54 protein-coding genes (2 of these 54 cut by a window edge) are annotated in these 57,671 nt (G+C 53.9%); 18 read left to right on the top strand and 36 right to left on the bottom strand.

Features of this window, described 5'->3' with window-relative positions; genetic code table 11:
• Positions 1-362, bottom strand: the 5' portion of a protein-coding gene (locus VI01_RS15220) for a CidA/LrgA family protein (RefSeq protein WP_034826883.1). 64 nt of this gene lie to the left of the window's left edge; the window shows 362 of its 426 coding nt (coding positions 1-362); it begins with the start codon at positions 360-362; its stop codon lies off the left edge, out of view.
• A 104-nt stretch (positions 363-466) separates the two neighbouring features.
• Here VI01_RS15220 and VI01_RS15215 point away from each other — a divergent pair, with 104 nt between their 5' ends.
• On the top strand, positions 467-1,369 hold the full coding sequence (locus tag VI01_RS15215; RefSeq protein WP_038643605.1) for a LysR family transcriptional regulator: 903 nt from the start codon (positions 467-469) through the stop codon (positions 1,367-1,369).
• 559 nt (positions 1,370-1,928) lie between these two features.
• On the opposite strand, the gene VI01_RS15210 is transcribed toward VI01_RS15215, so the two are convergent.
• The 4 genes from VI01_RS15210 to soxR form a co-directional block, all read right to left on the bottom strand.
• The gene (locus VI01_RS15210; RefSeq protein WP_045815803.1) at positions 1,929-3,578 is read right to left on the bottom strand and encodes a Na+/H+ antiporter; all 1,650 of its coding nucleotides are present in this window, start codon (positions 3,576-3,578) and stop codon (positions 1,929-1,931) included.
• A gap of 139 nt (positions 3,579-3,717) precedes the next feature.
• Complete coding sequence (locus VI01_RS15205; RefSeq protein WP_045815802.1) at positions 3,718-5,067, bottom strand: NCS2 family permease; 1,350 nt, start codon at positions 5,065-5,067, stop codon at positions 3,718-3,720.
• A gap of 683 nt (positions 5,068-5,750) precedes the next feature.
• Entirely contained in the window at positions 5,751-6,413 is a 663-nt protein-coding gene (locus VI01_RS15195) for a glutathione S-transferase family protein (RefSeq protein WP_045815800.1), read from the bottom strand.
• Positions 6,414-6,457: 44 nt separating this feature from the next.
• Positions 6,458-6,934: a redox-sensitive transcriptional activator SoxR gene (gene soxR / locus VI01_RS15190; protein ID WP_034826898.1), complete on the bottom strand. Its 477-nt coding sequence runs from the start codon at positions 6,932-6,934 to the stop codon at positions 6,458-6,460.
• A gap of 97 nt (positions 6,935-7,031) precedes the next feature.
• Here soxR and soxS point away from each other — a divergent pair, with 97 nt between their 5' ends.
• Positions 7,032-7,460, top strand: coding sequence for a superoxide response transcriptional regulator SoxS (gene soxS / locus VI01_RS15185; RefSeq protein ID WP_034826899.1), 429 nt, complete (start codon positions 7,032-7,034; stop codon positions 7,458-7,460).
• Between the two features lie 252 nt (positions 7,461-7,712).
• On the top strand, positions 7,713-7,994 hold the full coding sequence (locus VI01_RS15180; protein WP_034826901.1) for a YjcB family protein: 282 nt from the start codon (positions 7,713-7,715) through the stop codon (positions 7,992-7,994).
• Positions 7,995-8,049: 55 nt separating this feature from the next.
• Here the strand turns inward: VI01_RS15180 and VI01_RS15175 are convergent, their stop codons facing one another.
• Positions 8,050-9,000: an ATP-grasp fold amidoligase family protein gene (locus VI01_RS15175; protein ID WP_045815799.1), complete on the bottom strand. Its 951-nt coding sequence runs from the start codon at positions 8,998-9,000 to the stop codon at positions 8,050-8,052.
• A gap of 8 nt (positions 9,001-9,008) precedes the next feature.
• Positions 9,009-10,265 (bottom strand): polysaccharide biosynthesis C-terminal domain-containing protein, encoded by a 1,257-nt coding sequence (locus VI01_RS15170; protein ID WP_045815798.1) that lies wholly within the window; start codon positions 10,263-10,265, stop codon positions 9,009-9,011.
• Positions 10,266-10,792: 527 nt separating this feature from the next.
• Here VI01_RS15170 and VI01_RS15165 point away from each other — a divergent pair.
• On the top strand, positions 10,793-11,188 hold the full coding sequence (locus VI01_RS15165) for a transposase (protein ID WP_038643615.1): 396 nt from the start codon (positions 10,793-10,795) through the stop codon (positions 11,186-11,188).
• Positions 11,189-12,090: 902 nt separating this feature from the next.
• Here the strand turns inward: VI01_RS15165 and VI01_RS15160 are convergent.
• Positions 12,091-13,044, bottom strand: a complete 954-nt coding sequence (locus tag VI01_RS15160; RefSeq protein WP_038643617.1) for a DMT family transporter — start codon at positions 13,042-13,044, stop codon at positions 12,091-12,093.
• Between the two features lie 72 nt (positions 13,045-13,116).
• The gene (locus VI01_RS15155) at positions 13,117-13,947 is read right to left on the bottom strand and encodes an AraC family transcriptional regulator (protein ID WP_045815797.1); all 831 of its coding nucleotides are present in this window, start codon (positions 13,945-13,947) and stop codon (positions 13,117-13,119) included.
• A gap of 124 nt (positions 13,948-14,071) precedes the next feature.
• Here VI01_RS15155 and VI01_RS15150 point away from each other — a divergent pair, with 124 nt between their 5' ends.
• Positions 14,072-14,599, top strand: coding sequence for an isochorismatase family protein (locus VI01_RS15150; RefSeq protein ID WP_045815796.1), 528 nt, complete (start codon positions 14,072-14,074; stop codon positions 14,597-14,599).
• Positions 14,600-14,653: 54 nt separating this feature from the next.
• On the opposite strand, the gene VI01_RS15145 is transcribed toward VI01_RS15150, so the two are convergent.
• From VI01_RS15145 to ssb1, 3 genes are all read right to left on the bottom strand, one after another.
• Complete coding sequence (locus VI01_RS15145) at positions 14,654-15,883, bottom strand: DNA-processing protein DprA (RefSeq protein WP_045815795.1); 1,230 nt, start codon at positions 15,881-15,883, stop codon at positions 14,654-14,656.
• Entirely contained in the window at positions 15,880-17,979 is a 2,100-nt protein-coding gene (locus tag VI01_RS15140; protein ID WP_045815794.1) for a RecQ family ATP-dependent DNA helicase, read from the bottom strand. Before VI01_RS15140 ends, VI01_RS15145 begins: the two co-directional genes overlap by 4 nt.
• Positions 17,980-18,093: 114 nt before the next feature.
• Positions 18,094-18,645 (bottom strand): single-stranded DNA-binding protein SSB1, encoded by a 552-nt coding sequence (gene ssb1, locus VI01_RS15135; protein ID WP_034826920.1) that lies wholly within the window; start codon positions 18,643-18,645, stop codon positions 18,094-18,096.
• A 222-nt stretch (positions 18,646-18,867) separates the two neighbouring features.
• Between ssb1 and uvrA the strand changes: the two genes are divergently transcribed.
• Both uvrA and VI01_RS15125 read left to right on the top strand, forming a co-directional pair.
• A complete protein-coding gene (uvrA, locus tag VI01_RS15130) occupies positions 18,868-21,699 on the top strand; it encodes an excinuclease ABC subunit UvrA (RefSeq protein WP_045815793.1) in 2,832 nt (943 codons plus the stop codon).
• Between the two features lie 290 nt (positions 21,700-21,989).
• The gene (locus VI01_RS15125) at positions 21,990-23,054 is read left to right on the top strand and encodes an NAD(P)-dependent alcohol dehydrogenase (protein ID WP_038643626.1); all 1,065 of its coding nucleotides are present in this window, start codon (positions 21,990-21,992) and stop codon (positions 23,052-23,054) included.
• On the opposite strand, the gene VI01_RS15120 is transcribed toward VI01_RS15125, so the two are convergent.
• The 5 genes from VI01_RS15120 to dnaB all read right to left on the bottom strand — a co-directional run bounded on the left by VI01_RS15120 (position 23,055) and on the right by dnaB (position 27,713).
• Positions 23,055-23,411, bottom strand: coding sequence for an MmcQ/YjbR family DNA-binding protein (locus tag VI01_RS15120; RefSeq protein WP_045815792.1), 357 nt, complete (start codon positions 23,409-23,411; stop codon positions 23,055-23,057).
• A gap of 188 nt (positions 23,412-23,599) precedes the next feature.
• Positions 23,600-24,793, bottom strand: coding sequence for an amino acid aminotransferase (locus tag VI01_RS15115; protein ID WP_156149367.1), 1,194 nt, complete (start codon positions 24,791-24,793; stop codon positions 23,600-23,602).
• 48 nt (positions 24,794-24,841) lie between these two features.
• Positions 24,842-25,456 (bottom strand): YitT family protein, encoded by a 615-nt coding sequence (locus VI01_RS15110; protein WP_038643629.1) that lies wholly within the window; start codon positions 25,454-25,456, stop codon positions 24,842-24,844.
• A 230-nt stretch (positions 25,457-25,686) separates the two neighbouring features.
• Positions 25,687-26,178, bottom strand: coding sequence for an Lrp/AsnC family transcriptional regulator (locus VI01_RS15105; protein WP_045815790.1), 492 nt, complete (start codon positions 26,176-26,178; stop codon positions 25,687-25,689).
• A 128-nt stretch (positions 26,179-26,306) separates the two neighbouring features.
• Positions 26,307-27,713 carry a replicative DNA helicase gene (gene dnaB / locus VI01_RS15100; RefSeq protein ID WP_034826934.1) on the bottom strand — a complete coding sequence of 469 codons (1,407 nt, stop codon included), beginning with the start codon at positions 27,711-27,713 and terminating at the stop codon, positions 26,307-26,309.
• 73 nt (positions 27,714-27,786) lie between these two features.
• Between dnaB and VI01_RS15095 the strand changes: the two genes are divergently transcribed.
• Positions 27,787-28,770, top strand: a complete 984-nt coding sequence (locus VI01_RS15095) for a quinone oxidoreductase (RefSeq protein WP_038643631.1) — start codon at positions 27,787-27,789, stop codon at positions 28,768-28,770.
• Between the two features lie 185 nt (positions 28,771-28,955).
• Here the strand turns inward: VI01_RS15095 and pspG are convergent, their stop codons facing one another.
• The 6 genes from pspG to VI01_RS15065 form a co-directional block, all read right to left on the bottom strand.
• Positions 28,956-29,222 (bottom strand): envelope stress response protein PspG, encoded by a 267-nt coding sequence (gene pspG / locus VI01_RS15090; protein WP_034826939.1) that lies wholly within the window; start codon positions 29,220-29,222, stop codon positions 28,956-28,958.
• A 375-nt stretch (positions 29,223-29,597) separates the two neighbouring features.
• A complete protein-coding gene (gene dusA, locus VI01_RS15085) occupies positions 29,598-30,593 on the bottom strand; it encodes a tRNA dihydrouridine(20/20a) synthase DusA (RefSeq protein WP_045815789.1) in 996 nt (331 codons plus the stop codon).
• A 92-nt stretch (positions 30,594-30,685) separates the two neighbouring features.
• Positions 30,686-32,011 carry an MFS transporter gene (locus VI01_RS15080; protein ID WP_034826943.1) on the bottom strand — a complete coding sequence of 442 codons (1,326 nt, stop codon included), beginning with the start codon at positions 32,009-32,011 and terminating at the stop codon, positions 30,686-30,688.
• A gap of 48 nt (positions 32,012-32,059) precedes the next feature.
• Positions 32,060-32,917 (bottom strand): NAD(P)-dependent oxidoreductase, encoded by an 858-nt coding sequence (locus VI01_RS15075; RefSeq protein ID WP_045815788.1) that lies wholly within the window; start codon positions 32,915-32,917, stop codon positions 32,060-32,062.
• Between the two features lie 20 nt (positions 32,918-32,937).
• The gene (locus VI01_RS15070; RefSeq protein WP_045815787.1) at positions 32,938-33,942 is read right to left on the bottom strand and encodes a transketolase family protein; all 1,005 of its coding nucleotides are present in this window, start codon (positions 33,940-33,942) and stop codon (positions 32,938-32,940) included.
• Complete coding sequence (locus VI01_RS15065; RefSeq protein WP_045815786.1) at positions 33,939-34,799, bottom strand: transketolase; 861 nt, start codon at positions 34,797-34,799, stop codon at positions 33,939-33,941. Before VI01_RS15065 ends, VI01_RS15070 begins: the two co-directional genes overlap by 4 nt.
• Before the next feature lie 183 nt (positions 34,800-34,982).
• Here VI01_RS15065 and VI01_RS15060 point away from each other — a divergent pair, with 183 nt between their 5' ends.
• Positions 34,983-35,876 carry a LysR substrate-binding domain-containing protein gene (locus tag VI01_RS15060; RefSeq protein WP_038643637.1) on the top strand — a complete coding sequence of 298 codons (894 nt, stop codon included), beginning with the start codon at positions 34,983-34,985 and terminating at the stop codon, positions 35,874-35,876.
• 119 nt (positions 35,877-35,995) lie between these two features.
• Here the strand turns inward: VI01_RS15060 and traF are convergent, their stop codons facing one another.
• A complete protein-coding gene (gene traF, locus VI01_RS15055) occupies positions 35,996-37,246 on the bottom strand; it encodes a conjugal transfer protein TraF (RefSeq protein ID WP_045815785.1) in 1,251 nt (416 codons plus the stop codon).
• Between the two features lie 452 nt (positions 37,247-37,698).
• Between traF and zur the strand changes: the two genes are divergently transcribed.
• Positions 37,699-38,220: a zinc uptake transcriptional repressor Zur gene (gene zur / locus VI01_RS15050; protein ID WP_045815784.1), complete on the top strand. Its 522-nt coding sequence runs from the start codon at positions 37,699-37,701 to the stop codon at positions 38,218-38,220.
• A gap of 65 nt (positions 38,221-38,285) precedes the next feature.
• Here the strand turns inward: zur and VI01_RS15045 are convergent, their stop codons facing one another.
• The 4 genes from VI01_RS15045 to VI01_RS15030 all read right to left on the bottom strand — a co-directional run bounded on the left by VI01_RS15045 (position 38,286) and on the right by VI01_RS15030 (position 41,199).
• Positions 38,286-38,498, bottom strand: coding sequence for a CsbD family protein (locus tag VI01_RS15045; protein ID WP_034826959.1), 213 nt, complete (start codon positions 38,496-38,498; stop codon positions 38,286-38,288).
• A gap of 163 nt (positions 38,499-38,661) precedes the next feature.
• Positions 38,662-39,984 (bottom strand): MATE family efflux transporter DinF, encoded by a 1,323-nt coding sequence (dinF, locus tag VI01_RS15040; RefSeq protein WP_038643639.1) that lies wholly within the window; start codon positions 39,982-39,984, stop codon positions 38,662-38,664.
• Between the two features lie 126 nt (positions 39,985-40,110).
• Complete coding sequence (gene lexA / locus VI01_RS15035) at positions 40,111-40,725, bottom strand: transcriptional repressor LexA (protein WP_034826962.1); 615 nt, start codon at positions 40,723-40,725, stop codon at positions 40,111-40,113.
• 105 nt (positions 40,726-40,830) lie between these two features.
• A complete protein-coding gene (locus VI01_RS15030; protein ID WP_038643641.1) occupies positions 40,831-41,199 on the bottom strand; it encodes a diacylglycerol kinase in 369 nt (122 codons plus the stop codon).
• A 127-nt stretch (positions 41,200-41,326) separates the two neighbouring features.
• On the opposite strand from VI01_RS15030, the gene plsB reads away from it, so the two are divergent.
• Positions 41,327-43,750 carry a glycerol-3-phosphate 1-O-acyltransferase PlsB gene (plsB, locus tag VI01_RS15025; RefSeq protein ID WP_045815783.1) on the top strand — a complete coding sequence of 808 codons (2,424 nt, stop codon included), beginning with the start codon at positions 41,327-41,329 and terminating at the stop codon, positions 43,748-43,750.
• Between the two features lie 61 nt (positions 43,751-43,811).
• Here plsB and ubiA read toward each other — a convergent pair whose 3' ends face one another.
• The 4 genes from ubiA to VI01_RS15005 form a co-directional block, all read right to left on the bottom strand.
• Positions 43,812-44,678, bottom strand: coding sequence for a 4-hydroxybenzoate octaprenyltransferase (ubiA, locus tag VI01_RS15020; RefSeq protein ID WP_197079598.1), 867 nt, complete (start codon positions 44,676-44,678; stop codon positions 43,812-43,814).
• A 24-nt stretch (positions 44,679-44,702) separates the two neighbouring features.
• Positions 44,703-45,221 (bottom strand): chorismate lyase, encoded by a 519-nt coding sequence (gene ubiC, locus VI01_RS15015; protein ID WP_038643645.1) that lies wholly within the window; start codon positions 45,219-45,221, stop codon positions 44,703-44,705.
• 90 nt (positions 45,222-45,311) lie between these two features.
• A complete protein-coding gene (psiE, locus tag VI01_RS15010; RefSeq protein WP_034826969.1) occupies positions 45,312-45,722 on the bottom strand; it encodes a phosphate-starvation-inducible protein PsiE in 411 nt (136 codons plus the stop codon).
• A gap of 70 nt (positions 45,723-45,792) precedes the next feature.
• A complete protein-coding gene (locus VI01_RS15005; protein ID WP_038643648.1) occupies positions 45,793-46,491 on the bottom strand; it encodes a UTRA domain-containing protein in 699 nt (232 codons plus the stop codon).
• Between the two features lie 223 nt (positions 46,492-46,714).
• Here VI01_RS15005 and VI01_RS15000 point away from each other — a divergent pair, with 223 nt between their 5' ends.
• From VI01_RS15000 to VI01_RS14975, 6 genes are all read left to right on the top strand, one after another.
• On the top strand, positions 46,715-47,776 hold the full coding sequence (locus VI01_RS15000; RefSeq protein ID WP_045815782.1) for an ABC transporter substrate-binding protein: 1,062 nt from the start codon (positions 46,715-46,717) through the stop codon (positions 47,774-47,776).
• A 124-nt stretch (positions 47,777-47,900) separates the two neighbouring features.
• The gene (locus tag VI01_RS14995; protein WP_045815781.1) at positions 47,901-48,710 is read left to right on the top strand and encodes an alkaline phosphatase family protein; all 810 of its coding nucleotides are present in this window, start codon (positions 47,901-47,903) and stop codon (positions 48,708-48,710) included.
• Entirely contained in the window at positions 48,710-49,558 is an 849-nt protein-coding gene (locus VI01_RS14990) for an ABC transporter permease subunit (RefSeq protein WP_038643654.1), read from the top strand. Before VI01_RS14995 ends, VI01_RS14990 begins: the two co-directional genes overlap by 1 nt.
• Before the next feature lie 3 nt (positions 49,559-49,561).
• Positions 49,562-50,347 (top strand): ABC transporter permease, encoded by a 786-nt coding sequence (locus tag VI01_RS14985; protein WP_045815780.1) that lies wholly within the window; start codon positions 49,562-49,564, stop codon positions 50,345-50,347.
• A 2-nt stretch (positions 50,348-50,349) separates the two neighbouring features.
• Positions 50,350-51,342, top strand: a complete 993-nt coding sequence (locus VI01_RS14980; RefSeq protein WP_045815779.1) for an ABC transporter ATP-binding protein — start codon at positions 50,350-50,352, stop codon at positions 51,340-51,342.
• Positions 51,343-51,522: 180 nt separating this feature from the next.
• Positions 51,523-53,148, top strand: coding sequence for a Na/Pi cotransporter family protein (locus VI01_RS14975; RefSeq protein ID WP_038643660.1), 1,626 nt, complete (start codon positions 51,523-51,525; stop codon positions 53,146-53,148).
• A 168-nt stretch (positions 53,149-53,316) separates the two neighbouring features.
• Here the strand turns inward: VI01_RS14975 and gntU are convergent, their stop codons facing one another.
• From gntU to VI01_RS14955, 4 genes are all read right to left on the bottom strand, one after another.
• Positions 53,317-54,657, bottom strand: a complete 1,341-nt coding sequence (gntU, locus tag VI01_RS14970; protein ID WP_038643662.1) for a gluconate transporter — start codon at positions 54,655-54,657, stop codon at positions 53,317-53,319.
• A 2-nt stretch (positions 54,658-54,659) separates the two neighbouring features.
• Positions 54,660-55,196 (bottom strand): gluconokinase, encoded by a 537-nt coding sequence (gene gntK, locus VI01_RS14965; protein WP_038649722.1) that lies wholly within the window; start codon positions 55,194-55,196, stop codon positions 54,660-54,662.
• A gap of 140 nt (positions 55,197-55,336) precedes the next feature.
• Positions 55,337-56,332: a gluconate operon transcriptional repressor GntR gene (gntR, locus tag VI01_RS14960; RefSeq protein WP_038643664.1), complete on the bottom strand. Its 996-nt coding sequence runs from the start codon at positions 56,330-56,332 to the stop codon at positions 55,337-55,339.
• A gap of 182 nt (positions 56,333-56,514) precedes the next feature.
• The gene (locus VI01_RS14955; protein WP_045815778.1) at positions 56,515-57,210 is read right to left on the bottom strand and encodes a pirin family protein; all 696 of its coding nucleotides are present in this window, start codon (positions 57,208-57,210) and stop codon (positions 56,515-56,517) included.
• A 364-nt stretch (positions 57,211-57,574) separates the two neighbouring features.
• On the opposite strand from VI01_RS14955, the gene VI01_RS14950 reads away from it, so the two are divergent.
• Positions 57,575-57,671, top strand: partial view of a GNAT family N-acetyltransferase gene (locus VI01_RS14950; protein ID WP_045815777.1) — the 5' end (the start) only. The gene runs 395 nt beyond the window's last position; 97 of the gene's 492 nt are visible here — the first part of the coding sequence; its start codon is at positions 57,575-57,577; its stop codon lies beyond the right edge, outside the window.

Here is a 57,671-nt window from a genome sequence, read left to right as displayed (position 1 = left end):
ACCAACGAGGTCGCCGCCAGCACTAACAAAGTACTGACCGCAATCACCACACAGATACGCCAGCCTTCACTGCGCAGCAAATCGCTATAATTGACCACTGCCACCACCGCAGGAATAAAGAACAGCAGCATTTCTGCCAGCAGCCAGTTGGCACCGGCTTTCACCCAACGCAGCGGCACCACGCGCGTCATGATCAATAGCAACAGCAGCACCATTCCCACCACATTGGCGGGCAGCGGCAAATGCAGCCAGCTCACCAGTTTGTCGCTGGCCATAAACAGGCCGATATACAGCACCAACTGCAATGGCACAAAAACACGTTGCAGGATGTCCGTTCTGCGCGGACTCAATGCAAGCGCCATTTTCTTTCTCCCCAGAATTAAACGTTGGGCTTAGTATAAATCCGCGCCAAACTGTGAAAGAAATGAATTAAAATTATTCAAACTATGCAAAAAAGGAATACTTTATGGACGTCCGTGCTCTACGCTATTTCACCGAGGTGGTACGCCAGCAAAGTTTCACCCGTGCCGCTGAGAAGCTGTTTGTCACGCAGCCTACCATCAGCAAAATGCTGCGCCAGTTAGAGGAAGAACTCGGCTGCACGCTGCTGCTGCGTGAGGGACGCAAGCTGCATCTCACCGACAGCGGTCAGGCGGTGTATCAGCGCGGGCTGGCGATTCTGCAGGAGTTTCATCAACTGGAAGCGCAGATTGGCGATATCAATGAATTGAAAACCGGTGAACTGCGGCTGGGCATCCCGCCAATGGTCGGGATGCAGATCGCCGGTTCGATCTCCGCGTTTCGCCGCCGCTATCCGGGTGTGCAATTGAAGATTGTCGAATCCGGCGGCTTAACCGTGCAGCAGGCCGTGCTGAACGGCGGACTGGATATTGCGCTCACCGCGCTGCCTGTTGATGCCGATTTGCCGCTAAATACACTGGAACTGATGCGTCATCCTTTGTGCGTGCTGCTGCCGCGCAGCGCGCAGTGGCTCAATCGCAGCAGCCTGGGTCTCAAGGAACTGGCGGCTCATCCACTGCTGATCCTGAATGAAGAGTTCTCGCTTAATCGTCAGTTGATGAAAGCATTTCAGCGTCAGGGGCTGACGCCGGAGATTGCGGTGCGCAGCGCGCAGTGGGATTTCCTGGCAGCAATGGTACAAGCCGAAATGGGACTGGCAATTTTACCCGAGCCGATTTGCCAGCGGCTGGATAAGCAATCGCTGCTGTGGTTGCCTCTGGAATCGGAGTTGCAGTGGAGCCTGGGCTTGATCTGGCGTGAAGGCAGCTATCTGTCGCGCAGTGCGCAGGCGTGGATCGAGTGCTGTCGCCAACATTGGCCTGACGCGCCGCCACGGTTGTCGGTGTAGCGATGTGCTCATTTTGCCAGGCGCGCACAAAAATGTCCCTTAGAGCCGCAACTAAGGCGCAATGATTCTTAAGGTGATAACGCAGTCTGGTGTCGTACAGGGGCTGGCGGTCCTCGCGCCGCTGCGCGGTGCCTTCACTTCTTTCATCTGCCTGACGGACCGACGGGGGATGGCACATCCTGTGCCCCCCCGCCTTACGCCCGCGTCCTGCGGGCTATCCTGGCAGACTCATTACGTTCAGCGCTGCGGATTGCCAGCCCCTGTACGACACCAGCCTGCTCTGAAGCTTCAGTGCGTGTGGAGAAAAAGAGCACGATAGTAGAGGCCAGATCACCTGTGCTGCTGCAAGGGCTATCCGCAGCGCTGAGGCTTTTACGTTGGGCCAGGAGCCTGGCGCAGGGATGCGACTGGCAGTTCGGGTTGGCCAGGGCGGCCTTACCCGAACGGTCCGTCGGCACGACGTGGAAGCCGAAGGCACCGCGTCAGCGGCGCGAGGACGGCCCGGCAGCAGCAAAGGTGCGCTGGCCCCACACTCCAGCACTCCGACACGCCGCCTGGTTTATTCCTCTTTCTCTATCAGCAGTGCCTCCAGCAGATCAAGATCGCGCAGCAGCTTCTGCATCGTCTCGTTGGAGATCTCCTGTGTCGCGCGCAGATGGTAAACCTCGGCGCGCTCGGCACGCAGGGCATTTAGGCGGAAGCGACGCTCAAGGTTTTCGGCAAACAACGCCTGATCAACCTCGTCTTTACCCACCACGCGACGGCGCAGATTGCCGATCACGCGTAAGCTCACCTCTTTTAACAGCTCAGGATCGATATTCTCTTCGGTATCGTTCTCCAGTCGCTGCTCCATCTTGTGCAAGCTCTCGATCGCCACATTGGCCATCGCCGCACGCGCATGCTGCACTTCCCGCCGGTGCCCGGACTTGTCATGGCTTTCCATACCGCGCAGCAGTATCGGCAACAGAATCACCCCGACAAACAGCGAGAACAGAATCACGCCGGTGGCGATAAATACCAGTTCATAACGCGCAGGGAACGGTTCGCCATTGCTGAGGAACAGCGGAATCGACAGCACACCGGCCAGCGTAATTGCACCGCGCACACCGGCAAAGGAAGCGATGAGCAACTCACGGAAAGAGTAGTTGGAGAACTCCAGCGGTTTCTTTTTCAGAAAGCGCAGGCTGGCACGTTGCATCATCCACAGCCAGCCAAAGCGCACAATCATCAAGGCGACATACACCAGCGCAACATCGGTGAACAACATCCACAGCTCAACGTTAGGATCGGCATTGGCCTGCGCGACGGAGGTTTCCAGAATATCCGGCAGCTGCAGGCCCAGCATCAGGAACACCATGCCGTTAAAGACGAACTCCAGCATCTGCCACACGCTATTCGCACGTAAACGCATCGCCAGCGGCGCCTGACGGATAATGCCAGAGCGCGTGATGGTCATACCCGCCGCAACTGCCGCGAGGATACCTGACACGCCCAGATGCTCAGCAATCAGATAAGAGGCGAAAGGCAGCAGCAGCAGCAGCACGGTTTGCGTCGCCGGATCGTCACCGCTCCAGCGGCTCAGCAGACGCAACGAGCGACCATACAGCCAGCATACTGCCACGCCGGCAACCAGACCGCCGACCGCCACTTTGAGGAACTCCACGCTGGCACCACCCCAGGTAAACACCATGGTGCCCATCGCCACCGCGACCGCAAACTTCAATGAAACCAGGCCAGATGCGTCGTTCATCAGGGCTTCACCCTGCACAATCGACATGATCTTTTTCGGGATACGCCCTTCCCCGACGATACCGGAGAGCGCCACGGCATCGGTAGGTGACAGCACCGCAGCGAGCGCGAAGGCAGGGATCAGTGGAATACCCGGCACCAGCCAGTAAATCAGATAACCAATTCCGACCACGGTAATCAGTACCAGCACCAGCGCCAGGCCCATGATCTCGCGTCCGTGGTGCAGGAATTCGTTAATCGGCGTTTTCCAGCCATCGGCAAACAGCAGCGGCGGAATGAACAGCACGAGGAACAGCTCGGGGTCAAAATCGACATGCAAGCCAAAGCTCGGCACAGCCAGCAATGCACCAGCGGCAATCTGCACCAACGGCAGGGGAATTTGGAACGGCAATATGCGCGCCGCCACGCCGGAGAGTGACACCACCAGCGTCATAATGAGAATTGTAAAGAAGATTTCCATGCTTTCCTTAGGCGAATCGTATTTATTCAAGCGATGTTGTTGCGAAGGAAAGTGTAAAACAAAACGCCGCACGAAGGGGCAACCCTGCGTGCGGCGTGGACCAGAAAGAGACTTATCTGGAAATCAGTGGTTATAAAAGTTAAATAGCCCAGCCACCGGCGTAGAAAGTCACCAGCGCAATCGCAATCACTACGGTCCCGACATTCAGTTTGCGCCACTCACCCGCAAACACCCGACCGATCACCAACGAACCAAAGCCGAGCATGATGCCGGTCACGATGTTGCAAGTCAGGACGATGAACACGGCAGTGACCAAACCCGACATCGCATCGACAAAGTCATTGAAGTCAATCTTCGCCACGTTGCTTAGCATCAGCAGGCCAACGTACATCAACGCTGGTGCCGTCGCGTAGGCCGGTACCAGATAGGCCAGCGGAGACATAAACAGAATTAACAGGAACAACAGACCGACGACAATCGCCGTCAGTCCGGTTTTACCGCCTGCGGCTGTGCCTGCAGCCGATTCGATATACACCGCCGCAGGCGAAGCGCCGACCAAACCGGCGAACAGGCTGCTGACGGAGTCGGTGGTCAACGCGCGACCGCCGTTAATGATCTGACCGTCTTTATCCAGCAGATTCGCCTGCCCCGCCACGGCACGGATGGTGCCCGTCGCATCAAACACTGCGGTCATGACGAGCGCCAGCACGCTTGGCAGTACCACCGGTTGCAGTGCACCCATAATATCAAGGCTGAACATAGCCGATTGGCCGTTGACATCCTTCAGGCTCGGCATGGCAAACAGCCCCTGATAGGTCACCGCCGGGTCAAAGATCAGACCCACCACTGAAATCGCTACGATGGTCAGCAAAATCCCGCCTGGCACACGACGTTTTTCCAGACCAAAGATGGCCGCCAGCCCGATCAGCGCCATAATCACCGGGAACGAGGTGAAGTGGCCGAGTGCCACCGGCAAGCCCGGCGCCGGGTTCTTCACAACCAGGCCAATGCCATCGGCCGCAATCAGCAGCAGGAACAGGCCAATACCGACTCCCGTGCCGTGCGCCACGCCCATCGGCAGGTTACGCAAAATCCAGGCGCGAATGCCGGTGACCGAAATCAACGTGAACAGCAAGCCCATCAGGAATACCGCGCCAAGGGCAACCGGGACGCTAATGTGCTGGCCCAGCACCAGGCTAAACGCGGTGAAGGCGGTCAGGGAAATCGCACAGCCGATCGCCATGGGCAGGTTGGCCCATAATCCCATGATGATCGAACCAAAGCTGGCGACCAGGCAGGTCGCTACAAACACGGCAGTCGGCGAGAAGCCGGCTTTACCCAGCATACCCGGTACGACAATGACGGAGTAAACCATGGCTAAAAAGGTGGTTAGCCCCGCCAAAATTTCCTGACGCACGCTGCTGCCGCGTGCCGAGATGTTGAACCAGGCGTCCAGTTTTCCACTGGCCGGGCGTGAATCGCCAGACATAGTAAATCCTCTGCGTTTTTTAAGATGTAATGAGCCCCACGGCCCGCGTTTGCGCATCATCCTGGTGAAGGTATCTCAGTGAGAAAAGAGGCAAACGTTTACGTAGCCGCGTATTCCAGGTCGTAAAAGGGGACACGGAAAAAGGCAAACGATTATCTGGCGTTTGCTATGGGGTTTTCAACTACTAATCGATTATCAGGCAGGATAAAGCGCAGACTGATGCGGATTAACAATGTGGTTACACTGCTTTAGGCGAAATTTAAGAGAGTGGAACTGGCTGGAAACTATCGATATTTTTCATTTATCGCCAAATTTTTCCTCACCAACGGCACCAAACGTATGAGATTGCTGCGACTTGAAGCAATGACCAAGTTGAAGCGCAGCAAAGCGCACTCGCGATAAATGGATGGAAAATCGCTGCCTGTGCCATTTATCGCGTAATTGTCTCTATCCAGCTGCACAAGGGGTAAGAAGTGGCCGCCCTGTGAAGCGATGACCAACTTGAGGACCAGCAAAGGCCCGCCCGAAGAGCAAAGCGTCCGCGCCATGGACGGCGCGGCCGATCTGCATGGATGCGTTATTCCTTTGCGATCGGGCGGGCCTTTGTTGGGCATGGCACCCAACCCACAGCAACTAACCAACAACACCCAATCCACAGCACACAACCCACAACAACTAACCAATTAGCTGAACGTTATCACCCCGCCCTGCTCAATCGCACGTTGCCATGCAGCACGCTGCTGCATCGCTTCCAGCCAGCGCGCGGTGGCGGGCATCTCTTGCAACGATCCCCGCATCTGCAGCGCCAGCAGCGGGAAACTCATCTGCACATCGGCGAGGCTAAACCGCGAACCGGCGAAATAACGATGCTGACTAAGATGCTGCTCAATCACGCCACCGTGCAGCTTCAGTTGCTTATCCAGCCACGCCTTCTGAATCCCTTTGCTCAACGCCATGCCTGCCGGACGTAAAATCCATGGCACCGGCTTTTTCCCCAATTGCCCAAACACCAGCTTCATCACCAGCAGCGGCATCAGCGACCCTTCCGCGTAATGCAGCCAGTAACGTGCCTGAATCTGCTCATCCTCATCCGTGATAGCAAACAGGTGCTCGCTGTCATATTTTTGCAGCAGATAGTCCAAAATCGCCCCTGACTCGGCGATCACGCGATTGCCATCGGTAATCACCGGCGACTTCCCCAGCGGATGGATTTTCTTTAATGACTCTGGCGCCAGCAGCGTGTCCTCGCGCTGATAACGCTTAATTTGATACGGCACCGACAGCTCTTCCAGCAGCCACAACACGCGATGCGAACGGGAATTTTCCAGATGGTGAACGGTAATCATGCGGTTTTCCTTGCCGGTCAAAGTCTCCCGGCAAGTATAGCGGATTAACCTTTGTGCTCGTCTTGCTCAGGATCGAGTAACACCGCCCCCGAACCTTGCTGTGCCAGACGGTCACCGGGATTGCGCAGTGGACAATCACGCATCGATAGGCAGCCACAGCCAATACACCCATCCAAATCGTTGCGCAGGCGCGTCAGGGTCTCGATACGCTTATCCAGCTCTTCACGCCAGTGCTGCGTTAGCGCATCCCACTCCTGCGTCGACATACGCTTGTTGGCCGGCACGTGCATCAAACTGTCGCTGACAGTCGCCAGCGGAATGCCGATGCGCTGCGCAATCTTGATAATCGCCACCCGGCGCAGCACATCGCGGCTGTAACGCCGTTGATTGCCGCCATTGCGCGAACTGAAAATCAAACCTTTGGTTTCATAAAAGTGCAGCGCGGAAACGGCCACGCCGCTACGTTTCGCCACTTCACCCGGCGTTAACACCGGTTTTGGGTAATTGCGTTCTTTTTTCATTTAGGGCCTTTACCTCAAGTTAACTTGAGGAATTATACTCGCACCCCATCAAAACTTCGAATTTCAAACCCGATAAACCTTTCAGAAGGATGAGGCTATGATGCAACAGGAAATCATTCATTCACTGACACACTGGATCGATGAAAATCTGGATAAGGCCCTGTCGATCGATGAAGTGGCAGCAAAATCCGGCTACTCAAAATGGCACCTGCAGCGTATGTTCCGTACCGTGACGAAACAAACGCTGGGTGGCTATATTCGTGAGCGCCGCCTGACTCTGGCCGCTGAAGCGTTACGCCAGACCCAGCGTCCAGTGTTCGATATCGCGATGCAATACGGTTACGATTCACAGCAAACTTTTTCGCGCGTGTTCCGCCGTCAGTTTTCCCAGACGCCGACCGCCTATCGTCACACCATGCGCCGTCAGGCGATGATTCAGCGTCCGCGTCTGCTGAGTTTCGATTGCAGTGAAAACATGAACAGCTTTGCCCAGCGCACAACCGGCGAGTGCTGCCCGGTTCAGTGACATTCTGCGCGCCCTTCGCGGGCGCACCTTCCCGCTTTGCCTCTGCCATCTCCCCCGCTTCGATAAAAATCTTTCTACCATACCAGGTATAAATTTTGTTCAAACTTTCAAATCGAGTGATATAATGTGACCCAAGTCACAGATTTACCCCCGCGTAAGACGGCCAGAAGGGCCTCCCTGACCCTCCTTCTTTGCCGCCAGTGATGTCCAATCAATGTCAGGGATATTACTGATTTGAAGAGGTTTTTGCAGATGGCTACGTTAACCACCAGTTTAATCGTCATGCGTTGGGAGCTGCTCAGCGCCATCATGATGTTCTTTGCCAGCACCATGAAAATTAAACTGCGTCAGAACAGTCACCACGTGATGGCACTGATGTGCGGCGGTATTGGTGTAGGCATGTCATGCTGGTTTGTCACCGGCCTGCTCGGCATTACCCTGAGCATGGAAAATCTGCACAACTTCATGGAAATCTCCAAAAACGCCTTCGTTGAAGTGATGAGCCAGACGCCTGCTGATTGGCCGATGCCTTAATCGCAGCCAATAAAAAACCCCGCTAAGCGGGGTTTTTTATTTTGCTGTGTGATACTCAAATTTTCTTCAATACGGCTGGAATAGCGACTTCCGGCACCGTCACACCCGGTATCTGCGTACCGCGGCGGTCTTGAATCCACATATCACCCATCATCTGGTTTAATCCACGGTCCAACCCGGTCACCAACCCGGCACCTGGCGTAAACGTCAGCTCGCCAAAGAAAATCCGATCACCATCGATGTACCAGTCCACACGCACATAATCAAAATCGCTCGCCAGGGTTTTACTCAGCGCTAATGCGTGCTGTAACTGCGCCATTTGTGGATTCACATCCAGCCCGGTATCGCGAATTTTGTGGTACGCCTCATTGAGGTTGTTCACATAAAAATTCATCGACAGTAACGGGTTACATCGGTTGTAAATCACCTGCAGCACATATTCAAAGCTGCCGTCACGCTTGTTGAACATGTGAAACTTGTAATCAATCGGCGCGGTTTTGCCATCACCAATGTACTGCTCCACCAGGATACGAGGCTTGATGTAGCGATAGTGAATCTCACGCGCTTCATTGGCAAAGTCGGTCTTCAACCAGCGATGGCAGTCACTGATAATTTTCTGCTTCTTCAGCGCATCCGGCTCTTCCAGCAGGATTTCCACCATATTAGAGCCGTGATTGGGCTTAATCACCGTGTTCTTCCAGCTCGGCAACGTATGCAGCGAGTGCGGGTCGCTGGTCTCATACACCAGTGGGATCAGGTATTCGCTGCCCACTTTCTCGGCGATGTATTCGCGCACCGAATACTTATCCGACAGGCGGCCATAGATTTGGTAATCGCCAAAAACGAATTTCCGGTACAGCACCTTCTCATTAAACACTTTCGGTTGACGCAAATTGGGCAGTTTGCGGAATTTATGAAAGTAATAGATGCGGTCCTGGTAAGCCCAGGGCATCTTCTTGATGAAGTACTGAACACTTCTTCTGAGTTCATCTTTCAACTTGAGCATATCGGACCTCATTTGTAGGTTTTGTAGTTGAGTGAGGAAACTTGAATCTTCTGAATGACGCCGTTATTGAAGAAGTAATTCATTACGGTGAGGGACAGAAGTTCAGAGATGAAGACGCTCCAGGCGGCACCCATGATGCCGTAGCCCTGGATCAGCCACCACGACAGCGGCAGACTGATCACCATCAGGCAGATAATCTTCTTCAGCAGATAGTTAAATCCGCCCTCTTTCACCATGTAGCGATACGCTACGGTCCCCATTGCCGAAAAGCAGGTTGCTAACGACAGTAACGTAATGAGACTCCCTGACTGTGTGTACTCGTGACCATACAAAGCGATGATGATTTGCTCGCCATACAGCGCGATCACCGCTAACAACAACAATGAAACACCCATGACATAGCCGTTCAGCCGCGCAGTGAGCTTGATGGCGGCTGCTCCGCGCTCCCGGAAGATCTCCGAGAAGCAGGAAGTGATGATGGCAACCGGAATGAATATCCAGGACGCCGAAATGGTATTGGCGGCAGCAAACAGGCCGAGATCGCGAGCGGAGGCAATACCCGCCAGAAACATCTGGGCGGCCTTAACCTGCACGGAAATGAAGATGCTGGAAATGGCCAACGGTAAACCGGCGTACAGCAGATAACGCAGGTAGGTATTACGCTTCTCCTGCGGTGGCGCCATGTCCTGATTTTCGCGGTAAAAGTTAGACCGTTTAATGACGTATGGCACCAGCGTGACCAGCACAATCGACAGCGTCAGCCACAAGGGATTGAGATGCAGCCAGGCAATGGTGAAACTCAGGGTAAAGCCCAATAGCAGACCCACCGAGTTAGCCACCGTGTTAAGTCGGGAAGCCAGACGCGCGTTGTTATAGACGCTGAACGTATCCTGCGTCACAAATACGGAGGAGATAAATGAGGCCAGGGCAAATGCGAGGAAATTTTCCTGCATGTTGTACCACACCCAAATCAACACCGGGATGGAGGTCAGCAGCAATAAGACCAACCGCAAGGTGCGCGCCACCGCCATCAACCGCAGGCCTTTCGGCGCGCTCTTGCTGATGCGTTTGAACAGGATGGTTTCGGTACCGAAAATCGCTACGGTCTGCACCATCGAAAACAACGAGGTTGAAAACGCCATCTGACCGAAAATGGTCGGGCCAAATGACTTAGCCACGTAGGAGGTCACAAATATGACGCCGAATACCGAGACGATCTTCTCAGACATCATCCAGGCGGCATTAGACATTACGCTCAATTTCATCGACTGATCCTTAGTATTACTTACAGCAACTGCCTTTCGCTAAAACGTCCTTGAAATGAATTAACAAGCGCTCAGTGGGCCTGACTGAAATTAATAACTTCAAACCAAACTGGTCCGAAAAATGAGACTCCCGTCAGGATTCTTTGAATGAATTCAGGAAAATTCCGATTAAATCTGGTGCGAAACTCTGCGGATGTAAACGATTTCAGCCTAAATTCGAAGCAAAGGTTTACTGGCACACCCTGTGATTTTCATAAACAGGTTATGCCGTATTTCCAATGATTGTAGTATTTTTCTGCATTTGGGATGAAATGAATCTATATCAAAAACCCAAAGCCAGGAAGGCGTTCAATGGCATTCAGAATAAAATAAGATTTATCCCATGATGATATTTATTCCAAATAACTTAATTTAGACCTCGCAATTCTAATCGCGCACTTTAATACTGCATTAATACTCTTTTTGCAGTACCAGATATTAATACAGTAATTCTCATCCATTAATTGATAAGAAAGGTAAGAGCATTTATGAGAAAGTCACGATATAGCGAAGAGCAAATCACAAATGCCATTAAAGCTTCTGAAACGGGAGTGAAAGTCAGGGAGATTTGTGAAGAGCTTGGCATTTCCGAGGCCACCTTCTATAGCTGGAAGAAAAAGTTTTCTGGGCTTTCTTCAGAAGAAGGTAGAAAAATCAAAGAGTTGGAGGATAAACTACAAAACCTTACCCGTGAATTGCAGTCACTGAGTTCCGACAAAGAGATGCTGCAAAGCGTGCTGAAAAACTTCTTCACTACAAATGAGAAGCGGCAAGCTGTTAACTTCCTGCAAACCACCTTCGACATTGGAACGCGTCGTAGCTGCCGCTTGCTGGATATTAGCCGCAGTGTTTACCACTATCCTTCAGGCTCCGATAATCGCTAACACCATTAAGACCGTTGTTATTTGACTTAATGCTGAGATTTGTTCTTACCAGAAGAGATGAAGATCATTTAATTCGGCGTTCGTAACATAACAATTCGCACCATTTTTTCCTGATGAATATCATCGCGGATTTGCTTCCTTTTTTGCGGTAAAATTGATTCACATCAGCAAAAGTCTCGCTATTCAAGCCTTTCATACGCAGCCCAATCTCATTACGGTGAGATTGGCGCTTCGTTTTATTACTTAATTGATATTAATGATCAGGACTGAATACAGATAAATCTGTTAAGCAATCATGAACAACGACATGTAATCGCTCTCACTGTGACTCTTATTTTTATTGGACCTATCACTTTAGGTGACGATCACGGATTGCCATCTGGCCATGGCGATACGTTGATCACTGCACCAGGATTACTCCTGATTAGAAACGTTATCACGCCTAAACAATAACAGTAAAAAATGGCGACTTATGGGAAATATCGCCAGGTAATTCATCGCTGTGTTTAATCATTTTTTTATGCAGATTCAGCGGATGTTTCTCAACACCGGAGCAGCATCTTGAGAAAATCGTGGCTTGAAGCGGTGATTTTCAGTGCCAAATCGCAATAAAAATGCAGATAGAACACCTGTTTAACCCTCCCGGCGCCGGTTTTTTTACCCTTCCCGGCGGGTTATCAACCCCTTTCCACCCGCTTGAGTGACCGGAGTCCCCCCAAAATGCAACATGGGTTATGACAAAGTGGGGTAAAAACAGGCAAGGATAAGCGAGGGAAAGTTATATCGCGGTGGTGTCTGAAGATAAAAATGGCGAAGAGGAGCGCAAGAGAGAGGCGGCAAATTCCTAAAAACACTGAAGAAAGGGCTGCTGAGCCCTTCTACTCAGCAGCCAGAAATTCATGTTAAAGCGCGCTGACTTCCGGCTGCGGTTTAATACGCATGGCGTAGATCACGCCGACGATGAGACAGCCAATCCCGATCCCAGTGAGCAGCGGCGGCCAGCTCTGTCGCCAGAGAAAGGTCCACAGCAGACCAGCGAGCGTTTCGAACACAATCAGCGGCCCCATGATGACCGTTGGCACACGCTGGCTAGCCGCATTCCAGCATAGCGTGCCTAACCATGAACATATCAGCCCAATCGCCAGCATGATGAGGAGAAAACGCGTGGGCTGCGGGCCAAATGGCAGAGCGAACTCAGGCTGCTGCCAGTAAAGCTGACCGCAGACTAATAAATAGAACACCAACGCCAGCGGTAAGGTCACCAACCCTTGTGCCGTCGCCCAGCTACCGGCTTTATGCTGTGGATGCGCGCGCAGCCAAATGCCATTACGCAGCGGATACCAGGTCCAGCAGGCGACCGCTAAAATCGCCAGTAATAGCCCTGTCAGGTAGCGCGACCAGTCAAAATCCGGCCCCTGCATCTGCATCTCCGCAGCATTCACGCAGCCCAGGCCAGCAGCAATAATCAGTAGCGCCGGAAAGAGTTTACGCCAGGAAAGTCGCCCTTCAAGATGGCCGTAGCAGAGGTTGGCCGTCACGGTGATGACCACCGGCAAGGTGCCAATGATCATGGTCGAGATCGGCGCACCGGTGCGCTGGATAGCACTGGCAAGGCAGGCGTAATAGAGCAGATTACCGACCAGCGACAATTTCAGCGCTTCCAGCCAATCTTTACGTGCCAGCTGTTTCAGACGGCGGCGATCCAGCCATGCCAGCGGTAATACCACCAGCCCAAAAGCCACGTAGCGCCCGGCCGATTGTAAGGTACCCGGATAGTCAGGTATCAGCAGCGGTCCCACAAAAATGAGCCCCCACATCAATCCTGCGGCAAGTGCAAACACGATTCCTGCAAACATTCTCTTTTCCTTTATCACTTTTCCGTCGCAGTGTGGCGTAACCGGATAATAAAGGCTTGTAGCAGATTGCGGTTAACGTGAGGGGAAAACTTGCTTCTGATAACGTCCTGGCGTGATGCCATAGCGATGGGCAAAAGTGCGCGTGAGGTGCGCCTGATCGGTCAATCCAACGGCGGCCGCCACCGAAGCCGCGCTTTCCCCCATCCCCAAACGTTGCTTGGCATCGAACAGACGAAAGGCCATCAGCATCTGATGTGGCGTGACATGAAAGTGGTGTTTAAAACTGCGGAGAAAATGCCACGGCGACAACGACGCCAGGGCAGCCAGCTCATCAAGACGAATCGGCTCCGCCAGGTTTTCACGCAGATAGGTTTTTACCGCATCAAAGCGATGGGCACCCTCTTCGGGTCGGGATTTTCCCTGATGAGCCAGCGGGCGTAATAGCTCCAGTAGTTCCAGCAACAGACTCTCGCGTTCCAGCGCGCTGGTGGCCTGCCACATCTGCGCCAGTCGCAGGGAAAACGGCTGTGCCAGACGGGCGTCTGTACGCAGCGCTTCACTAAACCACCAGTGACGATCGCCAGTAAGCCGTTCCATCTCCTGCGGATCAATATAGATCATGCGATAACGCCAGCCCTCATCACAGGCCGATTCCCCGGTGTGCAATTCATCAGGGTTCATCATCACCAGTGAATGCTGCGGTGCCGTATAGTGCGTGCCACGGTAGCGAAAACGCTGTGCACCCGATTCAATGGTGCCGATACCGAAGGCTTCATGGGTATGCGGCTCAAAGGCGTAACGCGAGATGTGCGCCTGATACAGCTCGATACCCGGCAGTTCAGCAAAATGCTGGAACTGCGCTTGATCGCACTTATCAGGAAAGATTTCCGGAACCACCTTCACATCACACCTCCTAAAAACGTGCTAATTAGCATGCGCGGCGGCGAGCTGAAATGCAAAACAGATTTGCTTTACCTGCATGCGTAACAATCGCAATACTGTCATCCACTATATAAAGGAGGCGATGATGGCTAATCGGGTGGTAGTGGTAGTGGATATGCAAAATGGCGTGCTGGCTTCACCACGTTTTGATCGTGACGGACGTTGTCAGCGCATCAATCAACTGACGGCAGCGGCCGATCAGGTGATTTTTATCCAGCACGTTGAGCCAGGCCTCGAAGTGAACAGCGAAGGCTGGCAGATCGTGCCGGAATTGGATCAGCCAGCCAACGCGATCTACGTTAACAAGACCGCTTGCGACAGTTTCTGGCAAACCGACCTGGCGGCTCAGCTTGATCAACATGGAATTGAGAGCTTTGTAATTTGCGGTTGTGCGACCGATTACTGTGTCGATACCACCATCAAGGTGGGTGCCAGCCTGGGCTATCACATCACCGTTGCCGCCGATGCGCATACCACAGCCGATCGGACTTACGTTTCCGCACAGCAGCAGATCAATCAGCATAATGAAGTCTGGGCGGATTTGATTATGCCGGGCAACCCGGTGTTAGTGCGTGATACTGAGGTGCTTTTGCGGGAGTGGCGGCCGCATTAGAAGCGATGAAGCCGGACGGGTTTGTCCGGCTTCATGATGGAAGACGCACAGCAGCTACATTTTCCGCTTCCATTGATAACAGTTTGTTCCTGTCGGCTGTTCAATCAGCCCCTCATGCACCGCGCGCTGCAACCATTCAGTCAGCTGAATCTGATGCAGGCCCGTCCGCGAGCCCAGATCCTCGATCGTAACAGGATGGGCGGCCAGTGCCGGCAATTGCGCCTGAAAAATTTGATAAAAATCGGATGAATGCCAGATTCCTTCTGGTTCCTGAGCCACATTAACCACAGCGGTCATGTCGGGCATCTTGTACCCTGCGCGGCTCAATAAATCCTCCTGCTGATGGGGCTGATGACGGGAAGGCGACATCCATTGCGCAACATCAATGTCATCGGGGTGAGCAGCGCACCATTGCCCCCCCTGTTTAACCAGTTCAGCGTTGCTGGCCCGTACATCGTCGGTAGGCTTAACCCACAACGGCACCCACTTCTTGCGCAGATTCTCTTCCGCACCGACCAGCGTCCCGCCCTTGTGACCCGCGTGCACCACCAGCGCACTCCTCGCCAGGCAATAAACGTATCGATTGCGCGCCATTGCATTACCCACAGTAAAGCCCGCTTCAGGATAGAACGGTGAAAGCAGCAGTAATTTACCCGCCATTAACCCCTTTCGCCATTTGGCGCTGGTCGCAGCGGTCAGCAGACTATCACTGAGGACACCCACGACGGTTCCGTTGTGTTGCAATGCGCCCAGCATAGCGGCTTCATCGATGCCTCGCGCGCCACCTGAAATCAGATTTACCCCCGCAGAGGCCACTTTTCCCGCAACCTGACGACTGAACGCTAAATCCAGCTCGCTGGCATTCCTCGATCCTACCACCGCAAGACCGGGTTGATTTAACAGAGCGATATCACCACAGCCGAACAGGACCGCTGGCGCGTTGGTGCGCAATTGTTGCTTAAGCAGCCTTGGGTAATCAGCATCAGAACGCGTTAGCACCCAAAGCCCCGCGCGCTGCCAACGTTCAATCGCTAACGCCAGGCTGTGCCCACGACTGAGTAGCGTTTTAATTCGCTCGCGTGTGATATGGGGTTCTACCCAGGTGGCTAACATGACATCAGCACCAGAGCTGAGCAGATCGGCGGGTGAAGCGGATTGCTGTTTTAACCACAGGGCAAATCGGCCCCATTCCGCATTACTTAGTGGCTTCACCTCATCCTCGCTCCGGCGCGAGAAGTCACTGGTTAACAACAGTGTTGCTTGTGCAACAGGAGATAAATTCATGACTCTTTCACCGTTGAGGTTGCCAGCGCCAGTGGGTAGACAATGCCGCTACCCGCCTGCTGAAGCAGAGCGGCAGCCACTGCCATTGTCCAACCTGAATCGACAATATCGTCTACCAGTAACACAGCCGTGGCAGGCAGATTAGCGCAGGTGGAAAACGCGCCATCCAGATTACGACATTGATGGAAGCGATTATTCTGCAGACGTTGTCGAGGGTTATCTTTCACTTTCTGAAGTGCATCTATAAAGGGTAAGTCGAGTCGCAGTGCCAATCGGCGGGCAAAATCCGCCACCAGTTGAGGTTGGCGCAACGACGGTACGCAACAAACCCACTTTGGCGCAGGCACTGGCTGCCAGCGCTGTTCAATCAATTCAGCCAGAGCAGAAACAAGTTCATCGCTGAAATGGCCTGCGGCTTTCTCGGCGACTACGCGAGATCCCCACCCGGCATCTCCCCAGCGCGAAAGCACCCGACCTTCCTGCGCACGCAGGGTAGCAGGTAAATTACCGCGAAAACCGTATTCTTCAAATGCCTGAGCAGCCACCTGAATTTTGGGCGAAAGCACCGTTTCGGCGCGCTGTAGAAAAGTCGCAGCCTGATGAGCCAACATTGCATCCACCTTCGGGTCAATCAAGGGCCGGCCGAGGCAATATGCACATTTGCCACAGGATATCGGGTCGGCATCATCCAGCGATAATCGCAAAAACGTCATCAGGCAACCGCGCTGTGAGATATAAGCCTGCACTTCCTGCCACTCTTGTTCGCGCTGCTGCGTAAGATGCACGATACGTTTGCGATCCAACTGATAGAAAACCGGCGTTCTCCGCCACTGGCTTTTTACTTTAATCACCGGGGCAGGATTTTCAACGCTCAGTAATTTCAGTACTTTTTCAATTTGCCCCTGACGCAGATTGGTTTGCTGCTCGATATCGCGAATCGACAAACCATCGCTCTCCTCCAGCACCTGCAAAATATCATGCACCTGTGCTTCTGCCGGAAAAGCTGACTGCCGGAAGAACTGATGAATATCACGATCTTCCCCCCCAGACATCAGCACGCCAACCGCATGATCGATGCCACGACCCGCGCGTCCTACCTGTTGGTAGTAAGCGACAATCGAAGCAGGCGCCTGATAGTGCAGCACAAAACTCAAATCAGGTTTGTCATATCCCATTCCCAGTGCGGTGGTCGCCACCAGGACTTTCAATTGGTTAGTCAGCAGCAAGTTCTCAAGATGTTGACGATAGTCATTGCTGCTGTCGAAACCCGCATCCTCAACGCTGCCATGATAGGCGCGCGCATCAATGTGTTGCGTGCGTAACCAGGCCGCTACCTGTTCGGCATCACGAACGGTAAGCGTGTAGACGATCCCGGTTCCCTCAAGAGTCGGAATGACTTGCGCCAGCCAGGCAAGACGTGACGCCTGATTCGGTAGAATGAGTGTTTGTAGCGCCAGACTCTTACGGATCAGCTCACCGCGTTGAATCACTATGTCGCCCATCTGTTGCTGTATATCTGCAACAACACGATTATTGGCAGTAGCGGTGGTGCCAAGCACCGGCGTGTTTGCGGGTAATTGCCTTAGAATGCTGACGATACGGCGATAATCGGGACGGAAATCGTGCCCCCAATCGGAGATACAGTGCGCTTCGTCAATCACCATGAGCGCGATGCGGTTGGCAATCGGCTGTAGTACGGTTTCGATAAATTGATCATTGGCGAGACGTTCTGGAGAGATGAGTAAACAATCGACCTGATTATCCAGCACGCGCTGTGTCACCGACTGCCAGTCACTACTGTTCGAAGAATTGAGGGTTTCAGCCACAATGCCTAATCGACGGGCAGACTCAATTTGGTTACGCATCAGCGCCAGTAGCGGTGAAACGATAATGGTTGGGCCCATACCGCGATCGCGAAAAATTTTGGCGCTGATGAAATAGACGGAGCTTTTACCCCAGCCAGTCCGCTGCACCACCAATAATTTCTGCTGTTTATTCACTAGTGCATCTATCGCTTCCAACTGCCCACGACGAAACTGGGCATGATCATTTGCCAGTGCGACTTTTAATAATGCTTCTGCCTGTTGCTGTTTCATTATCACTCCTTGATGGGAAATGCGTCCCTTCTTTTGATTGAGAAACCTGAGAGTCAGATACAAAAAAGCCCCGTAAAACGAGGCCTTAGCGTGTAATTATGCGTGCGCGTTGTCTTAGAACGGGATGTCGTCGTCAAAGTCCATTGGCGGTTCGTTGTTCGCCGGTGCGCTCTGCTGCTGCGGACGCTGTTGTGCGCCGCCGCTGAACTGGTTGCCGCCCTGAGGCTGCTGCTGAGGTTGCTGTGGCTGGCCCCAGCCGTTGTTATTGCCGCCGCCCTGGCCGCCCATCGGTGCGCCACCTGCGTTCGCGCCCTGCTGACGTCCACCGAGCATCTGCATGGTGCCGCCAACGTTAACAACCACTTCGGTGGTGTATTTTTCCTGGCCGCTTTGATCCTGCCATTTACGGGTACGCAGCTGGCCTTCGATGTAAACCTGAGAGCCTTTACGCAGGTATTCACCCGCCACTTCAGCCAGTTTGCCGAACAGCACAACACGGTGCCATTCAGTAATCTCTTTGTTTTCACCGGTTTGCTTGTCGCGCCAGCTTTCCGACGTGGCCAGCGTAATGTTGGCTACCGCGCCACCATTTGGCATGTAGCGCACTTCCGGATCCTGACCCAGATTCCCGACAAGAATCACTTTGTTTACGCCACGACTGGCCATGTTGCTGTCTCCCGATGAGTTGATGCTAAAAGTCTAAGCCAAAAATTGTATCACGTCACAATGACGGTGCCCACTTCAGAGCAGGCTCGCAATTTTTATTTGGCACACAGAATAGCAAAAGCACTGGATATTTATTCAGTTTATTTTTTGTGCCATACTAACGCGTTTCTGCTGGTCGTGCTGGCAAGGCATGGCGAGTGTTGTTCAATCCGGGAAAGGTGAATGGATAAGATCGAAGTCCGCGGTGCTCGCACCCATAATTTGAAGAATATCAACCTGATCATCCCTCGCGATAAGCTGATTGTGGTCACCGGTCTGTCGGGTTCCGGTAAGTCTTCGCTGGCGTTTGATACGTTGTATGCCGAAGGGCAGCGTCGCTATGTTGAATCGCTCTCGGCCTATGCGCGCCAGTTTCTTTCATTAATGGAGAAACCGGACGTGGACCATATTGAAGGTCTCTCGCCCGCCATTTCTATTGAGCAGAAATCCACATCGCATAACCCGCGCTCGACGGTCGGTACGATTACTGAAATCCATGACTATCTGCGTCTGCTGTTTGCCCGTGTGGGTGAACCACGCTGCCCGGATCACGATGTTCCGCTGGCGGCACAGACCGTGAGCCAGATGGTGGATCAGGTGATGGCGCAGGAAGAAGGCCGTCGTCTGATGCTGCTGGCACCCGTGGTGAAAGATCGCAAAGGCGAGCACACCAAAACACTGGAAAACCTTGCGGCGCAAGGATACATCCGCGCCCGTATTGATGGCGAAGTCTGTGATCTGTCAGATCCCCCCAAGCTGGAACTGCAGAAAAAGCACACCATTGAAGTCGTCGTGGACCGCTTCCGCGTGCGCGATGACCTGGCGACGCGCTTAGCAGAATCCTTTGAAACCACGTTGGCGCTGAGTGGCGGTACCGCCATCGTCGCCGATATGGATGACAGCGAGGCCGAAGAGCTGTTGTTCTCCGCCAACTTTGCCTGCCCGATTTGTGGCTACAGCATGAGTGAGCTGGAACCGCGCCTGTTCTCGTTCAACAACCCGGCCGGTGCCTGCCCAACCTGCGATGGTCTGGGCGTGCAGCAGTATTTCGATCCCGATCGCGTGGTGCAAAACCCTGAGCTATCACTGGCGGGCGGTGCGATTCGTGGTTGGGATCGCCGCAACTTCTATTACTTCCAGATGTTGCGTTCGCTGGCAGAGCATCTGGATTTCGATGTCGAAGCGCCGTTTAACAGCCTGAGCGACAAAGCGCGCGAAGTGATTCTGTACGGTTCCGGCAAAGAGAATATCGAATTCAAATACATCAACGATCGCGGTGACACTTCGGTGCGTCGCCATCCATTTGAAGGTGTGCTGCACAACATGGAACGCCGTTATAAAGAGACGGAATCCAATGCGGTGCGTGAAGAGCTGGCGAAATTCATCAGTAATCGCTCCTGCAACAGCTGCGAAGGGACACGCCTGCGCCGTGAAGCACGCCATGTATTTGTTGAGAATACCAACCTGCCGACCATCTCTGAGATGAGCATCGGCCATGCCACCGACTTTTTCCGCAATCTGAAACTGAGCGGACAGCGCGCGCAGATCGCCGAAAAAATCCTGAAAGAGATCGGCGATCGTCTGAGCTTCCTGGTTAACGTCGGGTTGAATTATCTGTCGATGTCGCGTTCCGCAGAAACGCTCTCTGGCGGAGAAGCGCAGCGTATTCGTCTGGCAAGCCAGATCGGTGCGGGTCTGGTGGGCGTGATGTATGTGCTTGATGAGCCCTCAATTGGCCTGCATCAGCGCGATAACGAACGTCTGCTGGGCACCTTGATTCACCTGCGCGACCTCGGCAACACCGTGATTGTGGTCGAGCACGATGAAGATGCGATTCGCGCCGCTGACCACGTGATTGATATCGGTCCTGGCGCAGGCGTGCACGGTGGCCAGGTCGTGGCTGAGGGTGATGTGAATGCCATTATGGCTAACGAAGCTTCGCTGACCGGGCAATACCTGAGCGGCAAACGCGAAATTGCCATTCCGCAACAGCGCGTGAAGGGCGACCCGGCGAAAGTGCTGAAACTCACCGGCGCACGCGGTAACAACCTGAAGGATGTCACGCTGACGATTCCGGTTGGCCTGTTCACCTGTATCACTGGCGTTTCGGGTTCCGGTAAGTCTACGTTAATCAACGACACGCTGTTCCCGATTGCACAGCGGCAGTTGAACGGGGCGACCACCACGGAGGTAGCTCCCTATCGCGAGATCGCGGGTCTGGAGCATTTCGATAAAGTCATCGATATCGACCAGAGCCCCATCGGCCGCACGCCACGCTCGAACCCGGCCACTTACACCGGTATTTTCACCCCGGTGCGTGAACTGTTTGCCGGTGTACCTGAAGCACGTTCCCGTGGCTACAATCCAGGGCGCTTCAGCTTTAACGTGCGCGGTGGACGCTGCGAAGCCTGCCAGGGTGACGGCGTAATTAAAGTCGAAATGCACTTCCTGCCGGATGTGTATGTGCCTTGCGATCAATGCAAAGGCAAACGCTATAACCGTGAAACGCTGGAGATTAAATACAAAGGCAAAGGGATTCACGAAGTGCTGGATATGACCATCGAAGAAGCACGTGAGTTCTTTGATGCCGTACCTGCGCTGGCGCGTAAATTGCAAACGCTGATCGACGTGGGGCTGTCTTATATTCGCCTCGGTCAGTCTGCAACCACGCTGTCAGGCGGTGAAGCGCAGCGTGTAAAACTGGCGCGCGAGCTGTCGAAACGTGGCACCGGGCAAACACTCTATATCCTTGATGAGCCAACCACGGGTCTGCACTTTGCTGATATTCAGCAGTTGCTGGAAGTGCTGCATCAGTTGCGCGATCAGGGCAATACCATCGTGGTGATTGAGCATAACCTCGACGTGATCAAAACGGCTGACTGGATTGTCGATTTGGGTCCGGAAGGCGGCAGCGGCGGCGGCGAAATCCTGATTTCAGGCACGCCAGAAACCGTGGCAGAGTGTGAAAAATCCCACACTGCCCGCTTCCTCAAGCCGATGCTGAAGAAGAAGTAAAATTGAAGGCCCGCACTGCGGGCCTTCTCATTTCTTTCAGTGCGCAGGCGCGACTCACGCGAGTTTAACAGCTTAATATTGCAGCTATTCGAGCCTGTTATATGGCTGTCAGATTCCGCAGAAAAATGCAGAAACAGGCAAGAATCAGACAACTTCAGGCATATACGCATCTCATCTCGCTGACTATCCTTACACAGTTCCTTTTTGGCGTAGCTCGTTACGCCTTTGTCCCTTCAGATCGCTGAACGGGATCCCGCAATACACTCACGACACACCCGATTGGAGACACCATGAATATTACGCATGCCTATGCCGCACAGGACGCGAAATCCAAGCTCGCCCCGTTCGACTATAAGCCGCGCGAGCTTCGCGCTCATGATGTGCAGATTGAAGTGTTGTACTGTGGCGTTTGCCACTCTGACCTACACCAGGCGCGCAACGAATGGAAAAACACCATTTTCCCGGTGGTGCCAGGCCATGAAATCGTTGGTCGCGTCACTGCCGTAGGCGCACACACCCACAAATACAAAGTGGGCGACCTGGTCGGTGTCGGTTGTTTAGTTGATTCCTGCCGCAGCTGTCCAAGCTGCCAGAGAGGATTGGAGCAATATTGCGAAAACGGCTTTGTGGGCACCTATAACGGTGAAGACCGTGAAACCGGCGCCATCACTTACGGCGGGTACTCCACAGCGATGGTAGTGGATGAAAACTATGTGCTGCGCGTGCCGGAAAATCTCGATCTGGCCGGCGTGGCGCCGCTGCTGTGTGCGGGTATCACCACCTATTCCCCGTTGCGTCACTGGAACGTTGGCCCAGGTAAGAAAGTGGGCATCGTTGGTTTGGGTGGCCTCGGTCATATGGGCGTGAAAATCGCGCATGCGATGGGCGCGCATGTGGTGTTGTTCACCACTTCACCTTCGAAAATTGAAGACGGTAAGCGCCTTGGTGCTGACGAAGTCGTCATTTCGAAAGATGCCGATCAAATGGCGCAGCATGCCAACAGCTTTGATTTCATCTTAAATACCGTTGCGGCTCAACACGATCTCAACCCGTTCATCACCCTGTTGAAGCTGGATGGCAATATGACGTTGGTGGGCGCGCCAGAGCACGATCACCCGGCCCCACAGGTGTTTAACCTGATCTTCAAACGTCGCAGCATCGCCGGTTCACTGATCGGTGGTATTGCTGAGACCCAGGAGATGCTGGATTTCTGTGGCAAGCACGGTATCACTTCCGATATCGAACTGATCGCCATGAACCAGATTAACGAAGCCTATGAACGTATGCTGAAAAGCGACGTGAAATACCGCTTCGTGATTGATATCAACACCCTGCGAGAAGAGTCAGCGGCTTAATTAGCGCGAGTCTTCATCATGGCTGACGCCCGCCGCGCGCGTGGCGTCAGCCTGTTGCCAGGAAGCCTCCACCAGATAATAAATCTGCGAATCCTTTAGGGATCCATCCAGCCACAGCGTGCTCCAGTGCGACTTATTGAGATGCTCGCTCGGGAATACGTCACTGTGCTCTTCGCGCAATAAATCAGCCAGCGCAGGCGAGGTTTTCAACGATAGCGCCGGACGCCCTTTCACCTCATGCACCATGGCAAACAGTACGCCTTCGCTTTTTACCTGTGTGGCATCCCATTCATTTTTATAGCTCTGCTCCGCACCCGATTTGCTCATGCAGTAGGTGAGGAGATCCGAAATGTTCATGCGGTATTCTCCTTGGTAGAGGCCGATTTGAGGCCCGATGACGCCTGCCATCGGCTTCATTACAGACGTCATGACACCGTTTAAGTGTGCAGCAAGTCAGCCAAAGGTAAAGGCGGTGGCACCAGATAACGCACATAAAAAAACCGCCAGCCCGGAGGCATGGCGGTTTTCTCGTGCTGCGAAGTGTGTTACATCACGGCAGCAAAGGCCTCGGCCACCTGATTGACGTTGCGGCTGTTGAGGCCAGCCACACACATACGGCCGCTGGCGATCAGATATACGCCGAACTCATCACGCAGGCGATCAACCTGCTGCGCGCTTAAACCGGTGTAACTGAACATGCCGCGCTGCTTCAGCAGGTAATCGAAGTTTTTGCCCGGCAACTTGGTGCTCAATACGTTGACCAGCGTCTGGCGCATTTCGATGATGCGCAGGCGCATGGCTTCCACCTCGGCCAGCCAGTTGTTCAGCAGCGCCTCATCGTTCAGTACGCAAGAAACCACCTGCGCGCCAAAGTTTGGCGGGCTGGAGTAGTTGCGACGGACGGTCGCTTTCAGTTGACCCAACACGCGTGCAGACTCTTCTGCGTTCTCGCACACGATGGAGAGGCCACCAACACGCTCGCCATACAACGAGAAAATTTTCGAGAATGAGTTGCTGACCAGAGCCGGCAAGCCCGCAGCAGCAATCGCGCGAATCGCATAAGCATCCTGCTCCATGCCCGCACCAAAGCCCTGATAAGCGATATCGAGGAACGGAATCAGTTCCTGCGCTTTCAATACTTCGGTGGTTTCATCCCACTGCGCGTTCGTCAGATCCGCGCCAGTTGGGTTGTGGCAGCATGGGTGCAACAGCACGATAGATTGCTTCGGCAGCGTTTTCAGCTTGGCAATAAACGCATCAAACTTCACGCCGTTGGTGTCTTCGTCGTACCACGGATAAGTCTGTGCGTCGAAACCAGCACCGTTGAAAATCGCGATGTGGTTCTCCCAGGTCGGATCGCTCACCCAGACATTTGAGTGCGGGAAGTAACGCTTGAGGAAATCCGCCCCGACTTTCAGTGCACCGGAGCCACCCAGCGTCTGGATGGAAGCAATGCGGCCGGCCTTCAGCATCGGGTGTTCTTTGCCAAACAGCAGCGGTGCAATCGCATTACGGTATGGGCCCAGGCCTTCCATCGGCAGGTAAAGCGACGCCTGATGCGGCTGCGCCTGCAGGCGTTCTTCTGCCGCAGCCACGGCTTGCAACTGAGGAATGATACCCGCCTCGTTGTAATAGAGGCCAATGCTCAGATTCACTTTATTGTCACGTGGGTCCTGTTTGAAGGTTTCCATCAGCGACAGAATTGGATCGCCAGCATAAGCATCAACGTTTTGAAACACGGTGCAGATCTCCATGATTGGTCATAAATAGTCGGTAAAGAGGCGTCATCAAACCATGTAGCGGCCGGGACGATGATTCATAGCGATGATGAGATTAAGGATCACCGCGCCCGCGATAGAGGCCAAAAGTATCGGCAGCGACACCACGAACAGGGATGCGAGTACCACGCAGGTATCCACCGCCATTTGCAGTTTGCCGGCACGCAGACCGATACGGTCCTGCAGCCAGAGCGCCAAAATGTTGATACCGCCGAGGCTGGCTTTGTGACGAAACAACACTATAAACCCAATCCCCATCACCACGTTACCGAACAATGTCGCATAAAACGGATTTAGCGCAGAAAAATGGATGAACATCGGATGCAAGTGCGTGAACAGTGAAACCAGCCCCACTGCGCAGAACGTTTTAACCGTGAATTCCCAGCCCATGCGGCGCACTGCCAGCCAGTAAAACGGCAGGTTAATCAGGAAAAATGCGGTACCAAAAGAGAGGTGCGTCAGATAGCTGATTAAAAACGCGATACCTGCAGTGCTGCCAGTCAGCGCGCCCGCCTGTTTCAGCATCATCACGCCAAAGGAAACCATTAAGGTGCCGAGCACTATCGCCAGCGCATCTTCAATACGTGAATGAGGAATTTTAGTGGGTTGAACAACGTTATCCATGGAGTCATCTCAGTGCAATTGATGCGGTTCAAATGCAAAAAACGCACCACATAGGCGGCGTTAAGTCGCCACCTATGGGGTGCCAGCGATTATCCAATTGATATCTAAGGCGCTTTTATTGCAGGTTTTTGTGCATCAACCCAAACTTTAACCGTTGATTCATGCACAAATCTGTTTTCTGGCGCGCGTTATTTGCATTTACTGTGCGTTAATTGCACCAGATTAGCACATCATGCACTTTTTTGGCGCGTTTTGTGCTCGGGGATAATCATCAAGCCGTTCTCTTTTAAACGGCTCAACACCACGGAGGTTTTCACATGGGCCACACTCTGATGGCCAGCCACCAGCTGACTGATCAACGCACTCAGCGAGGCTAAATCAGCCACGGCCACTTTCAGCAGATAATCAGCATCACCGGTGGTTTTGAAGGCATCAACAATCGCTTCCTCCTCTGCCACCATGCGATGGAAACTCTCTTCATAATCTGGCGTGTGATTCTTTAAACGCACTTCAATCAAGCCCACCATGCCAAGACCCACCGCGTCCGGCGAGAGCCGTGCGTGATAGCCGAGGATGAGGTTTGCCTGTTCAAGATTGATGCGGCGGCGTGAACATTGAGACGCCGAAAGACCGACTAAATCACTGAGTTCCTGATTGGTAAGGCGGCCGTTAGATTGTAATAGTGTCAATATCTTAAGGTCGTAATCATCTACCTGAGTCATTCTGCTTCCACAGCGTTATAGGGTGCGCTTTGGTACAGATAACCTGATTAAAGCCGGGGTTGTCCAACACTATTTTCTGATGACGTGAAATGCATGCACAAATCGTGCATGCATCCAGCGGGAAAGGATTATTCGTCGTCGTAGGACGGGCCTGCGTAGTTATCAAAGCGCGACCACTGGCCATTGAAGGTCAATCGTACTGTACCGATTGGGCCGTTACGCTGCTTACCGAGGATGATCTCGGCGATGCCTTTAAGATCACTGTTTTCGTGATACACCTCATCTCGATAGATGAACATGATCAAGTCAGCATCCTGCTCGATCGATCCCGATTCACGCAGATCCGAGTTCACCGGACGTTTATCGGCGCGTTGCTCCAGTGAGCGGTTAAGCTGCGACAGCGCCACTACCGGCACATTGAGCTCTTTCGCCAGCGCTTTGAGCGAGCGCGAGATCTCCGCGATCTCCAGCGTACGGTTATCCGACAGCGCCGGCACGCGCATTAACTGGAGATAGTCGATCATGATCAGGCTTAAGCCGCCATTCTCACGAAACACGCGGCGCGCGCGCGAACGCACTTCCGTTGGCGTCAGGCCAGAAGAATCATCGATGAACATGTTCTTCTTCTCCAGCAAGATGCCCATGGTGGCAGAGATGCGCGCCCAATCTTCATCTTCCAGCTGGCCGGTACGAATGCGCGTTTGGTCAACGCGTGATAATGACGCCAGCATACGCATCATTAGCTGCTCGCTGGGCATCTCCAGACTGAATATCAGCACCGGTTTGTCTTGCAGCATCGCGGCGTTTTCACACAGGTTCATGGCGAAGGTGGTTTTACCCATCGACGGACGCGCCGCCACGATGATCAAATCTGAACCCTGCAAACCGGCGGTCTTTTTGTTCAGATCCTGATAGCCCGTATCCACTCCGGTGACACCATCGTGCGGGGTCGACACCAGCGCTTCAATACGCGAGACCGTGGCTTCCAGAATTTGCTCGATGTTCTGCGGGCCTTCCGCCTTATTGGCGCGCTGTTCAGCAATCTTGAAGACGTTGGATTCTGCGAAATCGAGCAAATCTTCACTGCTGCGCCCCTGCGGATCGTAACCGGCATCAGCAATTTGATTCGCCACCGAGATCATTTGACGCACAACGGCACGTTCACGCACGATATCCGCATAAGCGCCGATGTTCGCCGCACTTGGCGTGTTTTTCGCCAGCTCTGCCAGATAAGCAAAGCCACCGGCCATCTCCAGCTCGCCCAGTGTTTCCAGCGATTCAGACAGCGTAATGAGGTCAATCGGCTGGCCCATTTCCAGCAGACGCTGCATCTCAGAGAAGATCATGCGGTGCGAACGGTTGAAGAAATCATCCGCCACCACGCGCTCGGAGACGTTATCCCAGCGTTCGTTATCCAGCATCAACCCACCGAGCACCGACTGCTCCGCTTCAATAGAGTGCGGCGGCATTTTCACGCCTTCCAGCTGACGATCGCGGGGTTCGTTGGATTTGTTGGTGGGTTTATTTCCTGCCATAGTGAATGCATTACCGATCGTGAAAGGGACGCGCAAGTATACCGTCCCAGGATGAACAATCACAGGAGTCAGAATGGCAAAGCGTATTCAGTTCAACCAACACGGTGGCCCGGAGGTACTTCAATGGGTCGATTTTGAGCTGGCCGATCCCGCTGAACATGAGGTTCAGGTCGAAAACAAGGCGATTGGCATCAACTATATCGACACCTATGTGCGCAGCGGGCTCTATCCGGTGGCGGCTTTCCCGTCCGGGCTGGGCACAGAAGCCGCTGGCGTGGTGAAACGCGTTGGCTCAGGCGTGACGCGCTTTAAGCCCGGCGATCGCGTGGTCTATTGTCAGGCCGCGCTGGGTGCCTATAGCGAAATGCATAACGTGGCGGAAGAGCGTCTGGTGATCCTGCCGGAGAGCATCAGCTTTGAACAAGGTGCAGCCTCGTTTTTGAAAGGCTTAACCGTGCAGTATTTGCTGCGTCAGACCTACAAAGTGAAAGCCGATGAAATCTTCCTGTTCCATGCCGCAGCGGGCGGCGTGGGACTGATTGCCTGTCAGTGGGCTAAAGCGCTGGGCGCACATCTGATTGGTACCGTGGGCTCGGCCGAAAAAGCGCAGATTGCAAAAAATGCTGGCGCCTGGGCAACCATTAACTATCGCGAAGAGAATATTGCACAGCGCGTCAGTGAATTGACTGACGGTGAAAAGGTCGCGGTGGTGTATGACTCGGTGGGGAAAGATACCTGGGAACCGTCTCTCGATAGCCTGCGTCGTCATGGCTTAATGGTGAGTTTTGGTAATGCCTCGGGCCCCGTCACCGGCGTCGATCTTGGGATTCTGAACAAGAAAGGTTCGCTGTTTGTCACACGCCCATCGCTGTTTGGTTACATTACCAATCGTCAGGAACTGGATAACGCCAGCAACGAGTTGTTCTCGTTAATCGCCAGTCGTGCGATTCAGTTGAAGGTGCCAGAAGAGCAGAAGTTTGCCTTGAGCGATGCGGTGCGCGCGCATCAGGTTCTTGAGAGCCGCGCCACGCAAGGTTCCAGCTTGCTGATTCCCTAAAAAGTTAAGGGCTTCCCGAAGGAAGCCCTTTTTTCTTTCTTTTTATAGTTCGCGCTGGTGTAGGGTCAGCGGCGATGAATTCGTTTTGAATTACTTTACGCATCCTGACAGAAAACATAAGTAAAAAATATGTTTAATTGCAGATTCGTACTAAGCAATTACCGACTCTGTGATCGCTCCCGCATTTAACGCCAACCACGCCGCTCTAACTTACTGATTTTTCTTTTCAGTCTGTTCAATTTCACTTCACCGCTCGGTGTCGTAAAGGCGCGATAAAGCCACACGGCTACCACCGCCAACACCAGCCACGGTAACAATTTGATAACAAGCGCGAATAACCCGCCGAGGAACATCACAACGGTGGCAACAACCAATGCAGCGATAACGCCCAGCAGTGAAACGCCAGTCAGCAACAGCATCAGAAAAAAGCCGATAACAAATAAAATTTCCACGAAGGCTCTCCTGTGTAAGTAACACAGAGTGCTTTACAAGATACGTGCCAATATAGTTAAACAGTTAATACACTGAAAAATAGGAGGTTATATTCAGAGGGGTATTTCAGCAGTGATGAAATTCACTAATTATTGGCGCATTTTAAACCGTATTAACGGCAGCGATGCTCCTCTGAAGGGGCAGATAAGGCCCGCCAGAAAAGCAAAGCTTCCGCGCCAGAGATAAATACGCTGAGCGCGTTTTTCAGCCATGCGCAGCATCGGGCCGTTTCACAAAAATAGGGCGAATGTTCGCGCGGCAGATTGGCATTTTCCTTTACGTTCGGACTGCCCTTTTATGACCGGGCACACCGGCCCACCGCGACTCACCTACAATCAGGCTTCCTGTGGAATCTTATCCGCGACCAGCGACAGTGCCGCTTCCAGCACTCGTACATCGGCACCCGGCTTATGGGCATTCTCACTTAAATGACGACGCCACTGTCGCGCGCCAGGAATGCCCTGGAACAGGCCCAGCATATGGCGTGTAACGTGTCCCAGATAGGTGCCTTTGCTCAGCTCCGCTTCGATATACGGGTACATCGCACGAACCACTGCGACCGGATCGACAGACGGCGTATCACGACCAAACAGTTCACGATCGACCTGTGCCAGAATGCCGGGATTTTGATACGCTTCGCGCCCCATCATCACGCCATCCATATGCTGCAAATGCACTTTCGCCTCTTCCAGCGTCTTGATGCCGCCGTTAATCGCCATGGTCAGCGCCGGAAAATCACGCTTCAGCTGATAGACACGCGGATAATCCAGCGGCGGAATCTCACGGTTCTCTTTCGGGCTTAAACCAGAAAGCCATGCCTTACGCGCATGGATAATAAAGGTATCGCAGTTGCCCTTATTGGCCACCGTACCAATGAAATCACACAGAAATGCGTAGCTGTCCTGCTCATCAATTCCGATACGGGTTTTCACCGTCACCGGAATACTGACCACATCGCGCATCGCTTTAATGCAATCTGCGACCAGCGCGGCGTCAGCCATCAGACAGGCACCAAAGCGCCCATTCTGCACGCGATCGGATGGGCAACCGACGTTAAGGTTAATCTCGTCGTAACCGCGCGCTTCCGCCAGCTTCGCACATTGCGCCAGGGCTGCCGGATCGCTGCCGCCCAACTGCAGCGCCAGCGGATGCTCCTCTTCGCTGTAAGCCAGATAATCGCCTTTGCCGTGAATGATGGCGCCCGTGGTCACCATTTCGGTATACAGCAGCGTATCGCCGCTCAGCTTACGGTGAAAATAACGGCAGTGGCGATCGGTCCAGTCCAGCATCGGAGCGATAGAAAAACGTTGCGAAGAGAAAGTATCGGTCATGAAACGCAGTAAATCCGGAGTTAGGTGAGTGACGAGAAACTGCGCAATGATACCACAGCAATAACGGGCGACACAGCCGCCCGTTATTTCACTCACACCGTCGGGGCTGTTGAGGTTGATGAGGCCGGCAGAGAGGGCTCGCCCACTTTCACCGGCGCGGTTTCCCGTGTGTTGAAGGCGACCCAGGTTGAAATGACGCCCAGTAACGAGAACATCACCGCCGGTCCGATCCAGCCGACCATGCCATACACGCCTGTTGCGATGAACGGTAACAGCCCCGCCACCACGGAAGCGCCGTTGTAGCCCAATGAAATCCCCGAGGAACGGACGTTGGCCGGAAACTGTTCGGAGAACCAACTCGACTCTACGGCAAATATCGGGTCATGGCTGAAGAGCAGGGACAGGGCGACAGCGACAATCACCATCATCACTGCACCGGTATTGATCAGCATAAACATGGGGATGCCAAACAGAATGGTGAAGATGGCGCCAATGAGGAATATTGGGCGACGTCCCACCTTATCACTTAGCGCGCCATACAGCAGATGGCTGCCGAGCCCCAGCGCTGAACCAATCAGCGTGCCCCATAACACATGGCGCGTATCTGTGATTTCCGCCAGCACCACATAGGACAACATAAAACTGGTGGTGATGTAGTAGCCACCCGTCTCCGCCAGGCGTAGCCCCATAATTTTGACGATGGTACGCCAGTCGCGACGAATGACCTCCAGCGCGGGTTGTTGCACAATCTGCTTATCTGCTTTGGCTTTCTCGAATTCCGGCGATTCCGCGACCTGCATTCGAATAAAGATGCCGATGGCCACCATCACAAAAGAGATCAGGAACGGCATGCGCCACACCCAATCACCTTCAAACAGTGCCGCAGAGAGCAGGAAAGAGCCATTCGCCAGCAGCAGGCCGAGCGGGATCCCGAGCTGCGGCACCGCGCCATAGAAACCGCGCTTTTTCACGGGCGCATGCTCAAATGCCATTAACACCGCGCCGCCCCACTCGGCGCCGAATCCGATCCCCTGGATCATGCGTAATAAGATCAACAAGATCGGTGCCAGCACGCCAGCCTGCTCATAGGTTGGCAACGCACCGATCAGTACGGTGGCACCGCCCATTGCCAGTAATGACCAGAACAGCACGGTTTTTCGGCCATAGCGATCGCCGAAATGGCCGGCGAGGTAACCGCCAAACGGACGCATCAGGAAGCCGACCGCTAAGGTGGCGAATGCCGCCAGAATGCCGACGATGGGCTCTTGCGTGTGGAAAAAAATCTTACCGAACCAGGCTGCAGCGGCGGTGCCATAGATAAAGAAATCATAGCTCTCCACCGCTGAGCCAATCATTGAGGCGAAAGAGACTTTCGCCGCATTGTCGCGGGTGTTTGCAGGTACAGAAGTCGTGTTCATGTGTTACCCCGGTATTATCGTATTTTTCGGGCAGCAGTGGTGGAGCGGTTAATTTGCAGGTTTGCTCCAGGTCTCAATCACTCTGCTGTCATCACGTTGCCCCAATCCGGCTTCTGCTGCCGCCAGATAACGAGCATGAGCGACCTGTAACAGCGGAACCTCAGCGTGGCAGGCGGTCGCCGCCTCTGCCACTAACCCGCTATCTTTGACAAAGATGTTGATGGCGCTGGAGACCGAGACATCAGTCCCCTCCAGCATGCGCGGACCACGATCTGACAGCATCCACGATCCCGCCGCGCCGCGCTCGACCAGTTTCAATACCTGAGCGGGTGATAACCCCAGCGACTGTGCCAGACTCAGCGCCTCCGCGGCTGCCACAATATGCACCGAGCAAAGGTGCTGATTGATCACTTTGATCCCCTGCCCCTCGCCAACCTCATCACCCACGATCGACACCGATCCCATGGATTTGAGTACTGGCTCAACAAAGGCAATGGCGGCAGGTGCGCCGGAAGCAAAAATCACTAACTCACCGGTGCTGGCGCGGGCGGTTCCGCCCGTGACCGGTGCATCCACGACCTGCGCACCGGCAGCAATCAGTGAAGAAGCCGCCTCACGCACCGCCTGCGGCCCAACAGTGGACATGATGACCCAGTGCTGACCAGCCACCTGCGGCAGCGCTTCCGCCACCAGCGCCTGCAGCTGCTGTGGTGTGGCGACCATCACCACGACCACATCCGCTTCAGGTGCTTCTGCAATGCGACTAACCGCCTCAATCCCCTGCGCCTGAGCACGCTGACGCGACGCTTCAAACACATCCACCCCAATTACCGCATGCTCTGCACGCTGAATCTGGCAAGCCATAGGAACGCCAATTGCCCCGGTGCCGACAAATATCACCTTCATGCTGTTCTCCTTTCGCGCTGTTATGCCAGCCAGACGCGAATCGCGCTGACCATCGCTTCTGTGGAAATGCCGTAGCGGTCGTGCAAAGTGGGCAGCGCGCCCGCATCCAGGAACTGATCTGGCAAGCCGATTTGACGAAACACGGGCATGACCTGCGCATGCATTAACGTGGTCGCCACCGCCTCACCTAAACCGCCAACCACGCTATGGTTCTCAACCACTACCACTAAACGCCCGGCACGCCGGCACTGGGTGATAATGGTTTCAGTGTCCAGAGGCTTAATGGTCGGCACGTGCAATACCGCAACATCGACGTTATCGGCTGCCAGCGCTTTTGCTGTCTCCAGTGCGCGCATTGTCATAATCCCACTGGAAATCAGCAGCACATCACGGCCATCACGCAGCAATTTGGCTTTGCCCAGTTCGAATTGATAATCGTATTCGTTCAGCACCAGCGGCACCTTACCGCGCAACAGACGCATATAAACCGGCCCCTGATGATCGGCTATTGCGGCAACGGCTTGTTCCGTGTCCAGCGCATCACAAGGATCAACAATGGTCATGCCCGGAATACCCCGCATCAGCGCGATATCTTCAGTGGCCTGATGGCTTGGGCCGTAGCCGGTGGTTAACCCCGGCAGCGCAGCGCAGATTTTCACATTCAGATGCTCTTCCGCGATCACCTGATGGATAAAGTCGTAGGCACGACGCGTGGCAAACACCGCATAGGTGGTAGCAAATGGCGACATGCCCTCCTTCGCCATGCCACCGGCTGCGCCCATTAACAGCTGCTCCGCCATGCCCATCTGGAAATGACGTTCTGGATAGGCCTGGGCGAAGATATGCAAATCGGTGTATTTTGACAGGTCGGCAGTCAACCCAACGATTGACGGCCGGGTCGCAGCGGCTTTGACCAGTGCATGACCAAAGGGCGCAGCAACCGTGGCTTGTCCTTCTGCGGCAATGGAGGCAATCATCGCCGACGTTGTCAGGCGTGGCTTTTTCTCTGTGGTGATGCTGCTCATTGCGTGGCCTCCTGAGCCTGATCGAGGATGGCGATGGCCTGTTGCCACTCGTCAGCATCCACACGAATAAAATGATTCTTTTCACGCGCTTCCAGGAATGGCACGCCTTTACCCATTAGCGTGTCCAGCAGAATGACGCGCGGCTTGGGTTCGTTTAACGCGCGTGCCCGATCAAATGCCTGCTTCACAGCAGCAATGTCATTGCCATCCACACGCTGTACATGCCAGCCAAACGCCTGCCACTTATCTGCCAGCGGTTCAAACCCCATGACCTTGCCAGAGGGGCCATCTGCCTGCTGCTGGTTGATATCCACCATGACGATCAAATTACTCAGTTGATGATGTGCCGCTCCCATCGCCGCTTCCCAGGTTGCCCCTTCATCCAGTTCGCCATCAGACATCGAGTTGTAAACAAAAGCCGGATTGCCTTTATGACGCAATGCCAATGCCATACCGACACCAATCGTCAGCCCCTGTCCGAGCGATCCACCTGAAATTTCCATGCCTGGCGTGTAGGTAGCCATGCCCGACATCGGTAAGCGACTATCATCAGATCCATACGTTTCCAACTCCTCCACAGGAATCACGCCCGCTTCAATCAACGCCGCATAAAGTGCAATCGCATAGTGGCCGTGGGACAGCAGGAAACGATCGCGGCCTTCCCATTCAGGTTCATCCGCGCGGTAATTCATCGCATGGCACCATGCCACAGCCAGCATATCAGCCAGTCCCAGAGCCTGGCCGATATAGCCTTGCCCCTGTACTTCGCCCATTTGCAACGCGTAGCGACGAATACGATAAGCGTGCTGTGACAGCCGCTGTGTAAGGCTCAATTCCGGTTCTGCAAGAGTCGTCATATCTGTTCCTGAAAGAAGAGAAAATCAGCAGAGCTGGCAAGCAGAAGAGCGATCTGTCATGGTGAAAGCTGCAGCGGATTCACGTGCCATTTTCACCTGCTTGCCGTTTAGCAGCAGATTACTCAGCCTTGACCTCTGCCGACAAAAGCAAAATATGCATCAACTGTTGAATGGGATTCACAAATGACATTATTAAAAAAAGCCCCACTTTCGCTGTTGCGCGCGTTTGAAGCCGCAGGCCGTACAGGAGCATTTACCACCGCAGCGCAAGAGTTAGATTTGTCGCCTAGCGCCATTAGTCATGCGATTCGTAAGCTGGAGGAGACGCTCGACACGCGCCTGTTTCAGCGCAGTACGCGCGAAATCATGCTAACCAAAGAAGGGGCAATCTTGCTGGAACACATCCAGCGGGGATTTGATGAGATGCAGCGTGGGCTTTCGCTCGTCACCGCTGATGAATCGCGACCACTGCGTCTGCACACCGCGCCAAGCTTTGCCCATCAGTGGCTATTACCCCGTCTCGGAAGCTTTATTGCCGCGCATCCACATATTGATCTGCGTCTTTCAGCCAGCACCGAATATGCGCGCTTTGAGCAGGATGACTATGATTTAGATATTGTTTATGGCGAGCCACGTCCTTCGCCTTACGAGAAAATCCCGCTGGCCGTGGAGGAGTTAACACCGCTTTGCTCACCAGAGATTGCCGCACGCATTCGCTGTCCGGAGGACCTCTATCACCAATCGTTGATTCAGTGCGATGTGCAACTCTACCAATGGAAGGGCTGGTTTGAAGCCAATCACCTGACGCCCCCGCGCCATTATGGTTTGCGCTTTGACCGCAGTTTTATGGCGATTGCCGCTGCCGTTGATGGTCTGGGGGTGGTGCTGGAATCCAAATTATTAGCAGAACGAGAGCTTGCCAGTGGGCGCTTAGTTTGTCCGCTGATTGAGACCACCCAGGAGATTCACTATATCGGCCATTACCTGGTGTTCCCACGGCATCAGCATCGCCACTTCGCGCTAGATAGCTTTAAAGATTGGCTACTTTCCCAGTTGAATCTGGCACAGCTTCGCTGATTGATAACGATCACAAATTCCGCGCCTAATAATGAAACAGGCCGCCAATGGCGACCTGTTTTTGTGAGCATGTTCACGCCATTTCAGGGTGAATGTTAGCGTGATGTGAAATGACGCAATTAGAAGTTAAATCCGAGCTGCAGCATGCCGCCCCAGGTATTATCGTCACCCACTGAACCAGCAAGATCCAGATGCACCGTGTTGTTAAACGGTGAAACGCCCAGACCTGCGGTAAACACATTGGCATCATTTGATTTCATATCCGCACGATAACCCGCGCGCAAAGCTAACCAATCCAGCACGCGATACTCGGCACCCACTCCCGCATATTGGCTGCTTTCTTCCGATTTGAAACGCTTGGTTTGCGTCAAATCAACATCGCCAGCCAGGGTGAACGCGCCGTAGTTCCAGGCCAGACCTGACGTGACCAGCGGACGGATTTGATAGGTATCGCGGTAGCCTTCCACTGTTTTGGTGTCAATGTCGCGTGAGATCAGGTTCTGCCCTGTCACACCCAACGTCCAATGCTCACCAAAGTCGGTCGCGATGCCTGCATCAATGTTGAAGCCGGTATCGGAACTGCGGTATTGGCTGTTATTGATATCACTTTTATCAAAGTTATAAATACTGGCGGTGTAGTTATACAGCCAGGTTTTTTGCAGCTTTGGTGTCACGCCCACAGAAACCGGATGGCCAGCGACATCAAATTCATGTGCAACGGAGACGCCATAATCGGTGACTAACGCCGCAAGGCCATTGCCGCTCGAACGCAGGTTATCCTGATCGCCAGGAACGGGGATCACCGTGCCGTTAGCCACACCGCGCAGATAGGTAATATCGCTATCCACAACGTTAGCCCGCACGCTGGCTGTACCGTACGCTTTGGTAATGAAGGCAAAAGGCAGCGTCTCATTCGGGACCGTAACAGCAAAAGCGACTCCCGCAGTACCGTGTGCTTTATCACCCTTTAAGTCATCCAGCTGATTAGCCATATCGCCAGCAGCGGCCTTTAATTCCGGATAACCTCTCAAATAGTCGGCAAACGTCAGGTTGTCGATCACCTCTTTATAGCGATCAACACTGTCCGTAATGTCATCAACTTTGTTAATTAATTTGTCTTTGTCGGTAACCTGTACACCGGCTGAAGGGAATATGACGCTGACGTTATCTTCAGGTTTGGCTTTGGTCATCAATGCCGGGTTAGCCAGCACCGCTGAACTCCAGGTTGACGAAGCGACGCCGGTGCCACCCATGGCATCGTTACGCGCGTCGTACCAGGTACCTGCTGCCAGAGCTGAAGAAGAAAGAAATACTGCATTCAAACCAACAAGATAAGCTACTTTTTTGTGCCTGAATAATGTCTTCACCATGAGCCTGCCATCACCTTTGAAATGTCACTGAATAACTCAGAAACGAAACAGTTTAGTTAGCCGCTATTCTGAACCCTGGCTAACGCATCATTGCTGTGAATTAAAAGGAAATAGCACTGCTGTTCGCAGAATTGGATACAACCACACCATTCTGCTGTTTAGTTATGCAGAAAAATGAACAAAGCCTAAATTGATGCCAGATATTACTTAAGGCCTTTTGAACCTTAGACGCTAACCCGGTGAGTTGCAAAGCAAAAATAGCGTGATAATTACGCTATATGACTGATCTGTTGGAGGGTCTGAAATGAGCAGTTTTATCAGCACAACAGGAAGGTTAAGTTAATTTATTGATTAACGAGATTTTTCCTGGACTTTAACCGGGTAAAAAGCAATCACAGCAGGGTAAAAGTTTGTGTGATAAAATAACATCGCCTGCAATCTGGAGAACACTTATGTCAAACCTCACGCCCGCCCAACTGCTTACTCAGGCAGAATCCCTTTGCCTTGAACGCGGCGTGCGCCTGACCACTCAACGCGCTGAAGTGCTGCGTTTAATGGCTGAGCAGAATGGTTCGATCAGTGCTTACGATCTGCTGGATCAACTTCGCATCAGCGAGCCACAGGCTAAACCTCCGACCATTTACCGCGCGCTGGATTTTCTGTTGGAGCAGGGTTTTATTCATCGTGTTGAATCGAATAACAGCTACGTGGTTTGCCATCATTTCGACGAGCCTGCGCATACTTCGGTGATGCTGGTGTGTGATGGTTGTGCGGCAGTCAGTGAAAAACACGCACACGGCGTAGAAAAGATTATTTCGGGATTGGCCGATCAGGCCGGATTCTCACTGCGCCACACAGTTATTGAAGCCCATGGTTTGTGCGAGAACTGCGCAGAAGTCGCAGCGTGCAATCATCACGATAGCTGCGATCACGATCATGAGATTGATACGAAAAAGAGAGTGAGAAAAGGGTGAGTGGCACTTCCTTGTGCCTTGCCGACGGGTGATCGGCGGGGTAGGAGCATCTTCCTTAATTTCGGTTACCAGCGGTAATCTTTATTGTGACTTTCCCAGTCTTTCACTTCACTTTCGGCCTGGTCTTTCGCATAGCCGTAACGTTCCTGAATTTTACCCACAAGCTGATCGCGTTTACCTTCGATGACCGTCATATCGTCATCCGTCAGCTTGCCCCACTTCTCTTTCATTTTCCCTTTAAACTGCTTCCAGTTACCGCTCGCTTCGTCTTTGTTCATCATAATCCTCCACATCATCCTGAGTGAGATGCGATGATCTCCTAATAAATCAGGAAATCACCCACACAACGCGCTACTCAATTGCGCTGTTTGAGATAATTATAGTAGCCAGATAGGATTACGCAAAAAATACAGAATAATCTGTAGGTTACGCTTCGCTTATTCAAACAGTGAACCAGCTGTCGTGACGCCAGTGACGTCGCCACATCCACCAGAGCGTCAAGCCGCGCAAGGCAAGAAACACCGTCACCGCCAGCCATAAGCCGTGATTACCGAGCCACGGGAGTGTCAGTAAGGCAAGCCCATAACCCACTGCCGCCATCACCATGCTGTTGCGCATTTCACGCCCACGCGTGGCGCCGATAAACATACCGTCCAGCAGATAACACCAGACACCGATCAGCGGCAGAATCACCTGCCAGCCAAGATAACGATCGGCCATCTCTCGCAGTGGCTCAAGCGAGGTGAGCAACGCCACAATTTGAGGGCCGGTTACCGCATAGATGGCGGCGAACGCCAGGGCAACGATACCGGCCTGACGGCAGGCAGCATGCCAAATCAGTAATAAGCGACTGCGATCTCGCGCTCCCACCGCTTCACCGGAGCAGGCCTCCACGGCATAGGCAAAACCATCCAGCGCATAGGCCGTAAACGTCAGGAACATCAGCAGTACGGCATTCACCGCAACAACATCTGGTCCTAAACGCGCGCCCAGCAAGGTGAGTGATGCGAAACAGATTTGCACCATAAGCGAACGCAGCATGATGTCGCGGTTGAGCCGGAACAGGCGTGCCGCATCACCACGCCAACTCTGTTTTAGCAGATTGAAAGAAATGCCACGCAACTTAAGCACACGTACCACCATCCATAACCCCACACCCAGCGTGACGTACTCTGCCACCGCCGTTGCCGCCGCCGCACCCGCAACGCCCCAGTGAAGCTTCAGCACAAACAGGAGATCGAGCAGGATATTCACCAGGTTACCGACAATGAGCAGCACCATCGGCGCTCGCGCATATTGCACGCCGAGCAACCAGCCTAAAATCACCAGATTGGCTAAGGTCGCCGGTGCGCTAAGCCAGCGAATGTTGATAAAAATTTGTGCCTGGTGCTGCACTTCCGGGCTGCCGCCCATTAATGAGGCTGCGACCAAACTGAAGGGCGCGCGCAGTAATAAAAACAGCACGCCCGCCACCAGGGCGATCAACAGAGGTTGCGTCAACGCCCGCGCCAGGGCGGTTTTATCGTTCGCGCCGAACGCCTGCGCAGTCAAACCCGTGGTGCTCATGCGCAGGAACAGCAACAACATAAAGATGAAACTGGTCGCCGTTGCACCTACCGCCACGCCACCGAGGTAAATGGGACTATCGAGATGGCCAATCACTGCCGTATCGACGACACCGAGCAGCGGAACGGTAATATTGGAGAGAATCATCGGCAGCGCCAGCCGCCACAATGCTTTATCTGAAGAGGAAAACAGCCGCATTCGCCCGTTCCATTGTTGCGCTGGCCAATCGGACCATTAACCGGCAATCAGCCTGAGGAGGAAAATCAGTGTATCAGACTGCGGTCAGTACAGTGACCAACCGCAGCGGGGGAATTCAACGAGAGATTAAAGCCATTCGCCGTTACGTACGATGCCCACAGCCAGACCTTCAACGGTCAGAGCCTGCTCACGGGTATCGACCACAATCGGCTGAAATTCGGTGTTTTCTGGCAGCAAATGCACAATAGCACCCTGCTTTTTCCAGCGCTTGACGGTCACTTCATCATCAATACGCGCCACCACAACCTGACCATTACGGACTTCCTGAGTTTTATGCACTGCAAGCAAGTCGCCATCCATAATCCCGATGTCTTTCATCGACATACCACTCACGCGCAGCAGGAAATCAGCGGTAGGTTTAAACAGATTGGCATCAACCTGATAGTGCGCTTCGATGTGCTCTTGCGCCAGCAGCGGCTCACCGGCGGCCACGCGACCGATCAGCGGTAACCCTTCGGAGACTTCTTCTTCCATTAGCAGGCGGATGCCGCGAGATGCGCCGGATACAATCTCGATGACGCCTTTACGCGCCAGTGCTTTCAGGTGTTCTTCCGCAGCATTGGGCGAGCGAAAACCCAGTTGCGCAGCAATTTCCGCACGCGTTGGCGGCATGCCGGTCTGGTTAATGTGGTCGCGAATCAGATCATAGACCTGTTGCTGCCTAGTGGTTAACGCTTTCATCCCGCCCCCTGGTTGTTTATACAGTCGCTGTGAGTATATACAGGTATTGGCGAAATGAAAACCAAAACAGAGGGAAAAATCAGCGGTTTGAAGATTCTGGAATACCTATCGCAAATGCGACCAGAGCAGCGCGATCCAGACAAACAGAGCCAGTAAAATAGCCAGCAATACCGCCGCTGAGCCCATATCTTTTGCTCGTCCGGCTAAAGGATGGCGCTCTTGCCCAATGCGATCCACTACCGCTTCGATGGCGCTATTCAGGATTTCAACGATGATCACCAGCACCACGGAGCCAATCATCAGCACACGGGAAATCGCATCAACATCCAGCCAGCAGGCCACCACAATCGCCACCAGTGCGGCAATGGCTTCCTGACGAAATGCGGCTTCATGTTGCCAGGCGGCGCGCAAGCCCTGCCAGGAATAACCGGCTGCATTCACTATTCTTTGAATACCGGTGACGTTATTTGCCATGCTTTGGAACCCTTGATGTGATTTGGCGTCAATATGTGGGCTGTCTGAGGTCGTGTAAGCCACAGATCTTCGTTGCACTTTCTGGTATGCTTGCCGCGCTTTGCTAACAAGAGGCTTTAAGTTGTCTATGTCAGGTTGGCGTAAACTTTATTACAAACTATTGAATTTACCACTCTCTTTTTTGGTAAAGAGTAAGGTCATTCCGACCGATCCTGTCTCAGAACACGGGATCGATCCGACGCGTCCAGTGATGTATGTTTTGCCTTATGATTCAAAGGCTGACCTGCTCACTCTCCGGGCGCAGTGCCTGAAACATGATCTGCCCGATCCGCTGGCTCCGCTGGAGATCGACGGCACGCTATTGCCGCGTCACGTGTTTATTCACGATGGCCCACGCGTATTCCCCTATTTCGTTGCCAATCCTGAGTCGGTGAAGCTATTCCACGACTACCTCGATTTGCACCGCAGTAATCCGGATCTCGACGTCCAGATGTTACCGGTTGCGGTCATGTTTGGTCGCGCGCCAGGACGTGAAATTCAGGGTGAAGATACGCCGCATCTGCGCATCCTTAATGGTGTAGAGAAATTCTTCGCCATTTTGTGGCACGGACGTGACAGCTTTGTGCGCTTCTCGCCAACCGTTTCCCTGCGCCAGATGGCGACGGAGCACGGCACCGATAAGTCGATTGCCCAGAAGCTGGCACGTGTGGCACGCATTCACTTCGCGCGTCAGCGTCTGGCTGCAGTCGGGCCACGTCTGCCCGCTCGTCAGGATCTGTTCAACAAGCTGTTGCAATCCAAAGCGATTGAAAAAGCGGTTGAAGATGAAGCGCGCAGCAAAAAAATCTCGCACGAGAAAGCCCAGCAGAATGCCGTTGAGATGATGGAAGAGGTCGCAGCGAACTTCTCGTATGAGGCCATTCGCGTCACAGACCGCGTGATGGGCTGGCTGTGGAGCCGTCTTTATCAGGGCATCAACGTCAACGGTGGCGAGCGTGTGCGTCAGCTGGCGCAAGATGGCCACGAAATTGTGTATGTGCCCTGCCATCGCAGTCACATGGACTATTTACTGCTCTCTTACGTGCTCTACCATCAGGGCCTTGTGCCGCCACACATCGCGGCCGGCATCAACCTGAACTTCTGGCCAGCAGGTCCGATTTTCCGTCGTCTGGGTGCTTTCTTTATCCGCCGTACCTTTAAGGGCAACAAACTCTATTCCACGGTGTTCCGTGAATACCTGGGCGAGTTGTTCAGCCGCGGATATTCAGTCGAGTATTTCGTTGAAGGCGGGCGCTCACGCACGGGCCGACTGCTGGATCCTAAAACCGGCACGCTGTCGATGACGTTGCAAGCCATGCTGCGTGGCGGTAGCCGCCCGATTACGTTCGTTCCAATCTACATCGGCTATGAACACGTCATGGAAGTGGGTACTTACGCCAAAGAGTTACGTGGTGCGGCCAAAGAGAAAGAAAGCTTCCTGCAGATGGTGCGTGGCTTACGTAAACTGCGCAATCTTGGTCAGGGCTACGTCAACTTCGGCGAACCCTTGCCGCTGATGAACTACCTGAACAAAAACGTGCCGGAATGGCGTGATGCGATCGATCCGATTGAGCCACTGCGTCCGGCATGGATGACGCCGACTGTGAATGACATCGCGGCACGTCTGATGGTGCGTATCAACGAAGCCGGTGCCGCCAATGCCATGAACCTGTGCGTCACCGCGTTGCTGGCTTCACGTCAGCGCTCTTTGACGCGTGAACAGTTGATTGAGCAACTGGAATGCTATACCCAGCTGCTGCGTAACGTGCCTTATTCGCCGGAAGCCACCGTGCCGGATATGACTGCCGAAGCGCTGCTTGATCACGCCATGGGCATGAATAAGTTCGAGACGGAAAAAGACAGCATTGGTGACATCATCATTCTGCCGCGCGAGCAGGCCGTCCTGATGACCTACTACCGCAACAACATCCACCATATGCTGGTCATGCCATCGCTGATTGCCGCTATTGTGCAGCAGCATCGTGAGATCAGTGAGGCGGAGTTGCTGCGTCAGGTAAGTCTGGTGTATCCGATGCTGAAGAGTGAGCTGTTCCTGCGCTGGGATAACGCAGAGCTGCCAGGCGTGCTGAATGCCCTCTGTGCTGAGATGGCGCGACAAGGCCTGATTACCGAGCATGATGGGCAGTTACGCATGAATCCAGTGCGTCACCGCTCGCTGCAATTGCTGGCTGCCGGTATCCGTGAAACGTTGCAGCGTTTTGCCATCACCTTCGCCATTCTGAGTGCCAAGCCGACGATCAACCGCGGCACGCTGGAGAAAGAGAGCCGCACGCTGGCACAGCGTTTGTCTGTGTTGCATGGCATTAACGCGCCAGAGTTCTTCGACAAAGCGGTATTTACCGCGCTGGTGCTGTCACTGCGTGATGAAGGCTACATCAGTGATTCAGGCGATGCCGATGCGGAACGCACCCACATTATGTGGCAGATGCTGGCAGAGCTGGTGACCGGTGATGTCCGTTTGACCATTGAAAGTGCGGTAGCTCACGAATAACGTCGGGCATAAAAAGCAGAAAGGCGACCCAACGGGTCGCCTTTTTTATCGCAGCAACCACTTAAAACAGGTCAATAAATGGCTGAGTATTGAGAAGTACGCCGATAAACAGCACCAGACCAACATAGTTATTATTCAGAAAGGCCTGGAAGCAAGGATCGCGTTCACGTTGAGCAATCAGCTTTTGTTGATACACAAAGAAGCCGCCCGCCACCAGCAGTGACCAGTAAAACGCACCGTTCAGATGCAACATCAGTCCGACTAACGCCATTAGCCCCAGCGTGGCCAGCTGCAATAAGCCGATGATCAACTTATCGAAACGACCGAACAGAATCGCCGTGGATTTCACGCCAATCTTCAGGTCATCATCACGATCAACCATCGCGTATTGCGTGTCGTAAGCCACCGTCCAGCAGATATTCGCGAAGAACACCAGCCAGCAAACAAGAGGTAAGGACTCACTAACTGCCGCCCAACCCATTGGAATCGCCCAGCCGAATGCCGCTCCCAATACCACCTGGGGTAAATGGGTGTAGCGCTTCATAAACGGATAGACCCATGCCAGTGCCAGGCCACCAAATGACAGCAAAATCGTCATACGGTTCATGGTCAGCACGAGCGCAAATGCCAGCAACCCGAGCACGACAAACAGGATTTTGGCCTCTTTCTCCGTCACCACGCCGCTCGCCAGCGGACGCGATGCGGTCCGTTTGACATGACCATCCACCTTACGGTCCGCATAATCATTGATCACGCAGCCCGCGGCACGCATCACAATGACGCCGAGCACAAATACCACCAGCACAGACAAAGGCGGCACCGCCATGCCTGATAACCACAGTGCCCACATTGTGGGCCACAGCAGCAACAGCGTGCCAATCGGTTTATCGATGCGCATCAGGCGCCGATAAGCCTGCCATTTGGTCATGGTTAAGGTTTTTTCCACAATCCTTTATCCTTGATTCAGCGCGCGGTACAACGGCGAGGCTGGTAAAAATAGTTCAGTTAGCAGCAGCGGTTTGCCTGATAAACGCAGGCGCGAGCGACGTCCCCACAGATCATCCACCTGACCGGGATCGATAAAATCGCGGCTCAGCGTCGAGGAGGCGAAAAGATAGCGCCCCAGCGGACGGGTGCCAAGATTTTGCAGCATCTGCTCCGGGCCATTCAACGTGCTTTCTGGCACCACGGTTCGCCCAATCAGCCAGGGTTCGCCATCGCCGCACAGCACGATTTCACGTAACCAAAAGCGCTCATCGGCGGGCAGGAATTCCGCTTCTGGCGCCATCTCGTCAGCGGTAATAAAGCTTTCGCGGATCAGTTCCACCGTCACCTGCTGGCAATGCTGCTCGAAACGACGCGTCATGGAGTCTTCCTCCAGCAACCAGTCAAGCAGAGGGGGTGAAAGCAAGGGGGAAGTGGCTGGCAGCCAATGCAGTGCGAGTAACTGGCGCAGCGCGTGATGCGACATCAGGACATCTCCGGAGAAAAAGTTGCCCTAGTTTAACGCAGAGAATCGGGCGTGGCACTGCTGGTTGTGCCACACCCGACAGAAGGGGGATTATTCGCGCTTTAAGCGATTGCTATTGGCTAACCACAGCGTGACCACCAAAATTAAAATCGCCGCTGAATAATAAAGCGTGTCGAACGGGTTTTTGTGGTCAACGATTATCAGACGAATGATTGCGGTGATGCCGATATAGATGAAATAACGCAGTGGAAAGTGATAGCCAGACTGGAAATACTTCACGATCAGCGCGATAAATTCAAAATAAAGAAAATAGATCACAATGCCTTCGATCAGCAGGTAGGACGACGCCTGCTCACCGGTGCTGAACAGCACATTGGCTAAATGGATTGTCTCTTTGCCAAGGAAGACCACCAGGATGACAGCCAGCGTCACCAAACCAATATTCAGAACCCATTGTAAAACTGAAGCAATAAGCTGCCCCATCGCTGATTTTGTTGTCATTTTTATGCGCCTCAAAGTACGGAAACTCTCTGAGACTATCATGCTGTAGTGTGATCGAAATCACAATATGCTACACATCAACATCCACACAGAGCGCGTCATAACGCCAGTATTCACAGTCACAGTCGATCACCCGTTTATGTTGATCGCGGTTGATGCGGGTAATCAGTAATCCGGGAGTGCCGCTGGCGACATTAAGTGCCGGTGCAGCGCGCGCCGGTAATGGGCCAGGAAGAATGGTAAAGCGTGCGCCGCCGTAACGAATGCCATAACGCTGATCGTAGAGGTCGGTGAGCGAGCGGGTTAGGTCTTCTTCCAGCAGGCCAGGAAAAAAGGCCGGATTGAGGTAATGCTCGACATACAACACCGCGCGGCCATCGATACGTCGCAGGCGGCGAATGCGAAATACGCTATCGCCTTCTAATAGCTGTAAGTGCCGCGCAATCACCAGCTGTGCCGGGACTTCCCGCGCCTCAATCACTTCAGTGAGGGCGATACGCCCTTGTTCGGCCGCCATGGCATGAAAGTGGCTGTGATGGGCCGGGTTATATACCAGCCTTGGCGGTGCGAGAAACCAGCCTCGACGCAATTCACGGTAAATAATGCCCTGCGCTTCCAGCAAGCCCAGCGCCTCACGCAAGGTAATGCGCGTGGTGGAATAGAATTCACTCAAACTGCGTTCTGCCGGTAAACGCCCGCTGGCAAATTCACCGTTTTCAATGCGTTCACTCAGCGCCGTAGCAATCACATCCACCGTTTTTGACGACATTTTTTAGCCTCATTTTGGGGCAATTCTGCACTATGACAGTTCGATGACTACAATATGACAGGCATATCCCACGCTTTCGCGCGCTGTATCCGCATGTGGAGCTGCGCGTCACACCACATTTCACCACCATGGTCATAAAACCTTCATCTGATCGGGCTACATTGGCTCGGTTCTTGCTGGACTAGACCAAGACGTCCCACAACTTACACCCGGAGCAATCGAGATGAAAGCGTTTATCTCCTCTGTAGTAGCCAGTGCCGTACTGCTTGCGCTGCCCGCCGCGCACGCCGCCGATAACGACCTTGCCGCGCTGGAAAAAGCCGCGCGTGCTGAGGGCCAGGTCAACAGCGTCGGTATGCCAGACAGCTGGGCGAACTGGAAAGACACATGGAATGACATCAACAGCAAATATGGCCTGAAGCATAGCGATACCGATATGTCATCGGCGCAGGAGCTGGCTAAATTTGATGCAGAGAAAGAGAACGCCAGCGCCGATATCGGTGATGTGGGCGCCGCGTTCGGTCCGGTCGCTGTGACCAAAGGTCTGGCACAACCGTACAAACCGACGCATTGGGATCAGATTCCGAGCTGGGCAAAAGATAGCGAAGGCAACTGGATGCTGGCTTACACCGGCACCATCGCCTTCCTGATCGACAAACAGCAGGTGAAAGATGCGCCACACAGCTGGGCCGATCTGAAGAAAGGTAAGTATGTGGTCACTATCGGTGATGTCGGCGTGGCTGCTCAGGCTGCTAACGGCGTTCTGGCCGCGAACTACGCATTGGGTGGTGATGAGAAGAACCTGAAGCCAGCGTTGAACTTCTTTGGCGAACTGGCCAAAGAGGGCCGTCTGGGCGTGACCGATCCGGTGATTGCCAACATCGAGAAAGGCGAAATTCAGGTTGCCGTGGTATGGGACTTCAACGGTCTGAATTACCGCGATCAGATCGACAAAAACCGCTATGAAGTGGTGATCCCGTCTGATGGCTCCGTGATTTCAGGCTATACCACCATTATCAACAAATACGCTAAGCACCCGAACGCCGCCAAACTGACGCGCGAATACATCCTGTCTGATGAAGGTCAGATCAACCTGGCGAAAGGTTATGCGCGTCCGATTCGTGCTGAACATTTGACCCTGCCAGCTGACGTACAGGCCAAACTGCTGCCGCAGTCTGAGTACAAAAATGCTCGCCCGATCAAAGATCAGGCTTCATGGGATAAGACGTCAAAAATGCTGCCGCGCCTGTGGCAAGAGAACGTGATTATCAATATGAAGCAGTAATTTGCACACACCCTGGCGGCGCGATGTCGCGCATCGATCTGTAGCGACAACGCTGCGCATCGATACGCAATACGTTGCGCCGCTATGCACAGTGCTCGCAATTTGAATGATGTAAGGAACGGGAATGAAGACAATCCTGGTGGTACTGGATGGCCTGAGCAATCAGGTGGCACAGCATGCGATGGGCTATCTGTTTGCCGAATGCAAACAGGGTAATGGCCAATACTACACGCTCACCTGCGAGCTGCCTTCGCTATCGCGTCCGCTATACGAGTGCATTCTGACCGGTATTCCGCCGGTAGAGAGCGGCATTATACATAACGGCGTCAATCGCCTGAGCAATCAGCGCAGCATCTTCCATTACGCCCGCGCCGCCGGTTTAACCACGGCCGCTGCCGCTTATCACTGGGTCAGTGAGCTGTATAACCAATCACCGTTCAACAATGCGCGTGATCGCCACACCGTCGCCCCCGATTTGCCGATCCAATATGGCCACTTTTACTGGGACGACAGTTATCCGGATTCCCACTTGTTTGAAGATGCGGAGAGCCTGCGTCTGAACCACGATCCGGACTTTTTACTGATTCACCCGATGAATATTGACGATGCCGGGCATAAACATGGCCTGTCATCGCCGCAATACCGCAACCGCGCACGAATGGCCGATGGCTATTTGTCACAGTGGATGCCCGGCTGGCTCGCCGCGGGCTATCAGGTGATCGTCACCGCCGACCACGGCATGAACGATGACCGTTCGCACGGCGGTATTTTACCGGAAGAGACGCAGGTGCCGCTGTTTGTGTTTGGTGCAGGCTTCTCACGTCAGCCCGATCTCGAACCGCAGCAGACCGAACTGTGCGGTATTGTCTGCACGCTGCTCGGCATTGAACACGACAAACCCGTGTGCCACGGTTTGCTGGCGGGGCCGCGTTAATGAAGGGCAAAACCCTCGCCACACTGTTACTGCTGCCGTTCGCCTTTTTCTGGGTCGCCTTCCAGCTCGCGCCGCTGTTGTGGATTGCCATTAACAGCTTCTGGAGCGACATGAACGAGCGCTGGGGTATCGATAACTATACCGATATCCTCACTTCGCCGTTTTATCTGCAGGCATTTCGCCTGTCGCTGGATATCTCCATCTGGTCGAGCATTTACGGCCTGCTGATTTCGCTGTTTGCCGGCTATTCCCTGCATCAGTTGGGCAGCGGTCGTTTTCAGCGCTTCCTGATGTCCTTCACCAACATGACCAGTAACTTCGCCGGCGTGCCGCTGGCGTTTGCCTTCGTGATTCTGCTGGGCATGAATGGTTGTCTGACGCTGCTGCTGCGCCACTTCGGCATGCTGGAAGGATTCAAACTGTTCTCGCGTGACGGCATGGTGCTGGTTTACACCTGGTTCCAGATCCCACTTGGCATTCTGCTGCTCTATCCGGCGTTTGATGGCTTACGCAAAGATTGGGAAGAGTCAGCCGCGCTGCTCGGTGCCAGCCGCTGGCGTTACTGGTGGCATATTGGTTTGCCCATCCTGTTCCCGGCGCTGTTAGGGACTTTCGTCATCCTGCTGGCCAATGCCCTGGGCGCTTACGCCACCATTTATGCGCTGACCACCGGTAACTTTAACGTGGTGCCAGTGCGAATTGCTGCGCTGGTGTCGGGCGATATCTCGCTCGATCCGAATACCGGCGGTGCGCTGGCAATGTTGCTGGTGTTCATTATGGCGCTGATTACCGTGGTGCAGCAGTATCTGGTGCGCCGCAGTTATCTCAACGCGAAATCACAGGAGTAGAACGTGTCTCGCGCGGAAAAAATTTATCATCGCCTGATTATCTGGCTGCTGCTGATCATCCTCGCCGCCCCGCTGCTGGCGACACTGCTGTACGGCATATCCACCGACTGGAGTTACACTATTCTGCCGCAGGGCTTCACACTTAAGTGGCTTATCGCACTGTGGAGCGATCCGCGTTTCCTGACGGCGCTCGGTCATTCGCTGCTGATTTGCTTTGGTGCGCTGTTGTTCTCGCTGGTGCTGGTGCTGCCTGCGATGTTTGTAATCGCTTACTATTATCCGAAGCTGGATGCGGTGATGAACGTGCTGATTCTGATGCCGTTTGCCGTACCGCCGGTGGTGTCATCCGTTGGCCTGCTGCAGCTTTACTCGTCATCACCGCTGATGATCACCGGCACGCCGTGGATTCTGGTCGGCTGTTATTTCACCATCGCGCTGCCGTTTATCTACCGCGCCATTGCCAACAATATGCAGGCGATCAACCTGAAAGAGCTGATCGATGCGTCTCATCTGCTGGGTGCCAGCACCTGGCAGGCAGCACTGTTTGTGGTGTTGCCCAACCTGCGCAAAGGCGTGTTTATCGCGGTGCTGCTCTCTTTCTCTTTCCTGATAGGTGAGTTTGTGTTCGCTAACCTGTTAGTCGGCACCCGCTATGAAACCTTGCAGGTGTATCTCTACAATATGCGTAACGGCAGCGGCCACTTTACCAGTGCGCTGGTGATCTCCTATTTTGCTGTCGTCCTGCTGGTCACCTGGCTGGCGAATGCCCTCAATCCTGAACGAGGCTGACCATGAGTTATCTGAACGTCACCCAGCTGAACAAAAGCTACGGCCCCACCAGCATCTTTGAAAATATCGATTTCAGCGCCGATGAAGGCGAGTTTGTCACCCTGCTCGGCCCGAGCGGTTGCGGCAAATCGACGCTGCTGCGCTGCATCGCCGGTTTGACCGATGTCGATAGCGGCAAAATTCTGCTGCAGGATCAGGATATCGTGCCGCTGCCACCGCAGAAACGTACCATCGGCATGGTGTTTCAGAGCTACGCACTGTTCCCCAACATGACGGTGGAGAAGAACGTGGCGTTTGGCCTGAAAATGCAGAAACTGCCAGGCGGCGATATTCAGAAACGCGTAATGGAAGCGCTGGCACTGGTCGAACTGACGGATTTTGCCCGCCGTTATCCGCACCAGCTTTCTGGCGGACAATGCCAGCGTGTTGCCTTAGCGCGCTCCCTGGTGACGCGCCCTCGTTTGCTGTTGCTGGATGAGCCGCTCTCCGCACTGGATGCGCGTATCCGCCGCCATCTGCGCGAACAGATCCGCAACATTCAGCAGGAGTTAAAGCTCACCACGATTTTCGTTACCCACGATCAGGAAGAGGCGCTGACGCTGTCGGATCGTATCGTGCTGATGAACCGTGGCAAGATCGTGCAAAACGGCAACGCTGAAGCACTCTACACGCAACCAGCCGACCTGTTTGCCGCCGGGTTTATCGGCAACTACAACCTGCTGAGTGCGGAGCAGGCAACGCAGCTCACCGGCCAGACATTCACGGGCCAGGTAGCGATCCGACCTGAGTCAATCCGCTTGAGTGCACCGCAGGATGGCATTCCGGCCACTATTCTCAGTCACAGCCTGCTGGGTAATGTCATTCGCTATCGCGTCGTGGCGAATAGCGTGGAGTTATCCGTCGATGTGCTGAACCGCAGCGTGGCAGATTTGCACCCATCTGGCATGCAAATTGGTCTACAGTTAGAAATGTCGACGTTGCGCCAGGTCGCTTAAATTTAACGAAAAATGGGCCACGCAACGCGGCAGCATTCAGCGTTAATGCAGCCTGTTCATCGTTGTCGAGGCGGCCTTTAGGCTGCCTGTGGTCGCGCTAAGGTGCGCCCGGCACTTCGGTACTGACCCACAGGCTTGCAGTTGGTGCAATGAAAGTCTGAGGATAAGGAACCGCCCGACGTGTTGACCCTGCTCAATCTATTATCTGCTGTGGCCCTGCTGGTGTGGGGCACGCACATTGTGCGCACCGGTATCATGCGCGTGTACGGCGCCGATTTGCGGCGGGTGCTCAGCCGCAGCGTGGAAAAGAAGCCAATGGCGTTTCTCGCCGGGATTGGCGTCACCGCGCTGGTGCAGAGCAGCAATGCCACCACCCTGCTCGTCACCTCGTTTGTCGCACAGAATCTGGTGAGCCTGACGCCTGCGCTGGTGGTGGTGCTCGGTGCCGATGTCGGTACCGCCATCATGGCGCGTATCCTGACCTTCGATCTCTCCTGGCTATCGCCGCTCTTCATCTTCTTTGGTGTGGTGTTCTTCCTCAGCCGTAAGCAGACGCGGGCCGGACAAATGGGGCGCGCCGCGATTGGTCTTGGATTGATTCTGCTGGCCTTGCAACTGATTGTCGCCGCCGCCAAACCCATCACTCAAGCGGCAGGTGTGCAGGTTTTATTCTCCACGCTGACTGGCGATGTCATGTTAGATGCACTGCTGGGTGCCGTATTCGCGATCATCAGCTACTCCAGTCTTGCTGCTGTACTGATCACCGCCACGCTCACGGCCACCGGGGTCATCTCGTTCAAAGTCGCGCTGTGCCTGGTGATTGGCGCCAATCTCGGCAGTGGTTTACTGGCGATGATCAATGCCAGCGGTTCCAATGCTGCAGGTAAACGCGTGGCACTCGGCAGCTTGCTGTTCAAATTGATCGGTAGCCTGGTTATTTTGCCTTTCGTCGATTTCATCGCTGATGTGCTCGATAAGTTGCCGGTGAATGACGAGGAGTTGGTGATCTTCTTCCACGTGTTTTACAACCTGCTTCGTTGTCTGGTGATGGTGCCATTTACCGGTCCCATGGCGAGCTTGTGCCGACGCATGATTGCCGATGACCCAGAAAACCAGGTTCACTTAAAGCCCAGGCATCTTGATAGCAGCGCACTGGATACGCCGGCATTGGCACTGGCGAACGCATCGCGGGAAACGCTCCGTATAGGCGATGTGGTTGAACAGATGATGGAGTCATTCAACAAAGTGGTTCACGGTGAGCTACGAGAAGAGCGTGTGGTGCGGCGGTTGGATGATGATGTTGACGTGCTGTATACCGCTATCAAACTCTATCTTGCACGCATGCCGAAAGAAGATTTGCCAGAAGAGGATTCACGTCGCTGGGCAGAGATTATTGAGATGGCGCTCAACCTGGAGCAAGCGGGCGATATCATCGAGCGCATGTGCGCAGATGTGGCCGATAAGTCATTGCAGGCCCGGCGCGCATTCTCCGCCGAAGGATTAGGAGAGTTAAATACTTTGCAGGAGCAGGTGCTGAATAATTTACGCCTGAGTCTGTCGGTATTTTTGTCTAAAGACCTCACCAGCGCCAAACGCCTGCGCCGTTCCAAACACCGCTTCCGCATCCTGATTCGCCGCTTCTCTCATGCACACGTTGAGCGCTTACATCAACAGAATGTGCAGAGCATCGAAACCAGTTCCCTGCATTTAGGGCTGCTGGGGGATATGAAGCGTCTGAACTCGCTATTCTGTGCAGTGGCGTATACGGTGCTGGATCAGCCGGATGATGAGCGGGATGAGGATTAACCAACAGCCTGGCATGACTGCGATGATCAACGGCTGCGGGATTCAGCCACATCGTCATACAGGCGCGACCAACCAGCGGTGCTATTCGGTCAGGTCGCCATCAATGGCAACCTGCCGTGCGGATAGGTAGATTTTATAGGGTGCGCATTGCGGCGCACCTGGAAAATCTTACGACAGCAAAGTGAACGCAATCATCCCGACAATGGCACCGGTGGTACCAAGAATGGTTTCCATCAGCGTCCAGGTTTTCAGCGTTTCACCTTCAGTGGCGCCCGTGAAACGGCCAAACAGCCAGAAACCGGCATCGTTGACGTGACTAATAATGATGGAGCCACCCCCGATGCAGATCGACAGCGCCGCCAGCTGCGCGCCGCTGTAGTGCAGCGGTTCAATCACCGGCATGACCAGGCCCACAGTCGTCAGACAGGCCACGGTCGCCGAGCCCTGAATCACACGGATCGCACCAGAGAGGATAAAGCACGCCAGCGCAATCGGCATCCCGGCGCCAGTGAGCGCATGGCCCAATACCGGACCGACGCCAGAATCCACCAGCACCTGCTTGAACACACCGCCCGCACCGATCACCAGCAGAATAATGCCGGCTGGTTGCAGTGCGCTGCCGCACACTTGCATCACCTTTTCTTTGTCCATCCCCTGGCGATAGGCCAGACCGTAAATCGCCACCAGACACGCCAGCAGAATCGCTGTAAACGGATGGCCGATAAACTCCAGCCACTCATAGAGACGTGAATCCGGTGTGGTGAAGCGCGCGCCAATGGTTTTCAAACCCACCAGCAGCAGCGGGAACAGGATCAGCGCCAGGCTGAAGCCAAACGATGGCAGTTTACCCTCTTCAATTTCAGGCTGATGGTCTTCTGGCGGCGCACTGAAGCTGACGTGACGGGCAATAAAGTTACCAAACAGCGGACCCGCAATCAGCATACCGGGAATCGCCGCACACAGGCCAAGCAGGATCATCCAGCCAAAATCAGCGTGCATCTGGGAAGCCAGCAGCATCGGGGCCGGTCCCGGCAGCAGAAACGCCGCTGAGGCCGCCACACCGGCAAACAGTGGAATGACCAACTTCACTAAGTTGCCATGGGTACGACGCGCCACGGCAAAAGCGATGCTAATCAGCAAGACCACCGCCACTTCAAAGAACAGCGGCAGCGCGCAGATCAATCCGGCAATCCCCATCGCGTAATGCGCCCGGTTTTCACCAAAGGCTTTCAGCATGCGGATAGCGATTTGATCGACTGCGCCGGTTTCATGCAGGATTTTGCCGAACATCGCGCCCAATGCCACCACGATGGCGAGAAATCCGAGCGTTCCGCCCATGCCTTTTTGCATGGTGTCAGCAATTTTATCCAGCGGCATGCCAGAGAACAGACCGGCACCAATTGAGACTAACATCAGGGCGACAAAGGCGTGCATACGCGCTTTCATCACCAAAAACAGCAGCAGCAGGACGGAGCCTGCTGCAGTTAACACCAGCGTTGCGGTACTCATCACTAACCCTTGTTGATTGCTTCCTCGATGGTCGCAACCGTGGCCGCAACGACTTCATCCAGTGAATGATTAATATCAACCACCAGTACATCGGGCTCGTCAGCCCCAGGCTCTTGCAAGGTCTCAAACTGCGTCACCAGCATCTGCGGCTTAAAGAAGTGACCTTTACGTGCTTTCAGACGCGATTCGATGGTTTCGAAATCGCCCTTCAGATAGATGAATTTCAGGTTTTGGTTGCCCTGCCGCAGGATATCGCGGTAGGACTTTTTCAGCGCCGAGCAGACGATAATCGAAATAGCCTGGGTGCGCTGCATGGCGAACGCGGCATCGTTTAGCGCCTGCAGCCACGGCTGGCGATCGTTATCATCCAGCGGATGACCGTCGGCCATTTTCATGATGTTGCTGCGCGGATGGAGGAAATCGCCATCCAGAAATGCCGTGCTCAACTGATGAGAAACCTGATTAGCGACGGCAGACTTTCCGCTGCCGGAAACGCCCATCAGGATAAAGACGTGGTGCGATGGAGATGGCGTGGTCATGGTTTTGCGCTCCGGCAGTTTGCCTGCCAATGTTACCGATAACAAATTTGATTATCATTGTCCGAGCCCACTGCGGGACTGGCAACCCTTGTTAGGTGGAAAAGCACGAAAGTGTGAACTGACTCAAATAATCGCCAAAATCAGATGCTGCCACCTTCAGCAATTTCAAACCCGACATCCAGCGGCTCGATCACGCTGCGATCACCACCGATACGCGCCAGCAGCATCGCGGCGGATTCACGTCCCATGCGCTCACGCGGCGTAAGCACTGTGGCCAGACGCGGCGTGACCACTTGCGTAATGTCGTGGCCATGAAATCCGGCAATCGCCATCTGTGCGGGGACATGTAAGCCCTGACGCTGACACTCAAACATCGCGCCGACCGCCAGGTCATCGTTGGTACAAAACAGGCTGTCGGTTTCGGGATAGCGTTTCTGCGCCTCACGCAGCAGCTGCGCGCCGGCACTGAAGGAGGAAGCATCTTCCATCATCACACTGTGCGGGGTGAGCCCGGCTTCACGCATCGCCTTTTCGTAGCCCTGCTGTTTTTGCAGGGTACGCTCATCAAGACGTGCGCCAAGGTAAACGGTGTGGCGGTGGCCTTTTTTCAGAATAGCATGCGTCATCTGGCGCGCCGCTTCGACGTTATCGAAGCCCACCGCCATATCAAGGCACGGCGTCACCGAATCCATCATCTCAATCACCGGAATGCCGGCCACTTCCAGCATGCGCAGCGTGCCGGGCGTGTGGGTGCGTTCGGTCAGGATCACGCCATCGATGTTCCAGCCCAGTAGCGAACGCAGCTGTAGCTCCTCTTTATCAGCGTTATAGCCAAAGTGCGCCACCAGCGTTTGATAACCGGCTTCATCCGTCACGGTTTCAATGCCGCGTAACACATCGGCGAACACCTGGTTGGTGAGCGAGGGCAACAGTACGCCGATAGCGCGACTGGTCGCATTAGAGAGCATATCGGGGGCACGATTGGGGATATAACCAAGTTCATCCAGTGCTACGGCGATCTTATCGCGCAGCGCCGCAGAGACCTGATCGGGGTTTCGCAGGTAGCGACTGACGGTCATTTTTGTGATGCCGACGCGATCGGCAACGTCCTGTAGTACCGGCCTTTTCTTCTTCATCGTATGCGCCTGAGGTCAGAGATAAGATGAGTCTATCATTTTTTTGTCAATTTCAGGCTTTGCGGAAAACCATGGATTCTCGCTCTGACTTTGTGCACATCGATACGCACCCGACGAAAAAGTGGGCAAAAAAATGCAAGGTCGCCATAGAGGGCAACCTTGCACGTTTTATTGACAAGCTGTTACACCGGCGGCAGATCAAACAGCAGAATCTCTGCATCGCTGTCAGCGTTGATGGTCAGCGCGCTTTCATCCCAGATCGCCAGCGCATCACTGGTACCGACCTGTTCGCCATTCACGCTCACCAGGCCTTTTACCACCTGAATCCACACACGACGACCCGCTTCAACAGTCACCGCGTCGGCTTCGCCCTTAGCAAACACCCAGCGCGACAGGGTCATGTCCTGGAACACTTTAAGTGATCCTTCACGCTCATCCGGTGACAGGACAAACTGGCGACCTTTCACATCCCCGAAACGGCGCTGCGCATAGCGTGGCTCAATGCCTTTGCGCTCTGGAATGATCCAAATCTGATACAGATGCAGCGGATCTTTGTCACTGGCGTTGTACTCTGAATGGCGCACGCCAGTACCGGCGCTCATGATCTGGAACTCACCTGCCGGGATCTGCTCTTTGTTGCCCATGCTGTCCTGATGCTCCACGGTGCCAGACAGCACATAGGTCAGGATCTCCATGTCTTTATGCGGATGAGTACCAAAACCCTGGCCACCATCAATCACGTCTTCGTTGATAACGCGCAACGCGGAGAAGCCCATAAAGTTGGCATCGTAATAGTCCGCGAAGGAAAAGGTGTGCCAGCTATCGAGCCAACCGTGATTGGCGTGGCCGCGTTGTTCTGCTTTACGTACGTAGATCATGTTCAATTCTCCTCAATGTTTTTTACAGTGTGTGCCTGAGGGAGATTGATTGATAGCTGAAAAACTTCACGCCTCTGTTCAAAAATGCTGAACGTTTTAAGGAGGATTGCACAGGAGAGATGAAGGAGGTAAATCGCAGGCAAAAAAAAAGCCAGCACCCGAGCTGGCTAAGAAACACTGGAAGCAATGTGAGCAATGTCGTGCTTACCCGGTAGTCAGGAGACGTTTCCGAGTCCGCATGACAATAATAATCATTATCATTCGCGTCTGTAAACCCCTTTTGAGAATTATTTTCGGTTGACGGTTCGCGAGAATTCCTTGATGTTAAAGGGGATTTTATTCACTTTGCACAAGGAGTCGCTTTATGAGTCAGATCGTCATTCGCCACGTAATCCCTGAAGATGCTGCGGCACTAACACGTCTCTATAGCCAACCGGAGACGCAGGCGAACACGTTACAGC

The organism is Pantoea sp. SM3, assembly GCF_000963995.1.
Taxonomy (GTDB): Bacteria; Pseudomonadota; Gammaproteobacteria; order Enterobacterales; family Enterobacteriaceae; genus Pantoea; species Pantoea rwandensis_B.
This window is presented reverse-complemented; position numbering and strand designations above follow the sequence as displayed.

Coding starts and splice junctions, on each gene's coding strand:
- VI01_RS15205 (WP_045815802.1), bottom strand. CDS start 5,067: ATGTCTGGCGATTCACGCCCGGCCAGTGGAAAACTGGACGCCTGGTTC.
- VI01_RS15030 (WP_038643641.1), bottom strand. CDS start 41,199: ATGGCAAATAACGTCACCGGTATTCAAAGAATAGTGAATGCAGCCGGT.
- ssb1 (WP_034826920.1), bottom strand. CDS start 18,645: ATGGCCAGTCGTGGCGTAAACAAAGTGATTCTTGTCGGGAATCTGGGT.
- VI01_RS15175 (WP_045815799.1), bottom strand. CDS start 9,000: ATGCTCAAGTTGAAAGATGAACTCAGAAGAAGTGTTCAGTACTTCATC.
- VI01_RS15140 (WP_045815794.1), bottom strand. CDS start 17,979: ATGAAACAGCAACAGGCAGAAGCATTATTAAAAGTCGCACTGGCAAAT.
- VI01_RS15150 (WP_045815796.1), top strand. CDS start 14,072: ATGGCTAATCGGGTGGTAGTGGTAGTGGATATGCAAAATGGCGTGCTG.
- soxS (WP_034826899.1), top strand. CDS start 7,032: ATGATGCAACAGGAAATCATTCATTCACTGACACACTGGATCGATGAA.
- uvrA (WP_045815793.1), top strand. CDS start 18,868: ATGGATAAGATCGAAGTCCGCGGTGCTCGCACCCATAATTTGAAGAAT.
- VI01_RS14955 (WP_045815778.1), bottom strand. CDS start 57,210: ATGATCTACGTACGTAAAGCAGAACAACGCGGCCACGCCAATCACGGT.
- VI01_RS15065 (WP_045815786.1), bottom strand. CDS start 34,799: ATGACGACTCTTGCAGAACCGGAATTGAGCCTTACACAGCGGCTGTCA.
- ubiA (WP_197079598.1), bottom strand. CDS start 44,678: ATGACCAAATGGCAGGCTTATCGGCGCCTGATGCGCATCGATAAACCG.
- lexA (WP_034826962.1), bottom strand. CDS start 40,725: ATGAAAGCGTTAACCACTAGGCAGCAACAGGTCTATGATCTGATTCGC.
- gntR (WP_038643664.1), bottom strand. CDS start 56,332: ATGAAGAAGAAAAGGCCGGTACTACAGGACGTTGCCGATCGCGTCGGC.
- VI01_RS15080 (WP_034826943.1), bottom strand. CDS start 32,011: ATGAACACGACTTCTGTACCTGCAAACACCCGCGACAATGCGGCGAAA.
- VI01_RS15125 (WP_038643626.1), top strand. CDS start 21,990: ATGAATATTACGCATGCCTATGCCGCACAGGACGCGAAATCCAAGCTC.
- VI01_RS15180 (WP_034826901.1), top strand. CDS start 7,713: ATGGCTACGTTAACCACCAGTTTAATCGTCATGCGTTGGGAGCTGCTC.
- VI01_RS15060 (WP_038643637.1), top strand. CDS start 34,983: ATGACATTATTAAAAAAAGCCCCACTTTCGCTGTTGCGCGCGTTTGAA.
- psiE (WP_034826969.1), bottom strand. CDS start 45,722: ATGACAACAAAATCAGCGATGGGGCAGCTTATTGCTTCAGTTTTACAA.
- ubiC (WP_038643645.1), bottom strand. CDS start 45,221: ATGTCGCATCACGCGCTGCGCCAGTTACTCGCACTGCATTGGCTGCCA.
- VI01_RS15000 (WP_045815782.1), top strand. CDS start 46,715: ATGAAAGCGTTTATCTCCTCTGTAGTAGCCAGTGCCGTACTGCTTGCG.
- VI01_RS14990 (WP_038643654.1), top strand. CDS start 48,710: ATGAAGGGCAAAACCCTCGCCACACTGTTACTGCTGCCGTTCGCCTTT.
- VI01_RS14980 (WP_045815779.1), top strand. CDS start 50,350: ATGAGTTATCTGAACGTCACCCAGCTGAACAAAAGCTACGGCCCCACC.
- VI01_RS15160 (WP_038643617.1), bottom strand. CDS start 13,044: ATGTTTGCAGGAATCGTGTTTGCACTTGCCGCAGGATTGATGTGGGGG.
- VI01_RS15120 (WP_045815792.1), bottom strand. CDS start 23,411: ATGAACATTTCGGATCTCCTCACCTACTGCATGAGCAAATCGGGTGCG.
- VI01_RS14995 (WP_045815781.1), top strand. CDS start 47,901: ATGAAGACAATCCTGGTGGTACTGGATGGCCTGAGCAATCAGGTGGCA.
- VI01_RS15075 (WP_045815788.1), bottom strand. CDS start 32,917: ATGAAGGTGATATTTGTCGGCACCGGGGCAATTGGCGTTCCTATGGCT.
- dusA (WP_045815789.1), bottom strand. CDS start 30,593: ATGACCGATACTTTCTCTTCGCAACGTTTTTCTATCGCTCCGATGCTG.
- VI01_RS15170 (WP_045815798.1), bottom strand. CDS start 10,265: ATGAAATTGAGCGTAATGTCTAATGCCGCCTGGATGATGTCTGAGAAG.
- VI01_RS15195 (WP_045815800.1), bottom strand. CDS start 6,413: ATGATTACCGTTCACCATCTGGAAAATTCCCGTTCGCATCGCGTGTTG.
- VI01_RS15045 (WP_034826959.1), bottom strand. CDS start 38,498: ATGAACAAAGACGAAGCGAGCGGTAACTGGAAGCAGTTTAAAGGGAAA.
- soxR (WP_034826898.1), bottom strand. CDS start 6,934: ATGAAAAAAGAACGCAATTACCCAAAACCGGTGTTAACGCCGGGTGAA.
- VI01_RS15070 (WP_045815787.1), bottom strand. CDS start 33,942: ATGAGCAGCATCACCACAGAGAAAAAGCCACGCCTGACAACGTCGGCG.
- VI01_RS15105 (WP_045815790.1), bottom strand. CDS start 26,178: ATGACTCAGGTAGATGATTACGACCTTAAGATATTGACACTATTACAA.
- VI01_RS15005 (WP_038643648.1), bottom strand. CDS start 46,491: ATGTCGTCAAAAACGGTGGATGTGATTGCTACGGCGCTGAGTGAACGC.
- dnaB (WP_034826934.1), bottom strand. CDS start 27,713: ATGGCAGGAAATAAACCCACCAACAAATCCAACGAACCCCGCGATCGT.
- VI01_RS15210 (WP_045815803.1), bottom strand. CDS start 3,578: ATGGAAATCTTCTTTACAATTCTCATTATGACGCTGGTGGTGTCACTC.
- gntU (WP_038643662.1), bottom strand. CDS start 54,657: ATGAGTACCGCAACGCTGGTGTTAACTGCAGCAGGCTCCGTCCTGCTG.
- plsB (WP_045815783.1), top strand. CDS start 41,327: ATGTCAGGTTGGCGTAAACTTTATTACAAACTATTGAATTTACCACTC.
- gntK (WP_038649722.1), bottom strand. CDS start 55,196: ATGACCACGCCATCTCCATCGCACCACGTCTTTATCCTGATGGGCGTT.
- dinF (WP_038643639.1), bottom strand. CDS start 39,984: ATGCGGCTGTTTTCCTCTTCAGATAAAGCATTGTGGCGGCTGGCGCTG.
- zur (WP_045815784.1), top strand. CDS start 37,699: ATGTCAAACCTCACGCCCGCCCAACTGCTTACTCAGGCAGAATCCCTT.
- traF (WP_045815785.1), bottom strand. CDS start 37,246: ATGGTGAAGACATTATTCAGGCACAAAAAAGTAGCTTATCTTGTTGGT.
- VI01_RS15110 (WP_038643629.1), bottom strand. CDS start 25,456: ATGGATAACGTTGTTCAACCCACTAAAATTCCTCATTCACGTATTGAA.
- VI01_RS15145 (WP_045815795.1), bottom strand. CDS start 15,883: ATGAATTTATCTCCTGTTGCACAAGCAACACTGTTGTTAACCAGTGAC.
- VI01_RS15165 (WP_038643615.1), top strand. CDS start 10,793: ATGAGAAAGTCACGATATAGCGAAGAGCAAATCACAAATGCCATTAAA.
- VI01_RS15095 (WP_038643631.1), top strand. CDS start 27,787: ATGGCAAAGCGTATTCAGTTCAACCAACACGGTGGCCCGGAGGTACTT.
- VI01_RS15215 (WP_038643605.1), top strand. CDS start 467: ATGGACGTCCGTGCTCTACGCTATTTCACCGAGGTGGTACGCCAGCAA.